61 protein-coding genes, 1 pseudogene and 1 riboswitch (1 of these 63 running past the window's edge) are annotated in these 57,671 nt (G+C 34.6%); of the genes and pseudogenes, 22 read left to right on the top strand and 40 right to left on the bottom strand.

The window, feature by feature from the left end:
- Positions 1-413 carry the 3' portion of a YktB family protein gene (locus tag B5P42_RS24795; protein ID WP_002014864.1) on the top strand. The gene continues 214 nt to the left of window position 1, outside the view, so only the last 413 of its 627 coding nucleotides appear in the window; the start codon falls outside the window, past its left edge; its stop codon occupies positions 411-413.
- Positions 414-493: 80 nt separating this feature from the next.
- On the opposite strand, the gene B5P42_RS24790 is transcribed toward B5P42_RS24795, so the two are convergent.
- The gene (locus B5P42_RS24790) at positions 494-763 is read right to left on the bottom strand and encodes a UPF0223 family protein (RefSeq protein ID WP_002014862.1); all 270 of its coding nucleotides are present in this window, start codon (positions 761-763) and stop codon (positions 494-496) included.
- A 383-nt stretch (positions 764-1,146) separates the two neighbouring features.
- Between B5P42_RS24790 and speA the strand changes: the two genes are divergently transcribed.
- Together speA and B5P42_RS24775 are read left to right on the top strand one after the other, a co-directional pair.
- Complete coding sequence (gene speA, locus B5P42_RS24785; RefSeq protein ID WP_002128878.1) at positions 1,147-2,619, top strand: arginine decarboxylase; 1,473 nt, start codon at positions 1,147-1,149, stop codon at positions 2,617-2,619.
- Positions 2,620-3,239: 620 nt separating this feature from the next.
- Positions 3,240-4,070, top strand: a complete 831-nt coding sequence (locus tag B5P42_RS24775; RefSeq protein WP_002066931.1) for a protein-glutamine gamma-glutamyltransferase — start codon at positions 3,240-3,242, stop codon at positions 4,068-4,070.
- A gap of 37 nt (positions 4,071-4,107) precedes the next feature.
- Here B5P42_RS24775 and B5P42_RS24770 read toward each other — a convergent pair whose 3' ends face one another.
- The 4 genes from B5P42_RS24770 to B5P42_RS24755 form a co-directional block, all read right to left on the bottom strand.
- On the bottom strand, positions 4,108-4,236 hold the full coding sequence (locus B5P42_RS24770) for a GapA-binding peptide SR1P (protein WP_002111497.1): 129 nt from the start codon (positions 4,234-4,236) through the stop codon (positions 4,108-4,110).
- A gap of 44 nt (positions 4,237-4,280) precedes the next feature.
- The gene (locus B5P42_RS24765) at positions 4,281-4,409 is read right to left on the bottom strand and encodes a GapA-binding peptide SR1P (RefSeq protein ID WP_002033839.1); all 129 of its coding nucleotides are present in this window, start codon (positions 4,407-4,409) and stop codon (positions 4,281-4,283) included.
- A gap of 59 nt (positions 4,410-4,468) precedes the next feature.
- Complete coding sequence (locus B5P42_RS24760) at positions 4,469-4,597, bottom strand: GapA-binding peptide SR1P (RefSeq protein ID WP_000536778.1); 129 nt, start codon at positions 4,595-4,597, stop codon at positions 4,469-4,471.
- 195 nt (positions 4,598-4,792) lie between these two features.
- On the bottom strand, positions 4,793-5,089 hold the full coding sequence (locus B5P42_RS24755) for a DUF3055 domain-containing protein (RefSeq protein ID WP_000462037.1): 297 nt from the start codon (positions 5,087-5,089) through the stop codon (positions 4,793-4,795).
- A gap of 134 nt (positions 5,090-5,223) precedes the next feature.
- Between B5P42_RS24755 and B5P42_RS24750 the strand changes: the two genes are divergently transcribed.
- Positions 5,224-5,616 carry a DUF1885 family protein gene (locus B5P42_RS24750; RefSeq protein WP_002014853.1) on the top strand — a complete coding sequence of 131 codons (393 nt, stop codon included), beginning with the start codon at positions 5,224-5,226 and terminating at the stop codon, positions 5,614-5,616.
- Between the two features lies 1 nt (position 5,617).
- Here B5P42_RS24750 and B5P42_RS24745 read toward each other — a convergent pair whose 3' ends face one another.
- The 5 genes from B5P42_RS24745 to pdhA all read right to left on the bottom strand — a co-directional run bounded on the left by B5P42_RS24745 (position 5,618) and on the right by pdhA (position 10,958).
- Positions 5,618-5,845, bottom strand: coding sequence for a hypothetical protein (locus B5P42_RS24745; RefSeq protein ID WP_002088334.1), 228 nt, complete (start codon positions 5,843-5,845; stop codon positions 5,618-5,620).
- 212 nt (positions 5,846-6,057) lie between these two features.
- Positions 6,058-7,470, bottom strand: coding sequence for a dihydrolipoyl dehydrogenase (gene lpdA / locus B5P42_RS24740; RefSeq protein ID WP_002014851.1), 1,413 nt, complete (start codon positions 7,468-7,470; stop codon positions 6,058-6,060).
- 5 nt (positions 7,471-7,475) lie between these two features.
- Positions 7,476-8,768, bottom strand: coding sequence for a pyruvate dehydrogenase complex dihydrolipoyllysine-residue acetyltransferase (pdhC, locus tag B5P42_RS24735; RefSeq protein ID WP_002033838.1), 1,293 nt, complete (start codon positions 8,766-8,768; stop codon positions 7,476-7,478).
- Between the two features lie 93 nt (positions 8,769-8,861).
- Positions 8,862-9,839, bottom strand: a complete 978-nt coding sequence (gene pdhB, locus B5P42_RS24730; RefSeq protein WP_113735483.1) for a pyruvate dehydrogenase complex E1 component subunit beta — start codon at positions 9,837-9,839, stop codon at positions 8,862-8,864.
- 3 nt (positions 9,840-9,842) lie between these two features.
- Positions 9,843-10,958: a pyruvate dehydrogenase E1 component subunit alpha gene (gene pdhA / locus B5P42_RS24725; RefSeq protein ID WP_000536893.1), complete on the bottom strand. Its 1,116-nt coding sequence runs from the start codon at positions 10,956-10,958 to the stop codon at positions 9,843-9,845.
- Positions 10,959-11,471: 513 nt separating this feature from the next.
- Here pdhA and B5P42_RS24720 point away from each other — a divergent pair.
- Positions 11,472-11,621, top strand: coding sequence for a YjcZ family sporulation protein (locus tag B5P42_RS24720; protein ID WP_002014847.1), 150 nt, complete (start codon positions 11,472-11,474; stop codon positions 11,619-11,621).
- Between the two features lie 167 nt (positions 11,622-11,788).
- Positions 11,789-12,343, top strand: a complete 555-nt coding sequence (gene def / locus B5P42_RS24715; RefSeq protein WP_002014846.1) for a peptide deformylase — start codon at positions 11,789-11,791, stop codon at positions 12,341-12,343.
- Positions 12,344-12,405: 62 nt separating this feature from the next.
- Here def and B5P42_RS24710 read toward each other — a convergent pair whose 3' ends face one another.
- Positions 12,406-13,179, bottom strand: a complete 774-nt coding sequence (locus B5P42_RS24710; protein WP_113735482.1) for a Cof-type HAD-IIB family hydrolase — start codon at positions 13,177-13,179, stop codon at positions 12,406-12,408.
- Positions 13,180-13,727: 548 nt separating this feature from the next.
- Here B5P42_RS24710 and B5P42_RS24700 point away from each other — a divergent pair.
- On the top strand, positions 13,728-13,940 hold the full coding sequence (locus B5P42_RS24700; RefSeq protein ID WP_000576436.1) for a DNA-dependent RNA polymerase subunit epsilon: 213 nt from the start codon (positions 13,728-13,730) through the stop codon (positions 13,938-13,940).
- A 4-nt stretch (positions 13,941-13,944) separates the two neighbouring features.
- Entirely contained in the window at positions 13,945-15,612 is a 1,668-nt protein-coding gene (gene rnjA, locus B5P42_RS24695; RefSeq protein ID WP_113735481.1) for a ribonuclease J1, read from the top strand.
- A gap of 38 nt (positions 15,613-15,650) precedes the next feature.
- On the opposite strand, the gene B5P42_RS24690 is transcribed toward rnjA, so the two are convergent.
- From B5P42_RS24690 to B5P42_RS24645, 10 genes are all read right to left on the bottom strand, one after another.
- Positions 15,651-16,316: a potassium channel family protein gene (locus B5P42_RS24690; protein ID WP_000504033.1), complete on the bottom strand. Its 666-nt coding sequence runs from the start codon at positions 16,314-16,316 to the stop codon at positions 15,651-15,653.
- Between the two features lie 83 nt (positions 16,317-16,399).
- Positions 16,400-17,266, bottom strand: a complete 867-nt coding sequence (locus B5P42_RS24685; RefSeq protein ID WP_002014843.1) for a hypothetical protein — start codon at positions 17,264-17,266, stop codon at positions 16,400-16,402.
- A gap of 272 nt (positions 17,267-17,538) precedes the next feature.
- Positions 17,539-18,669, bottom strand: coding sequence for an N-acetyldiaminopimelate deacetylase (locus B5P42_RS24680; protein WP_002033831.1), 1,131 nt, complete (start codon positions 18,667-18,669; stop codon positions 17,539-17,541).
- A gap of 61 nt (positions 18,670-18,730) precedes the next feature.
- A complete protein-coding gene (gene dapD / locus B5P42_RS24675; RefSeq protein WP_002014841.1) occupies positions 18,731-19,453 on the bottom strand; it encodes a 2,3,4,5-tetrahydropyridine-2,6-dicarboxylate N-acetyltransferase in 723 nt (240 codons plus the stop codon).
- Positions 19,454-19,524: 71 nt separating this feature from the next.
- On the bottom strand, positions 19,525-20,409 hold the full coding sequence (locus tag B5P42_RS24670) for a transcriptional regulator CcpC (protein ID WP_002014840.1): 885 nt from the start codon (positions 20,407-20,409) through the stop codon (positions 19,525-19,527).
- A 177-nt stretch (positions 20,410-20,586) separates the two neighbouring features.
- Positions 20,587-21,030, bottom strand: coding sequence for a cyclic-di-AMP-binding protein CbpB (gene cbpB / locus B5P42_RS24665; RefSeq protein ID WP_002066926.1), 444 nt, complete (start codon positions 21,028-21,030; stop codon positions 20,587-20,589).
- A gap of 169 nt (positions 21,031-21,199) precedes the next feature.
- Positions 21,200-21,391, bottom strand: coding sequence for an antirepressor AbbA (abbA, locus tag B5P42_RS24660; protein WP_002145987.1), 192 nt, complete (start codon positions 21,389-21,391; stop codon positions 21,200-21,202).
- A 127-nt stretch (positions 21,392-21,518) separates the two neighbouring features.
- Positions 21,519-22,037: a ribonuclease H-like YkuK family protein gene (locus B5P42_RS24655; RefSeq protein WP_002033829.1), complete on the bottom strand. Its 519-nt coding sequence runs from the start codon at positions 22,035-22,037 to the stop codon at positions 21,519-21,521.
- Between the two features lie 74 nt (positions 22,038-22,111).
- Complete coding sequence (locus B5P42_RS24650; RefSeq protein ID WP_002033828.1) at positions 22,112-22,261, bottom strand: hypothetical protein; 150 nt, start codon at positions 22,259-22,261, stop codon at positions 22,112-22,114.
- Between the two features lie 185 nt (positions 22,262-22,446).
- Positions 22,447-22,683, bottom strand: a complete 237-nt coding sequence (locus B5P42_RS24645) for a YkuJ family protein (RefSeq protein ID WP_000055151.1) — start codon at positions 22,681-22,683, stop codon at positions 22,447-22,449.
- Positions 22,684-22,915: 232 nt separating this feature from the next.
- Here B5P42_RS24645 and B5P42_RS24640 point away from each other — a divergent pair, with 232 nt between their 5' ends.
- Positions 22,916-23,152, top strand: coding sequence for a glutaredoxin domain-containing protein (locus B5P42_RS24640; RefSeq protein ID WP_002014835.1), 237 nt, complete (start codon positions 22,916-22,918; stop codon positions 23,150-23,152).
- A gap of 25 nt (positions 23,153-23,177) precedes the next feature.
- Here the strand turns inward: B5P42_RS24640 and B5P42_RS24635 are convergent, their stop codons facing one another.
- The 3 genes from B5P42_RS24635 to fadH all read right to left on the bottom strand — a co-directional run bounded on the left by B5P42_RS24635 (position 23,178) and on the right by fadH (position 26,055).
- The gene (locus B5P42_RS24635; RefSeq protein ID WP_002014834.1) at positions 23,178-23,666 is read right to left on the bottom strand and encodes a DUF3993 domain-containing protein; all 489 of its coding nucleotides are present in this window, start codon (positions 23,664-23,666) and stop codon (positions 23,178-23,180) included.
- A gap of 183 nt (positions 23,667-23,849) precedes the next feature.
- Complete coding sequence (locus tag B5P42_RS24630; protein ID WP_002128891.1) at positions 23,850-25,067, bottom strand: EAL domain-containing protein; 1,218 nt, start codon at positions 25,065-25,067, stop codon at positions 23,850-23,852.
- A 223-nt stretch (positions 25,068-25,290) separates the two neighbouring features.
- Positions 25,291-26,055, bottom strand: a complete 765-nt coding sequence (gene fadH, locus B5P42_RS24625) for a 2,4-dienoyl-CoA reductase (RefSeq protein WP_113735480.1) — start codon at positions 26,053-26,055, stop codon at positions 25,291-25,293.
- A gap of 195 nt (positions 26,056-26,250) precedes the next feature.
- Between fadH and B5P42_RS24620 the strand changes: the two genes are divergently transcribed.
- Positions 26,251-27,108: a metallophosphoesterase gene (locus tag B5P42_RS24620; RefSeq protein WP_002014831.1), complete on the top strand. Its 858-nt coding sequence runs from the start codon at positions 26,251-26,253 to the stop codon at positions 27,106-27,108.
- Between the two features lie 97 nt (positions 27,109-27,205).
- A complete protein-coding gene (locus B5P42_RS24615) occupies positions 27,206-27,442 on the top strand; it encodes a hypothetical protein (protein WP_002014830.1) in 237 nt (78 codons plus the stop codon).
- Between the two features lie 166 nt (positions 27,443-27,608).
- Here B5P42_RS24615 and B5P42_RS24610 read toward each other — a convergent pair whose 3' ends face one another.
- Positions 27,609-29,717: a polyphosphate kinase gene (locus tag B5P42_RS24610; protein ID WP_113735479.1), complete on the bottom strand. Its 2,109-nt coding sequence runs from the start codon at positions 29,715-29,717 to the stop codon at positions 27,609-27,611.
- A gap of 108 nt (positions 29,718-29,825) precedes the next feature.
- Positions 29,826-31,400, bottom strand: coding sequence for a Ppx/GppA family phosphatase (locus B5P42_RS24605; RefSeq protein WP_113735478.1), 1,575 nt, complete (start codon positions 31,398-31,400; stop codon positions 29,826-29,828).
- A gap of 141 nt (positions 31,401-31,541) precedes the next feature.
- Between B5P42_RS24605 and B5P42_RS24600 the strand changes: the two genes are divergently transcribed.
- Entirely contained in the window at positions 31,542-32,000 is a 459-nt protein-coding gene (locus tag B5P42_RS24600) for a YkyB family protein (protein ID WP_002014827.1), read from the top strand.
- A gap of 32 nt (positions 32,001-32,032) precedes the next feature.
- Here the strand turns inward: B5P42_RS24600 and B5P42_RS24595 are convergent, their stop codons facing one another.
- Positions 32,033-32,695 (bottom strand): YkyA family protein, encoded by a 663-nt coding sequence (locus tag B5P42_RS24595; protein ID WP_105590041.1) that lies wholly within the window; start codon positions 32,693-32,695, stop codon positions 32,033-32,035.
- Positions 32,696-33,336: 641 nt separating this feature from the next.
- Positions 33,337-33,977: pseudogene (locus B5P42_RS24590) on the bottom strand (diguanylate cyclase domain-containing protein).
- Between the two features lie 164 nt (positions 33,978-34,141).
- On the opposite strand from B5P42_RS24590, the gene B5P42_RS24585 reads away from it, so the two are divergent.
- Positions 34,142-34,375, top strand: coding sequence for an SPP1 phage holin family protein (locus tag B5P42_RS24585; protein WP_002192635.1), 234 nt, complete (start codon positions 34,142-34,144; stop codon positions 34,373-34,375).
- 31 nt (positions 34,376-34,406) lie between these two features.
- Here B5P42_RS24585 and B5P42_RS24580 read toward each other — a convergent pair whose 3' ends face one another.
- Complete coding sequence (locus B5P42_RS24580) at positions 34,407-34,907, bottom strand: hypothetical protein (RefSeq protein WP_002192634.1); 501 nt, start codon at positions 34,905-34,907, stop codon at positions 34,407-34,409.
- 425 nt (positions 34,908-35,332) lie between these two features.
- Here B5P42_RS24580 and B5P42_RS24575 point away from each other — a divergent pair, with 425 nt between their 5' ends.
- From B5P42_RS24575 to metE, 3 genes are all read left to right on the top strand, one after another.
- The gene (locus tag B5P42_RS24575) at positions 35,333-36,874 is read left to right on the top strand and encodes an MDR family MFS transporter (RefSeq protein ID WP_002192633.1); all 1,542 of its coding nucleotides are present in this window, start codon (positions 35,333-35,335) and stop codon (positions 36,872-36,874) included.
- A gap of 91 nt (positions 36,875-36,965) precedes the next feature.
- Positions 36,966-37,523, top strand: a complete 558-nt coding sequence (locus B5P42_RS24570; RefSeq protein ID WP_000062071.1) for a PadR family transcriptional regulator — start codon at positions 36,966-36,968, stop codon at positions 37,521-37,523.
- A gap of 353 nt (positions 37,524-37,876) precedes the next feature.
- Positions 37,877-38,064: riboswitch (cobalamin riboswitch) on the top strand.
- Positions 38,065-38,194: 130 nt separating this feature from the next.
- On the top strand, positions 38,195-40,483 hold the full coding sequence (gene metE, locus B5P42_RS24565; RefSeq protein ID WP_002014819.1) for a 5-methyltetrahydropteroyltriglutamate--homocysteine S-methyltransferase: 2,289 nt from the start codon (positions 38,195-38,197) through the stop codon (positions 40,481-40,483).
- A gap of 40 nt (positions 40,484-40,523) precedes the next feature.
- On the opposite strand, the gene comJ is transcribed toward metE, so the two are convergent.
- Together comJ and nucA are read right to left on the bottom strand one after the other, a co-directional pair.
- Positions 40,524-40,913 carry a competence protein ComJ gene (gene comJ / locus B5P42_RS24560; protein ID WP_002088359.1) on the bottom strand — a complete coding sequence of 130 codons (390 nt, stop codon included), beginning with the start codon at positions 40,911-40,913 and terminating at the stop codon, positions 40,524-40,526.
- A gap of 39 nt (positions 40,914-40,952) precedes the next feature.
- A complete protein-coding gene (gene nucA, locus B5P42_RS24555; RefSeq protein ID WP_002014817.1) occupies positions 40,953-41,387 on the bottom strand; it encodes a DNA-entry nuclease in 435 nt (144 codons plus the stop codon).
- Between the two features lie 236 nt (positions 41,388-41,623).
- On the opposite strand from nucA, the gene B5P42_RS24550 reads away from it, so the two are divergent.
- Positions 41,624-42,367, top strand: a complete 744-nt coding sequence (locus B5P42_RS24550) for a DUF3967 domain-containing protein (RefSeq protein ID WP_113735477.1) — start codon at positions 41,624-41,626, stop codon at positions 42,365-42,367.
- A 58-nt stretch (positions 42,368-42,425) separates the two neighbouring features.
- Here the strand turns inward: B5P42_RS24550 and B5P42_RS24545 are convergent, their stop codons facing one another.
- Positions 42,426-43,700, bottom strand: a complete 1,275-nt coding sequence (locus B5P42_RS24545; RefSeq protein WP_002014814.1) for a sensor histidine kinase — start codon at positions 43,698-43,700, stop codon at positions 42,426-42,428.
- 309 nt (positions 43,701-44,009) lie between these two features.
- Here B5P42_RS24545 and B5P42_RS24540 point away from each other — a divergent pair, with 309 nt between their 5' ends.
- Together B5P42_RS24540 and B5P42_RS24535 are read left to right on the top strand one after the other, a co-directional pair.
- Complete coding sequence (locus B5P42_RS24540; protein WP_000929276.1) at positions 44,010-44,210, top strand: hypothetical protein; 201 nt, start codon at positions 44,010-44,012, stop codon at positions 44,208-44,210.
- 234 nt (positions 44,211-44,444) lie between these two features.
- Positions 44,445-45,602, top strand: a complete 1,158-nt coding sequence (locus tag B5P42_RS24535; RefSeq protein ID WP_113735476.1) for an aminotransferase A — start codon at positions 44,445-44,447, stop codon at positions 45,600-45,602.
- 11 nt (positions 45,603-45,613) lie between these two features.
- Here the strand turns inward: B5P42_RS24535 and malR are convergent, their stop codons facing one another.
- The 4 genes from malR to B5P42_RS24515 all read right to left on the bottom strand — a co-directional run bounded on the left by malR (position 45,614) and on the right by B5P42_RS24515 (position 50,407).
- Positions 45,614-46,645, bottom strand: a complete 1,032-nt coding sequence (gene malR, locus B5P42_RS24530) for a maltose operon transcriptional repressor MalR (RefSeq protein ID WP_113735475.1) — start codon at positions 46,643-46,645, stop codon at positions 45,614-45,616.
- Positions 46,646-46,926: 281 nt separating this feature from the next.
- Complete coding sequence (malD, locus tag B5P42_RS24525; RefSeq protein ID WP_098220054.1) at positions 46,927-47,769, bottom strand: maltosaccharide ABC transporter permease MalD; 843 nt, start codon at positions 47,767-47,769, stop codon at positions 46,927-46,929.
- A complete protein-coding gene (malC, locus tag B5P42_RS24520; protein ID WP_107886400.1) occupies positions 47,770-49,071 on the bottom strand; it encodes a maltosaccharide ABC transporter permease MalC in 1,302 nt (433 codons plus the stop codon). It lies immediately after the preceding gene.
- 76 nt (positions 49,072-49,147) lie between these two features.
- Positions 49,148-50,407, bottom strand: a complete 1,260-nt coding sequence (locus tag B5P42_RS24515; RefSeq protein ID WP_107886399.1) for an extracellular solute-binding protein — start codon at positions 50,405-50,407, stop codon at positions 49,148-49,150.
- A 324-nt stretch (positions 50,408-50,731) separates the two neighbouring features.
- Between B5P42_RS24515 and B5P42_RS24510 the strand changes: the two genes are divergently transcribed.
- On the top strand, positions 50,732-52,492 hold the full coding sequence (locus B5P42_RS24510) for an alpha-glycosidase (RefSeq protein WP_113735474.1): 1,761 nt from the start codon (positions 50,732-50,734) through the stop codon (positions 52,490-52,492).
- A gap of 38 nt (positions 52,493-52,530) precedes the next feature.
- Here B5P42_RS24510 and malL read toward each other — a convergent pair whose 3' ends face one another.
- On the bottom strand, positions 52,531-54,207 hold the full coding sequence (malL, locus tag B5P42_RS24505; protein WP_142674061.1) for an oligo-1,6-glucosidase: 1,677 nt from the start codon (positions 54,205-54,207) through the stop codon (positions 52,531-52,533).
- 278 nt (positions 54,208-54,485) lie between these two features.
- On the opposite strand from malL, the gene B5P42_RS24500 reads away from it, so the two are divergent.
- Entirely contained in the window at positions 54,486-55,586 is a 1,101-nt protein-coding gene (locus B5P42_RS24500) for an ABC transporter ATP-binding protein (RefSeq protein WP_113735472.1), read from the top strand.
- Positions 55,587-55,655: 69 nt separating this feature from the next.
- Here the strand turns inward: B5P42_RS24500 and B5P42_RS24495 are convergent, their stop codons facing one another.
- The 3 genes from B5P42_RS24495 to B5P42_RS24485 all read right to left on the bottom strand — a co-directional run bounded on the left by B5P42_RS24495 (position 55,656) and on the right by B5P42_RS24485 (position 57,083).
- Complete coding sequence (locus B5P42_RS24495) at positions 55,656-56,165, bottom strand: SDR family NAD(P)-dependent oxidoreductase (protein ID WP_002066937.1); 510 nt, start codon at positions 56,163-56,165, stop codon at positions 55,656-55,658.
- Between the two features lie 65 nt (positions 56,166-56,230).
- A complete protein-coding gene (locus tag B5P42_RS24490; RefSeq protein ID WP_002128904.1) occupies positions 56,231-56,329 on the bottom strand; it encodes a hypothetical protein in 99 nt (32 codons plus the stop codon).
- Between the two features lie 298 nt (positions 56,330-56,627).
- Complete coding sequence (locus tag B5P42_RS24485) at positions 56,628-57,083, bottom strand: RDD family protein (RefSeq protein ID WP_002138152.1); 456 nt, start codon at positions 57,081-57,083, stop codon at positions 56,628-56,630.
- 131 nt (positions 57,084-57,214) lie between these two features.
- Here B5P42_RS24485 and B5P42_RS24480 point away from each other — a divergent pair, with 131 nt between their 5' ends.
- Positions 57,215-57,646, top strand: a complete 432-nt coding sequence (locus B5P42_RS24480; RefSeq protein ID WP_002033805.1) for a DUF3997 domain-containing protein — start codon at positions 57,215-57,217, stop codon at positions 57,644-57,646.
- Positions 57,647-57,671 lie beyond the last annotated feature (25 nt).

The following is a 57,671-nucleotide window of genomic DNA, read 5'->3' as shown; positions in this document are numbered from 1 at the left end:
GGGTTGCTTTTTCAACAAATAAACGTGGATATAAAATGTTACCACACTTTCAAATTGGTTTATGGGGTACTCACGCCTTCATATACTTTGGTTTAATCTATGAGTGTCCACAAAAAGTGGAGACGGCTCACGCCTTCTTAGAACATTTAAATGATTTAAAAACAAATATTCCAAATGACTTCGTTTGGTCCATTGACCATACTAAACCAGGTGTAAAACTACATAAAACGCTTGAAACGGAAGACTTACAAAAGATGATTGAACGTTTAGCTACTGTGAAAAAAGCAGAGTTATTAGTCGGTATTCATATATCACCAGAGGAGTTTTCAGCAATGACCAACGAACAATTCCTTGCTAAGATTGAATCTACGATGCAACCACTCCTTCCTTTATATGCACTTTGTAATCGATAGTAGAAAACGGACAATTTATATTGTCCGTTTTTAGTTGTTATCACATTATAGCACTTCGTATTTTAATTTTCAAAATATTTTTACATTTTTACAATCTTTTTTTCCGCTACTTCTTTTGCTCTTTGAATCGTACGATATATAGAATATCCACTTACTTCTTGAAATTCTTTATCAATTTTTTTCTCCGCTGCCTTCGATGGTACAATCTCTTTAAAACGACGATATAATTCCATCAAATCTTCTCTCAAAACTCCTTTTTCATATACCTTTTCAATCGCTTCATAAAACTTTACAACTGCTACCATTTCTTCATTTGACCAATTGTAATCAAGTGGATATTGATATTCCATTTTTGCACCTCATTCAGTATTCTTTCTTTTTCCATTATGCTACCTTTAAGACAACCTTTTATTCTTCACTATAGCCACTCTGCATTATACACCATTTATCCATTTCAATGGAATTGTCTTCCTCTTTGCAGTATTTAAAATATAACTATTAAACATACTCACCTTGAAAAGGCGATTTTTCTATACATCTATAATTATTGGTGATATAATGCTTTTGTTTTATAGAGAATAAAGTGAGACTACCATCCCCAAAAAGGCTTTTGCGAATGGCAGAAAAACAAGTCAAGTTCTAAAAGTTTGTCATCTTAATTTCCTTTTAGAATGAGATGAAATCATATAAAACAAACTCTAATAAATATTACGAAGAAGAAGGGGTGTATAGATTGTCCCAATACGAAACACCATTGTTTACCGCTTTAGTTGAGCACAGTAAGCGAAATCCAGTTCAATTCCATATTCCTGGTCATAAAAAAGGACAGGGCATGGATCCTACATTTCGCGAATTTATTGGGCATAATGCATTAGCAATTGATTTAATTAATATTGCGCCGCTCGATGATTTACATCATCCAAAAGGTATGATTAAAGAAGCACAGGATTTAGCAGCCGCTGCTTTCGGTGCAGATCATACGTTCTTTTCTATTCAAGGTACAAGTGGTGCAATTATGACAATGGTGATGAGCGTGTGCGGTCCTGGGGATAAAATCCTCGTGCCACGGAATGTGCATAAATCAGTAATGTCAGCTATTATTTTCTCAGGTGCAAAACCAATTTTCATGCATCCTGAGATTGATCCGAAGCTCGGTATTTCACATGGGATCACAATTCAATCTGTCAAAAAGGCTCTTGAAGAGCACTCAGATGCGAAAGGCTTACTTGTTATAAATCCAACATATTTTGGGTTTGCTGCAGATTTAGAGCAGATTGTAGAATTAGCTCATTCTTACGATATTCCTGTACTTGTTGATGAGGCTCACGGTGTTCATATCCATTTTCATGATGAACTACCAATATCAGCTATGCAAGCAGGTGCAGATATGGCAGCAACAAGTGTTCACAAATTAGGTGGGTCTTTAACCCAAAGCTCTATTCTTAATGTAAAAGAAGGTCTTGTGAACGTAAAGCATGTCCAATCCATTATTAGCATGCTTACGACTACATCAACTTCTTACATTTTGTTAGCATCCCTTGATGTTGCTAGAAAACGTCTTGCTACAGAAGGAACAGCTCTCATAGAACAAACAATACAATTAGCTGAGCATGTTCGTGATGCTATTAATGCTATTGAGCATCTTTATTGTCCCGGAAAAGAAATGCTAGGAACAGATGCTACTTTTAACTATGATCCTACAAAGATAATTGTATCTGTAAAAGATTTAGGTATTACAGGCCATCAGGCTGAAGTATGGCTTAGAGAACATTACAACATTGAAGTAGAACTTTCTGATTTATATAACATACTTTGTCTTATCACATTTGGAGATACAGAAAGTGAAACAGATACACTTATTACAGCATTACAAGATTTAGCAGCAACATATAGAAATAGAGCAGACAAAGGTGTTCAAGTACAAGTAGAAATACCAGAAATACCTGTGCTAGCACTTTCTCCTAGAGATGCTTTTTATTCAGAAACAGAAGTCATTCCATTTGAAAACGCAGCAGGTCGTATTATAGCTGATTTTGTTATGGTTTATCCGCCAGGGATTCCAATCTTTACTCCGGGGGAAATTATTACACAAGATAACTTAGAGTATATTCTTAAAAATTTAGAAGCTGGGTTACCTGTACAAGGTCCTGAAGATATGACATTACAAACATTACGTGTTATTAAAGAGTACAAGCCTATCAGTTGATAGGCTTTTCTTTCACCTTTTTTCTCTTTTTTTCATACGATACTAAAGAATTTGACATTCCCACCCTAATGGGGCAAGCTAACTAACCTCAGTGGGATTTTTGCTACCTAAGGCGAAGTCCATTTCTGGTATCGCTGACGTGCAAGATTGCGGTGTGCCATCACCACTCTCACAACAAATCGTATAGGTTCGTGAGCTACGGTACTATACCATACCGTACAGATTCGTGTTCAGGTGTTTTAGCGTCTTGTTCTTGACGACACATATCATTTTACCGATAGCTTGAATTCGGCTATCGAACTCCCTATGCTATCTTTTTTCAAAGAACACATTGGCGTTTTAAAGACTTGTACTTGTCTGTAGTTAAAGTCTACCAAAATATAAAGTGAAGGCTAATAATCAGTGGGGTTTTGTTCATCCCCACTGATTATTAGCCTTCACCAATCGGACGTTTACGGACAGCAGGGCTCCAGCCGAATTTTGAGGTGGAATTCTTACTGCCCGCAAATAGCGGGATAAATGTTTTTCTATGAAAAAGCGATACTTTCATCCTATGTCTAAAGTCCAATATAGGCTTTCCCGTATCGCGAAATCTGTAACGTATAGGTGGGGATACCATTATGATTGTGATAGGCCGTTCTATTGTACACCCTTATATCACAAATGAATATGAGCCATTTGCAGCTGAAAAACAACAGATTTTATCCATAATGGCGGGAAATCAAGAAGTTTATTCCTTCCGAACAGCCGATGAACTCAGCTTTGATCTTAATTTACGAGTTAATATTATTACTTCCGCGCTAGAACTTTTTCAAAGTGGATTTCAGTTTCGTACGTTTCAACAATCTTTTTGCAACCCTCAGTTTTGGGAAAGAACATCACTTGGCGGATTTCAACTACTCCCAAACATAGCCCCTTCCATTGCCATCCAAGATATTTTTAAAAACGGAAAACTATATGGAACTGAATGTGCCACCGCAATGATTATCATTTTTTACAAAGCATTACTATCATTATATGAGGAAAAAACTTTCAACCGTCTATTCGCAAACCTCTTACTTTATACATGGGACTACGATCGCGACTTAAAGCTCATAACAAAAACGAGTGGCGATATCGTTCCAGGTGACCTCGTTTACTTTAAAAATCCACAAGTTAATCCAGCTACGATTGAGTGGCAAGGAGAAAATACAATCTATCTAGGAAACTTCTTTTTTTACGGACATGGCGTAGGCGTAAAAACGAAAGAGGAAATTATTTATTCATTAAATGAACGAAGGATTCCTTATGCTTTTATTTCAGCTTATTTAACCGATTTTATTACTCGTATTGATAGCCGTATGATGAGTCAATATGCCCCTCCTAACACGCCACAAACATCAATAGGATTTATTCCTATTAGAGATGATGCAATTGTTGCAACAGTCGGGCATACAACTACAATCTATTAAAAAAACGCCTACATGTGTAGGCGTTTTTTCTTAATTATTAAGCTTTTGTATGTTCTGTATGGTCACATTCGCAATGAGATCCACATTTCCCATAAAGTACTGTTGATTTTTCATCTTCAAAATGTCCGATTGTTCCTTCACAAACTTGGCATACGATTGTTCCCATTTTCATTTCCCCCTGAGTTTAAAGAATAATCTACTTATATATGATTAAGCTTTCGCATTGTCTCTACTAGCACAGTCACAATTGGAACCACATTTCCCATAAAGTACTGTCGTTTTCTCATCTTCAAAATGTCCGATTGTTCCTTCACAAACTTGGCATACGATTGTTCCCATTTTTCATTTCCCCCTAAGTTTATGGTCCTAAAAACTTTTAGCTGTCAATTTCCTATCAATTATTGGGCTTTTGTATGTTCTGTGTGATCACATCCGCAAGATCCACATTTCCCGTAAAGTACCGTTACTTTCTCATCCTCGAAGTGTGCAATTGTACCTTCACAATCTTGACATACGATTGTTCCCATTTTTCATTTCCCCCTAAGTTTATAATCCCAAAAACTTTTGTAACCGCTTAACTTTCTGTCTTTATTTTAATATGTTATACTTTTTACGTCAATAGGTTTTTAGTATAACACATTAAATATTTTAAAATTAAATTAGTATGCGATATTAACACAAAAAAACAGCCATATCTCATACGTACGACTGTTTCTTGTTAATTATTCTTCATACTCCGCATGCAAAGAAGTAGACGGAACAAGAAATTTAAAAAACTGAGCTAACTCCTCCGCCTCCTCTTCCGATCCTAACTTAAAAGTTTCCTGTATATATGGAACATTTTCTACATCATCTCTCCCAAGCAAAGTAGATCTCCCTGTTTGCATACAAACAATAAGTGGCTTTCCAAAAAACATATTTGTATAAATAACTCCAAAATCATAACGTGTATCATGCGTCATAAATCCTAAAAATCGTACCTTCACACTTTCATGCTCATCATACAATTTTTCAAACATGAGTTTCCACCTTTCTAAATAACACTTCCTACTCATTAATATATTAAACAAAAAAAGTAATACTCCTTTTAATTGTCAAAAAATTCAGTAGGATGTAGAATGATATTATTCTACTAAGCTAAGGGGGAATTTGTATGCAACACGCCTTTATCACACTTGTACCTAAATCCAATCAACAATCTGTTTCAATAGAAGATGTTAAACACCTTTTTCATAACTATAAAACCGTTACTTCCAAGACTGGTGATCAAATTAATTATGCTTATACAAATACAGCTTTTCCTTATGAAATATTAGATACATCAGCAACAACATTAAAACTCCAATCGAGTCACGATCGATATGATTCTATTTATGTTGGGATTGGAATAGAAAAGGAACAATCTTTTATTCAGGTTTCTTTGCCTACTACAGCAACATTTGGTGATAAAGGAAAAGCAAATGAATTTAGCCGTTTTCTAGCGAAGAAATTAGAAGGAGAGTTACAACTATTTAATGGAAGAACAATGTATTTCTATAAACGTTAATTTAAAAAATAGAGAATATGATTAAAAAAAGTATGCAATTTGAACACGTAAGGAATAATGCCTGCTTTCTTACGTGTAATACAAAACATGCAATCACATATGCCAAATAAAGAAATACGAAAAAGAGAATTACTTTATAATGAAACTTATCACCATTCGATAATGTTAATACAATGGAAAAACCACTCCATAATAGAAAATGATAAAATATAACATGTAATATTCTCATGGAACCTTCTCCTTTGACATGCTCTATTTTATTAATATATGGGATTAAGTTTGAATCAATTACATATTATATAACGGCATATATGCTAACGGTTCATTTAAAGTATTATATATTCATTCGACAAGTACATATAAAGACCTTGCAAGTCATTTTATGAAAATAAAAATACCCCATCTCTTTAAATAAGAGATGGGGTATTTACATTACTTAAATTATTTTACAATGTGAATTGGCATTCCAAGAGCAACTTCAGCTGCTTCCATTGTGATTTCACCTAATGTTGGGTGAGCATGGATTGTTTGAGCGATATCTTCAGCTGTCATTCCAGCTTCGATAGCTAAACCAATCTCAGAGATAATATCAGAAGCACCTGCACCTGCAACTTGTGCACCTACAAGAAGACCATCTTCTTTACGCGTTACAAGTTGTAAGAAACCGTCAGTGCTGTTTAATGATAACGCACGACCGTTTGCAGCGAATGGGAACTTAGATACAGCTACTGTCATTCCTGCTTCTTCAGCTTGTTTCTTAGTGTAACCAACAGATGCTAATTCTGGATCAGTGAAGCATACTGCAGGAATTCCGATGTAATCGATTGCTGATGCATGGCCACTAATTACTTCAACAGCTACTTTACCTTCGTAAGAAGCTTTGTGAGCTAATGGTGGTCCAGGAACGATATCACCGATTGCATAGATGTTTGAAATATTTGTACGGCATTGCTCATCAATTTCGATAATGCCACGGTCAGTCATTTTAATTCCAACTTGCTCAAGACCGATTTCTTGAGTGTTTGGACGACGACCTACAGTTACTAATACGTAATCTGCTTCTACAGTTTGGATTTCACCGTTAACTTCAAAGCTAACTTTTACGCCAGTTTCTGTTTCTTCAACGCCTTTAGCCATAGCTTTTGTATGGATATTTACGTTACCTTTTTTCTGTAGAGCACGTTTAACAACAGAGCTCATAGCTTTTTCGAAACCAGCTAAGATTTCGTCGCCAGCTTCTACTACAGTAACTTCTGTACCGAAGTTAGCATATGCAGTACCTAATTCCATACCGATGTAACCGCCGCCGATTACAACAAGTTTTTTAGGAATTTCAGGTAAGCTTAAAGCGCCTGTAGAGTTGATAACACGTTTAGAGTATTTGAATCCTGGAATTTCGATTGGTGTAGAACCAGTTGCAAGAACAGCATTTTTAAACGTATAAGTTTGTGCTGCATCTTCAGTCATTACGCGTAATGTATTAGCATCTACGAAGTAAGCTTCACCGCGAATGATTTCAACTTTGTTACCTTTAAGAAGGCCTTCAACACCGCCAGTTAATTTCTTAACTACGCCGTTTTTCCATTCTTGAACTTTTGTAAAGTCAACTTTTACGTTCTCTGCAGTGATACCCATGTCATCAGAATGCATTGCATTCTCATAACGATGACCTGCATTGATTAACGCTTTTGAAGGAATACATCCAACGTTTAAGCATACGCCACCAAGGTTAGATTTTTCAATAATCGCTACCTTTTGACCTAATTGTGCTGCACGAATTGCCGCAACGTATCCACCAGGACCTGCACCAACAACGACTGTATCTAATTCAATTGGGAAATCTCCTACTACCATTGTTATTACGCCTCCATTACTAATAATTGTGGGTCATTCAATAGACGTTTAATTTGGTTTAATGCTTTTTGAGCAGTTGCGCCGTCAATTAAACGATGGTCAAAGCTTAGAGATAATGCTAATACTGGAGCTGCAACGATTTCACCGTTTTTCACAACTGGTTTCTCAGCGATACGGCCGATACCAAGGATTGCTACTTCTGGGTGATTGATAACTGGAGTGAACCATTGTCCACCTGCAGAACCAATGTTTGTAATTGTGCAAGAAGCACCTTTCATTTCAGTTGGAGCTAAACGACCATCACGTGCTTTACCAGCAAGTTCATTGATCTCGTTAGAAATAGTAAAGATAGATTTACGATCTGTATCTTTAACAACTGGTACTAATAGACCTTTGTCTGTATCAGCTGCGATACCGATGTTGAAGTAATGTTTATGAACGATTTCTTGAGAAGCATCGTCTAAAGCAGTATTCAACATTGGGAATTCACGTAATGCAGATGTTAAAGCTTTTACAACGTATGGAAGGTAAGTTAATTTAATACCTTTGTCAGCTGCAACAGCTTTGAACTTCTTACGGTGAGCAACAAGTTCTGTTACATCTACTTCATCCATTAATGTTACGTGAGGAGCTGTATGCTTAGAGTTAACCATTGCTTTCGCAATCGCTTTACGGATACCACTCATTTTCTCACGAGTTTCTGGATATTCACCAGCTGGGATTGGTTGTGCTTTTGGTGCTTCTTCTTTCGCTGCTGCTGCTGGAGTAGCTTCTACTGCTGCTGGAGCCTCAGTTGCTGCTACAGTTTGTCCACCATTTGCAAATGCATCGATGTCAGTTTTCACAACACGGCCGTTCTTACCAGAACCAGCTACTTTATGAATATCTACACCTTTTTCACGAGCATATTTACGAACAGATGGCATAGCGATTACTCGCTCATTTACTACTTCTGCAGTTGCTGCTGGAGTAGTTTCCGCTGCTGGAGCTTCTACTGCTGCTTCTTCAGCTTTTGGAGCTTCATCATGATCGTCACCTTTAAATTTAAGGTTTTCGTATCCAGGAGCATCAAATTTAATTAATGTATCTCCTACAATTGCAACTGTTCCTTCTTCTACAAGTACTTCAAGTACTTTACCTTTAACAGGAGAAGGGATTTCTACTACTGCTTTATCATTTTGTACTTCAAGAAGTACATCGTCTTCATTTACTTCATCGCCTGGTTTAATAAACCATTTTACGATTTCACCTTCGTGGATACCTTCACCGATATCTGGTAGTTTAAATTCAAATGCCACGGAATTCAGCCCCCTGATTCATTTCATTATTATGGAATATGTACAAAAGAAACCAGCATGTGCTGATTTCTTTTGCACATGAAAAACTAAAAATTAGAAGTTCATTACTTTGTTAACAGCTTCAACAATATCTTTATGGTTTGGTAACCATACGCTCTCAGCTTGAGAGAATGGGAATACTGTATCAGCAGCTGCAACACGTACAACTGGAGCTTCTAAGTTTAAGATTGCACGGTCGTTAATTTCCGCTACAACGTTAGCTGCAATACCAGCTTGTTTTTGAGCTTCTTGAACTACAACTACGCGGCTTGTTTTTTCAACAGAAGCGATGATTGTTTCGATATCTAATGGTTGAACTGTACGTAAGTCAACAACCTCTAAAGAGATACCTTCTTTTTCAAGTTCTTCAGCAGCTTTTAATGCAGCATGAACCATAGCACCATAAGCGATAACAGATACATCTGTACCTTCACGTTTGATGTCAGCTTTGCCTAAATCAATTGTGTAATCACCTTCTGGTACATCTTGACGGAATGAACGGTACAATTTCATATGCTCTAAGTAGATAACTGGATCGTTGTCACGAATCGCAGAGATTAAAAGACCTTTTGCATCGTATGGAGTAGATGGAATAACAACTTTTAGACCAGGTTGTTGTGCCACTAATCCTTCTAAGCTATCTGCATGTAGTTCAGGAGTATGAACACCACCACCGAATGGAGAACGAATTGTTACTGGAGCAGTCCAACGTCCACCAGAACGGTAACGCATACGAGCTAATTGACCAGAAACTGAATCCATTACTTCATAAATGAAACCGAAGAATTGGATTTCTGGAACTGGACGGAAGCCTTCAAGTGCAAGTCCAACTGCAAGTCCACCAATACCAGACTCTGCAAGTGGAGTATCCATTACACGATCTTCACCGAATTCAGCTTGTAAACCTTCAGTAGCACGGAATACTCCGCCGTTTACACCAACGTCTTCACCAAACACAAGTACGTTAGGATCATTTTTCATTTCAACGCGTAAAGCATCAGTGATTGCTTGAATCATTGTCATTTGAGCCATGGCTTACTTCGACTCCTTTTCTTTGTAAATTTCATATTGTTCAGCTAAGTTGTAAGGCATTTTTTCGTACATGATTTCCATTAAATCAGTAACTTTTTGTTTTGGAGCTTGGTCAGCCTTAGCAATTGCTTGTTTGATATCTTCTTTTGCTTCTTCGATAACTTTCTCTTCAACTTCTTGAGACCATAGGCCTTTGTTTTCTAAGAATGCACGGAAGCGTACGATTGGATCTTTTTGTTCCCATTCGTTTTCGATATCTTTTGTACGGTAACGAGTTGGGTCATCACCAGCCATTGTATGTGGACCATAACGGAATGTTAAAGTCTCGATTAAAGTAGGACCTTCGCCATTTACTGCGCGCTCACGAGCGAAAGCAGTTGCTGCGTATACAGCTAATGGATCCATACCGTCTACTTGAATTCCGTAAATACCTGCTGCTACTGCTTTTTGTGCTACAGTTTTAGCTGCAGATTGCTTTTCTACTGGAGTAGAGATTGCATAACGGTTGTTTTGTACAACGAAGATTGCTGGAGCTTTGAATGCACCCGCAAAGTTCATACCTTCGTAGAAGTCACCTTGTGAAGCACCACCGTCACCAGTGTAAGTAATTGCAACAGATTTTTTACCACGTAATTTCATACCTAACGCAACACCAGCAGTTTGGATGATTTGCGCACCGATAATGATTTGTGGAGCAAGTGCATTTACATTCTCAGGCATTTGGTTACCCATGAAATGTCCACGAGAGAATAAGAATGCTTGGTATAATGGTAGACCGTGCCACACTAATTGTGGAACGTCACGATATCCTGGTAAGATGAAATCTTCTGCTTCAAGTGCGAAATGACTTGCTAATTGAGAAGCCTCTTGTCCAGCAGTTGGTGCGTAGAAACCTAAACGTCCTTGACGGTTTAAAGAAATAGAACGTTGATCTAGTACGCGAGTATACACCATACGGCGCATTAATTCTTTTAATTGATCATCAGATAATTCAGGCATAGCTGCTTCATTCACAACTTCGCCTTTTTCATTTAAAATTTGTAATGTTTCAAATTGAGCTGCGATAGCTTTCATTTGCTCATCAACATTAAATAGGGTCTTTTTTGTTTTAGTACCCATTCCGTTCACCTCTTCCTCTCTTGAACCATATTCTGAAACGCTTTCACTATCTATTAGCTAGACTGAAAGCGCAACAATGTAAACCAACAAATTTGTTTGTCGGTTGAGAATAATTTTGTGTACCTAACAATCTGTACTAATGTTTTTTCAAAAACATATTAATACAATCTTGATCACGTTTTTTAGTTTACAACTATTCTAATTACGATGTCAATTACTTTGAATACGTTTTTTTATAAATAATATGCCGGTTTCCTCTACACAAACGTGTTTTTATTTTTCACATCTGTATTAGTAAGCAATAACCTGCTGTTATATTATTCCCTTTTTAACTTATTTTTTCTCTTAGAATAATATGTAAACGATTTAATTCTCCTTAGTTTTTCTCTCTTCTCAAGAAAATTATACAAACACTTCTTCCTTTTATAGGTAAATACCTATACATTTCTGATCATTCCTCCATACATTATAGTAACCGCAGTATTAGCGGGAAATGATAAAGGAGGTCATCTCATGTACGGATACTCATATTGCTATCCAACAACTTGTTCATATCCTTCCTACGGTTATGGCGGTTCTTGTGGCGGATCTGGAAGCGGCTTCGCCTTAATCGTTGTGTTGTTTATCCTTTTAATTATCGTTGGTGCTGCTTGCATTCGCTAATTAATGTAAAATGAAACAACTATGGAAAGAAACAGACGGCTTTGCCGTCTTTTCTTTTTATTGCATAACTTATCTGTAGAAGATTTGTTTCCAAGTAGCTCTTCCTTACTTGCCGATGACTTTTTTTATCTCCTTTGGTAGACTAAAGGAGAAAGGAGAGATTACATATGCTTACAATGAATGAGGTAATTCGTGAAGGAAATCCTATTTTGCGCGACGTCGCAGAAGAGGTCTCCTTACCTGCTAGCGAGGAAGATACAAATACTCTTAAAGAAATGATTGAATTTGTAATAAATAGCCAGGACCCTGAAATGGCTGAAAAATATAATTTACGCCCCGGAATCGGATTAGCAGCTCCGCAAATCGGTATTTCAAAGAAAATGATTGCGGTTCATGTAACTGATACGAACGATACGTTATATAGCTACGCATTATTTAACCCAAAAATCATTAGTCATTCTGTTGAACGTACATATTTACAAAATGGTGAAGGCTGTCTATCTGTAGACCGTGAAGTACCTGGTTATGTCCCTCGTTACACGAGAATTACAGTAAAGGCAACAACGATTAACGGTGAAGACGTAAAACTGCGATTAAAAGGTTTACCAGCAATTGTATTCCAACATGAAATCGACCATTTAAACGGTGTTATGTTCTATGACCATATTAATAAAGACAATCCATTTGTGGCTCCCGATGATTCAAAACCTCTCGAGCGATAATAGTAAAAAGGCGGAAGTTAATCTTCCGCCTTTTTATTATATGAAATGGGTTCCACACTTATTTATAACAAGCCAGCCCACTTTAATCCGTGATAAATACCGTCTTCATTAACATCTTTTGTCACATAATTAGCAAGTTTTTTCAAATCCTCATGACCATTCCCCATCACAATGCCAGTTCCTACTGCTTCAATCATTTCTAAATCATTTAATCCGTCCCCAAATGCATATACTTGTTCACGATTAAATCCTATCTTCTCAATAAACTTCTCAATCCCTTTTGCCTTAGAACCACCATTAGGGATAATATCCATTGAGTATGCATGCCAGCGTATAAAATGAAAATCTGGATAATGATGAATAAACTTTTCTTCTTCGTTTACTTCACAAAAAAGAAGCGTTTGATAAATATCGCGTTTCTCATAAAAATCAGGTTCATATGCCGGATGCTCGAATTGCAAGCTTCCAAAACCTTCTTTTACATAATCATGATATTCCACTGACGCTCTCATTTCTTGATGGTCAAGATATACAAGTGGATATCCTTCTTGTTTTGCAAACTGAGTAAACTTATGTAGAGCATCAGGATGTAATGGATTATTAAATAATACCTCATCCTCAAATACAACATACTGCCCGTTAAAACTAACATAATTATGTATATTGAGTTCCTCACGAATATCTTCAAACATAAATGGCGCACGCCCTGTCGCAATCGCCACATGCACACTTTTTTCTTGTAAATCTCTTACTGCATCTCTTGTAGATTGCGGAATTTTCTTATCATGATCTAATAATGTTCCATCAATATCAAAAAAGACAATTTTATCATTCATTTGTCAAAATCCTTTCTGGCACTCTATATTCCTATTTTGATTATCACTTTTCAAATTTCAAAAAAAAGTATAACATATTAAACATCTGTGAAGAAAGCGTTCACTTTCTGACCTTATTTATGAAATGTGCATATACTATTAGTGAAAAAATGTGGATACTTGTTCGGATGAATTTTCTTTTCTATTCTTCCTCATACTATATCTATAACTAACGGCTACTAATCGTTACTACAAGATAACTTACACTATACTAAAAAGAACAAGATTCACTATTCACTTCTAATCTTCTTTCTTGTATGGGAGACAGAGTTATCATTAGTAATATGCATGTTTTAAATAAGGAAAGGAAGGAGTAATCATGCTGAAGAAGCTGAAGAAAAAGCTCAAGCGTTATTTAAACGATTTAGTCCGTAAGAAGACAATCGCTTAAATTGTGCCCATTTCGGGCTTTTTCTTCATTCTCATTCGAAAAAACATGAAAATCGTGACTGTTTGCTTTATAATAAGTAACAGATAATGCAAAACATAGACAAGGAGAGGTTTTCCCAATGATTTTTAAAGTATTTTATCAAGAAAAATTAACTGAGGTCCCAGTACGTGAAAATACAAAAGTTTTATATTTAGAGGCTACGTCTCAAAAGGATGTTCGTAAAAAATTAAATAAGTTCGCATATAATATCGAGTTCGTTCAGTCTGTTACTGGTGCTCATCTTGAATATGAAAAACAAAACGCTGATTTAATATTAGCGGAGATCGTATAGTCATATGAAATTCCTAAAAAATGATCAAGCTGCCGTTTTTGCCCTCGGTGGTCTTGGTGAAATCGGTAAAAATACATATGCTGTTCAATTTCAAGATGAAATTATTATAATTGATGCTGGAATTAAATTTCCAGAAGACGAACTCCTCGGGATCGATTATGTAATACCAGATTACACTTATTTTGTGCGAAACGAAGATAAAATTAAAGGGTTATTCATTACACATGGTCACGAAGATCATATCGGTGGAATTCCTTATCTATTACGTCAAGTAAACATTCCAATTTACGGCGGAAAATTAGCAATTGCCCTAATAAAAAACAAATTAGAAGAGCACGGATTACTTCGTAAAGCAAAACTTTATGAAATTCAAGAAGATGATGTTATTAAATTTAAAAAGACATCTGTTTCCTTCTTCCGTACAACTCACAGTATTCCGGATTCATACGGAGTTGTTGTGAAAACACCTCAAGGACAAGTCGTTCATACAGGTGATTTCAAATTTGATTTCACACCAGTAGGTGAGCCAGCAGATTTAACAAAAATGGCCGAAATCGGAAAAGACGGTGTACTTTGTCTCTTATCTGATAGTACAAACAGTGAAGTGCCAAACTTTACGATGTCTGAGCGCCGCGTTGGTGATAGTATTCAAGATATATTCCGCAAAGTAGACGGTCGTATTATATTCGCAACCTTTGCATCGAATATCCATCGCTTACAACAAGTTGTTGAGGCTGCTGTTGAAAACAATCGTAAAGTAGCTATATTCGGTCGAAGTATGGAAGCGGCTATTGAAATCGGACAAAACCTTGGTTATATCCGGTGTCCAAAGGATACATTCATAGACACATCTCAACTAAACCGCCTACCAGCTAATAAAGTTGTTATGTTATGTACAGGTAGTCAAGGGGAACCGATGGCAGCACTTTCACGTATTGCCAATGGTACACATCGTCAAATTCAAATTATCCCTGGCGATACAGTTGTTTTCTCTTCTTCACCAATCCCAGGCAATACAATTAGTGTAAGTCGTACAATTAACATGTTGTACCGCGCTGGTGCTGATGTAATCCATGGTAAACTCTCAAATATTCATACGAGTGGACACGGTGGACAAGAAGAACAAAAGTTAATGCTACGTCTTATTAAGCCGAAATATTTCATGCCAATTCATGGTGAATATCGTATGCAACGTATGCATATGAAATTAGCGAATGATTGTGGTATTCCAGAAGAAAATTGTTTCATTATGGATAATGGAGATGTTCTTGCTTTACGTTCTGATGAAGCAAGCGTAGCTGGGAAAATCCCATCTGGCTCTGTCTATATCGATGGAAATGGTATTGGAGATATCGGTAATATCGTATTACGTGATCGTCGCATTCTTTCTGAAGAAGGACTTGTTATTGTAGTTGTAAGCATTGATATGAAAGAATTTAAAGTTGCAGCAGGACCTGATATCATCTCGCGTGGTTTCGTTTATATGCGTGAAAGCAGCGATTTAATCAACGATGCTCAAACATTAATTACAACACATTTAGAAAAAGTAATGGAGCGAAAAACAACACAATGGTCTGAAATTAAAAATGAGATTACAGACACATTAGCACCATTCCTATACGAAAAAACGAAACGTCGTCCAATGATTTTACCAATCATTATGGAAATATAAGAAAAAGGACAATGCCTCCTCGGCATTGTCCTTTTCTCTTATCTTAAAAAATGCTTAAAACGATCTACTTCATCGTCATGACCAATTACAATTAATATATCTCCCGCCTGAACGTTTTCTGTAGCTCGAGGAGATACGATAACTTCTTTTCCACGTTTAATTGCTACAATGTTCAAACCAAACTTCGCACGAATATCTAATTCAATTAAAGAGTGCCCATCAATTTTTTTATTTGCGATAATCTCTACAATACTATGCTCATCTGAAAGCTCTAGGTAATCTAACACATTACTTGATGCGATATTATTAGCAATCCTTTTTCCCATATCTCGTTCTGGATGCACAATATGATCTGCCCCTATTTTACTTAACACTTTTTCATGATAGTCATTTTGAGCTTTTACAGTAATATTTTTCACACCTAATTCTTTCAAAATTAACGTTGTTAAAATACTTGAATTCAAATTATCTCCAATAGCAACGACTACATGATCAAAATTACGAATACCAAGACTTTTTAATACCATCTCATCTGTTGAATCTGCAATTACAGCATGCGAAGCTATATTTGCAAACTCATTAATTTTATCCTCATCTGAGTCAATTGCCATTACTTCCATACCTAATTGAGCTAATTCACGGCAAATACTTCCACCAAAACGGCCAAGCCCAATAACAGCAAATTCTTTCTCTTTTTCGCCCACAGGAATTCCTCCAATAACATCAAATACTATGTACTTTTATTGTAACATACTTTAAATTCGCTACAAAAACCTGTATATACTTCTTATTTTTGTTTTTGCATATAAAAATACTGTTGTAAATAAAACGCGATACCGAAAATTAACATACCAAATACAAATATATTTCCAAATGAACTAAATGTTTCAAAAACGAACAATAGCGTTTCTTGTCCGAAAAAAGCAAATAAAAGTTGTGTAAATGCGAATAACAGTGCCAATATGTAATGATGTTGATGGAATAAATAATGTGTTGCGCCTAAAAAAGCTACAAGCGAAACAATGAAGATCCACCAAGTTTCTAAAAACAATTGCCAATTAGTAAATTGATATCCATTTACTAATATCGCAATAATTCCTATAACTGCCATCGTCGGCACACTCCATAATAATGCACGCCCTCTAAAGAAGTGCGCACCTTTTGCATCTCCTTTTTCATTTGCGATGTATGTTAGCACGACAGTACTTATATACAAAACAGAGAGGATTGTTAAAACAATGATAAGCCAAAAATGTAATTGATAATATTCATGTTCTATATTCGTCACAATTGCAGCTAACATACATGGAATAAACATCCCTGTCCAACCATCTATTTTTCTTTCGTTCCAAAACACCGTATTACCAATCCGAATTCCTAATAGCATAAAAATAATGATACCTAGTACAAATAACGTAGTCTTATTCCCTACTAAACTCGTCGAGAAAGCAATTAATCCAATAAATAAAAAAAGAACAAATCCATTCATAATTTCTAGTACAGGTGACAAATATCTTTTCACCCATTTGTATGTTTCTTCATATTCACTATTATTTGCTAAACGATAGGCGTAAAAACTTATCCCAAAATAAACCGCCGCAATAATAACATATGCATATAAGACGAAACATAAAATCGCACTGCTAATTTGCACGTAATTCCCCACCCTTTTTCTATGTATCACATTGATTTTACACACTTTTCATACTAAAAGTAAACATATATAGGGTAGTTAAATAATTATCTTCCCTATTAGCAATAATTAATAATGAGCAGTGGCTAAAAACCCCCTGCTCATTATTAAGACGTCAAATTTAACTTTACTCATTTGTATGAAGATGTCTAACACTAACGAATACGAAAGATGTTTTCGTCTCTGAACTAAGAAGTCCCCACTCTAAACTATTGCACAATTAGCGAGTAAGTTCACTTTCTATTTCCCTTCCACTTCACATATTGATTTAAAAATACAATTGCTTTCTCAATAACCTCTTCGTCTGGTTTTAATTTCGCATGATGTAAACCATATTCTGAATTTACTCCAAGCCAAAACATAAATCCAGGTATCTCTCGAAGCATATAACCAAAGTCTTCACCTGTCATTGCCTCCGTACACGTAATTACGTCCATAGTCGTTTGTTCACGTGTAAATTGCATAAACTCTCTCGTTAGCTCCTCATGGTTATACACTTGATGATACATCGCTCCGTAGTCAATAACAGCTTCACATTGAAAAGAAGCTTCTATTCCCGCAACAATTGCCTCAATTCGGCTTTTAACACGTTTCATTGATTCCACTGATAGCGTTCGAATTGTTCCTTCTAAACGAGACTTTTCTGCGATAATGTTTTGAACTGTACCACCTGTAATTTTCCCAATTGTAATTACCGCACTGTCAAGAGGGTTCACATTACGACTAATAACTGATTGAAGTTGTGTAACGAGATGACTCGCTGCAACAATCATATCATTTGCTGTATGCGGATATGCAGCATGTCCACCTTTTCCTTTTAAATCAACGTATAGCTCTGATGTATTCGCAAATAATAAACCTTCTTTTGTCGCAATTGTTCCCACAGAGTATTCAGGCGCAATATGAAGTCCAAGAATCATATTAGGCTTCCATTCTTTTAACTCATCGCTTTCTAACATAGGAAGTGCACCACCTGGACCTTCTTCAGCCGGTTGGAATATAAACACAAGATCATCATCTATTCTTTCGCTTACAGCCGCTGTTAGAAGTCCTAAACCGATTGTTGCATGCAAATCATGTCCACATGCATGCATCATTCCTTCATGGACAGAAGAGAATTCATATCCAGTTTCCTCTGTAATTGGTAGACCGTCTATATCTGCACGATAACCTATTATTTTTTCTGGATTTTTTCCATTTACTTTAACAATTACACCTGTTTTCCATGTTTTCACTTCCAAATATTCATTAGGAAGCGTTCCTATATAATCTAAAATATACTGTTGTGTTTTCCACTCTTTAAATCCGATCTCCGGAATTTTATGTAAATCTCTACGAACTTGGACAAATTTGCTTACTGTCATTTTTGCACCTCTATCTATAAAAAGCGTAAGAGCACATTCATGCTCTTACGCTTTTTATTTTTTATTTCTCTGGGTTTAATTGACGAAGCTCTTGTTTAATTTCAGTTTTTGCTTTTGTCTTCTCATCAATTTCTTTAATTACACGTGCCGGAGTTCCCGCAACAACTGTATATGGAGGCACATCTTCTGTTACAACAGCTCCTGCTGCTACAACTGCACCTTTACCTACTGTAACGCCTTCTAGAACAACTACATTTGCACCAATTACAACATCATCTTCAACGATAACTGGTTTTGCAGAAGGTGGCTCAATAACACCAGCAAGTACAGCACCTGCACCTACGTGACAGTTCTTACCAACTGTTGCACGTCCACCAAGCACTGCATTCATGTCGATCATAGTACCTTCACCAATTACAGCACCGATGTTAATTGTTGCATTCATCATGATAACAGCGTTGTCACCAATTTCTACATGGTCACGAATAATCGCGCCTGGCTCAATACGAGCTTTAATACCTTTTAAATCAAGCATTGGAATTGCAGAATTACGACGGTCATTCTCAACTACATAGTCAACAATGTGCTTGTTATTTTCATCAAGAATTGTCTTAATTTCAGACCATTCTCCGAATAATACACCAGATTTTTTATTTACAAATGCTTGTACTGTTTCAGGGAATGTTACCTCTTTTAAATCCCCTTTTATGTATACCTTTACAGGAGTTTTCTTTTCACTGTTTTGAATAAACGAAATAATTTCGTTAGCGTCCATCATTTTCATTCTTGTTGCCTCCTAAATCCATTTATAATGTTACTCTACCAAACGATAGAGCGAGTAGCAAGACAATAATCTTATTTTTCCATTTGAATTTCTTCTATAATTTCTAAAAATGCTTGTACTTGCTTCAACTGCCTTGCCGAGTCACTCGTCAATAACCATGTTTCTCTCGTTAATTGAACAGGTGTTTTATACATATTTTCCTGCACTTCTTTTAAAACAGTCGAAGGTAAAAGAGCATAACCTATTCCATTTAAAACAAGCTGTTTGCACGTTTCAATTTGGTCAACTACAATCGTTCGCTTAGGTGGATTTGAAAATAATCCATACCACCAATTTTGTATTTGTCCATAGTAGGTCGAATCACTTTTAAATTGAATAAATGGTCTATTTGTCTCTTTTAACATCGAAATATCTTTTATTTCTTTATCAACTAAATATAATTCATCTTCAAATAATTGTTGTTTCTGCCCTTTGTATTCTTGTGATCCTCTCAGTATAGCAACATGAACGTCTCCTTCATAAAATTGCTTTTGCACTTCACTACTCCAGCCAGTAAACAGAGATATCTTCACAGAAGGATACTTATGCACAAATTTTTTCAAAACAGGTGGAAGCCAATATTGCCCAATGACTGATGCAACAGCTATTTTTAACGTACCGTATGTTTCGGTTCTAAAAAGAGCCAGTTCACTTTTAATACCCTCTTCCCGTTGTAACATTTCTTTTGCATAATTTGCAACTTTTTCCCCTTCAGGTGTAATTGTTAATCCTTTTTGTGAACGAATAAAAAATTTCATTCCCCATTGTTTCTCCATAGATTGTAATCGTTGACTAAGCGCAGGTTGGGAAACAAATAAACGTTCCGCCGCTTTTCTCATATTTGATTCCTGAGCTAACACAACCATCATTTGAAAATCATCAATTTGCAACTTTCTCCCTCTTTCCTTAGCTTCCATACACCTAATTTTAATAAGTATTTCATCCTTAATTTAATTGCATACTTTTATACATTAGAACGGTTTGTTAGTTCAAACTTTTCTTATGCTTTATGTCTTTTTAAATATAATACATACACAACTGATATGCACGAAAAAAAGTGACTTCGCCTTTTCTGTGAAGTCACTTTCCCTACGTTATCGATTATGCTGTCTCACTTTTTTATTCAACAATTTTAAAATAGCCCGCCGTGTTAAAATACCCTCGAAGTAACCTTCTTCATTGACAGCGCAAATAAAAGGATGATCAATTGTCATTTCTAAAGCTTTTGCAAAAGAATCTTCTAACATAAGAACTGGAATCTCTTCCTTCATCACTTGTTCCACTTTCATATTCTCAAGTCTTTCAAACTCAATGCGCTCTAATCCTAAAATACCATCTAAAATCATAGCAGTACTAATTAACCCATGTAATTTATACATAGGGTCTAAAACAGGAATCGCCGAATATCCAGATTTCACAAGAACGAGTAAAGCATGTTCTAGACCATTCCCTATTTGTACATGTGCTACTTTATCTGATGAAATCATTAAATCCTTCACAAGAATTTGTTGAAACTCGTCTTTCGGAATACTAATCATGTTACATCCCCCATTTCCCCTTTTTCCTGCTAATATTCTCCGATCCTATTCACATTTTATGATAGCGTTTTCATATTATTATTTTGTCCTGACATTCTTCTAATAAAAATAAAAATACATAACTATTTTAGCATATAACATAAAAAAAAGACTACCATTCCGGTAGTGCTTAATATCCTTTATTTTTTAATCGGTAAAACAATCTTGTGATTTTTTTATATTGCGTCACATCTGTCTGTTTTAAACCATTCTCAATGTCTGTAAGCTCCACCGCTAAAATTTCGCTCGCGTAATTTTGCTGAAACAGAATATCCAACAATAAATTTTCTTCTTCTCTTGTTAAAACAAATTCCTTTTCCATATGCTCCTCTCCTTGCACTCGCATCATCACTCTCATTATATAAATTTTTCAGTCTATTTAACAGATGTAATATTCAGTTTTTGTTAGAAACACTTAACGACTGCGAATATATAGACATCATTTCACATTATTTTGTATATCTGTTTGCGTAACTAAATGCCGCATAAGCATCTGGTTTAATTTTTGCTGTTAATCCCATTGCTTGAATTTTCATCGTCATATCTAAAATAAATTCTTTTGTTAAACCATCATTCCCGATATCTAAATGAATTTCCATTATGAATCCTGCTCCATCTTGAGCGTATGGGTGCAATAAATCCCATATCGCTTGTATATGATTGGGAGTAAATAGATAGGCGATTTCTTGACTAAACTGTGTTTCTAAATATATTTTCTCTCGCAACGTTGCTGGCTTATTTTTCACTGATTTATGATGCAAACATCCCCATGCTCCTTTTCCAACACGATGAATATGTATCGCTGTAATAAACCTCGTATCCTTTTGATGCGCTTGTGAGTCTGTCCCAATAGATAATCGATATAAATTTCGCGGATCCTTTTCAATGAAACTACAAATACGGTTAAATACCATATCAAAATTCAAATGTCTCTCTGAAACATTATAAAATGTATGCTCACCGTCCACATAGTCACGTCCTTTCAATTAGACAGACTTTTCGTATTCTCATTGTATGGGACAAAAACAAAAATTATAACTTACTACCCTTTATTCGTTTCAATATTTCGAATTACATAATTACAAAACCTACATGTATATATTACATTTTGATTAGACTGGGCGGTTAATACGTGATTAATTTCAGCATGACTGTGACAATTAGGACAAATAACAATCGGTAAGCGTTCCATCCTTTGCACCTCCTATTAATATTTACTATCATTGTAGGAAAAATAAAAAATTCCTATACATATACATTTGTAAAAACTCTTTTATTTAATCGCGACTTAAATTTCAACTTCTACTACCTATATAGCCCATTAATTAATATAACTAAAAAAGGTACCGCCATTTGGCAGTACCTTTTTTATATGTATCAAGAAATGATATCGTAAATCTCAATTGCAACCATATCGATGTTATCGAATTGATACACTTGAGGTTTTTCACCTTGTTGATACACTTCTAACTCATACATTTCACTTTTATCGAAAAATTTCACGCTACATTTGCGCTCACCGTTCACTTCAAAATAGCGTTGTGCTACTTCACCGCTTTCAGCTTGCTCTTGTAGACTAACAAGTCGAGTTAAAATTCCTTGGAGTAGAGACATGAAATCTCTCCTTTCTCTGATCTTCCTACCAATAGGTTTTACAGCTATACTCATTCTATCCGTCATAACAGAAAAAACGTTCCACAATCTAGGATAAAGGTTCTTGGCAAGAAACTCAACTAAAATTTGTCGAAATAAGAAGTAAAAAGATGAAAGATCATCTTTTTACTTCTTTATTGCGCTTTTTATACTGGCAGAATATAATAAACAACAGAAAAAGGGAGGAATTACAATGAAAAAAATTGAGGTTTATACACAACCTGATTGTCCGCCTTGTACCATTGTAAAAGAATTTTTAAAACATAATAACGTTGTATATGAAGAATTTGACATAAAAAAAGACGCTGCTGCACGCAATCGTCTTTTATATGACTATGAATCCTATTCAACTCCAACAGTTGTAATTGACGAAGAAGTTGTGGCAGGTTTTCAAATTGAAAAATTACAACAGCTACTCGGTATAGAATAGGAATAGGCGACACCTATTCCTATTCTCATAATTGTTGTAACCTTTTTATTTCAGTCAACAGTTCCTGACTTTCATGATACCCTGCTAATTTCCATTTTCCATTATCCTTTTGCAATGTCACAATTTGATATTGTCCACTCTTTGTCCGCTCATAGACATATAAATTTTTATGTTCTTCATCATAAGACATTTTTGTTTCTGAATTAAAAGAAAATGGAGCTTCTTTTGCTGGAAGTAAATATTCACCACTTTGTTTTTCATTTCTACTGTTTTCATCTGTAAAAACTTGAAGGAAATTATTTGTAAAATATGGTGATAACGTCTCTATCATCTTATTCATAGGTATTTGCTTCCCGCGGATTGAAAATTGCGTCTCATAACCTTTTTGTATCGTTGTAAACACTTCTTTCCGATCCACTTTCACTTCTTCTTTTCCTAAAACAGTTGTGACACTATAGCCAACTAGAAAGGCAACACATATAAATAGAACAAACCATATTCCATATTTCTTCATTTTTTCACCTTCCTTTTAAAAGAGCTCGTCTTTGTAGTATTCATTGTAACAATGATTATGCAAAGAAAGGGATGATTTCGTTCGTAAAATCTTTACAACGATAGACAGCATTTTCATCATCATGTTCACTATTACCAATTTATGATAAAAACAAACAAAAAAATACACGAATCTCTTCGTGCATTAAAATAAAACATCTTCTTCATATAAATATTCGTACGATAAATCTATAAATAAAAAGTTTTCATCATCAATCGGGAATGAAAATGTTCGTACCATTTCACCAGTTTCGATATCAGCATATAAATCTGAAAGTCTTGCCTTATTCTCAAAACGCATTTTCATTATATTTTCTAGAAAATACGGGCGCCAGCTCCAGTTCTTCATATAATACTCTGGCATAATGATCCATCCACCATCTTTTTTCATAATATTACCCGATTGTTGAAAACCATCTTCATTACAAATAAATATCCGAAAACTATATTGTGATATGCTTTGGCTAAATTGTAATAACCAATCATTTATATCTTCATTCTTTTTTTGTTTTGACAGAACATCACCAATTCGATCACGTAACATCTCTGTTAAATTATAAATTTTTTGCAACTTCTTCTTCTCATGCAGAATAAATTGATGACATTCATTACCAAGTCGCTCTTTTAAAACATTCGTTTCAATAAAATCAGGTAAACATTCTTTCAAATAATTACCTTGATAATATCTACCACCGTTTTTCCAAGCATATTGTAGTTGATAAAAAGCATCAATTTCTTCATATAACAATGTCGCACCAATTCTTCTAGCAAGTAAAGATAAGGAATATAAAATATCTTGATAAGATTGTAAAAGTGCAGTTTGCCTTAAATTTGTTAAATCTACTTTTAAAATATCCGGTGCTAACACGCTAATACGCTCTAAATTACTTGTACCCGTTCCGACTTTATTAATCGAAATTTGAATACCATATGTACGATAATACATGAGTAAATGATTAAATTGTTCTATATCTTCTTTACATTCATGTTCTGTTATTTCCAGAACAATGCGTTGTAAGTTCAAACCTTGTTCTTCATACATCAGCAAAAGTTGAAGTAAACTTTCATCTTCATCATTCATTAATACATTAGCATTCCGATGTATAAATAATAATAATTTTTGATCCGTTTCTAAATACCTATTTAACGCTTTTTCTACGATGATGTTATCCGCTTCAAGTTGGAACTCACTCGGAATAGAATCATCATGGAAGAAAGATGCTAAACTTTGTATGCCCTCTTCTGTTTGAATACGTCCTACAACTTCATATCCAATTACTGTATGCTCATCAGCACTAAAAATAGCTTGATAATAAGGAAGGACTTTATCCAAGTTACTCATTACATCTAATGCATCTATCAACGTGCTTCCCTCCCTTTACTTTTCAAAAATTATAACACGATATTTACGGAAAAATAATAAAAAATCCCTTCAGTTTTCCTGAAGGGATTAGAGGGGTAAAATGCTAAGGGGAATTAGCAATTCTACTATGAAGAAAAAAGAGGTCTTAAATATAACCTATATATCCCCCTTTGTAAACACATTTCTCTCACGTGTCACAACTTCGTCACATTTTTCTTTCCTTTTAAAATGGATATTGGTGCAAATGCTGGCCACCATCCATTGTCATACAAGTTCCATTTATGTATGCAGCTTCATCTGAACATAAATAATAAGCTAGACCCGCAATTTCTTCTGGTGTCCCCAGCCTACCAAGTGGGACACTTTGCAATGTACGCTTAGCCATTTCTTCTGAAATCCATAATTTATCGGCACCACCTGTACGTTCAATTGGTCCTGGTGCGATAGCGTTAACTCGTATTCCATATTTACGTCCCCACTCAACAGCAAGAGTTTTTGTCATCGCTAATACACCAGCTTTAGCTGCTGCCGAATGGATAACCCCTGGGCCTGCATCCCATGCATATGTTGCCACCATGTTAATAATATTTCCTTTTATACCTTTTTCAATCCAATATTTACCAATAGCCTGACTACAATAAAATGTACCATTTAATACAATATTAATTACCGAATTCCAGCCATTCACAGATAAGTCCTCTGCTGGACAAATAAAGTTTCCAGCTGCATTATTTATTAAAATATCAATTCGTCCAAACTTCTCATCAATATGTTCAATCATTTTTTGAATATCATCAGTATTTCGTACATCCATTTGTACAGATAATACTTGCCCTGGAAACTGTTCAATTTCTAACTTTGCTTCTTCTAGCTTTTCTTTTGTACGCCCTGTAATAACAACACGTGCCCCTTCTTTCGCAAAACGAATCGCCATCCCTTTTCCCATTCCACTTGATCCACCTGTTATAATAACTACCTTCTCTTTCACATACATCCCCTCCAAAAAATGAATACACATTCATTTTATCACTTTATTTGATAGAAATCTTTATATTTTTCAATTTTTCTGATATTTTAACGTAAAGAGGTTTCTTTTCGTTCATTTTTTTCGTAATCTATACTACTTCTTTAGTATTTAAAATATATTTTAAAAAAACTGAAGGGAGGTTCGAGTAAACTGTATATGAAGAAAATTACAAGAAGAAATTTTTTAAAATCTGGAATACGCACTTGTCTATATTCATTTATAACCGCAAGTATCGGCTATTATTATGCTAAATATATAGAGCCCTATTTGCTTTCTTTTACGCAACACACACTTAAATCACCGCTCATACCAAAAGGTTTTCATGGTATGAAGATCCTTCAATTTAGCGATTTACATCTAGGATACTATTTCTCTCTCCAACATTTATCTCAAATCGTTTCCAAGATTAATGCTGAAAAGCCAGATATTGTCCTTTTTACTGGTGATCTCATTGATGATTACCAAACATATACCGAGGCTTCTTTTGTTGCATCCATTTTAAAGAATATACAGGCACCCTTCGGTAAATTTTCCATTTATGGTAACCACGACCATGGTGGATATGGAACTGAATACTATGATCACATCATGCGCGAATCTGGATTTGAACTTTTGCAAAATAGCGAAAAGCGAATTCGTTTACTGGATAATAGTGAAATTTCTATTTTCGGACTCGATGATATGCTACTGGGTAAACCAAAAATAGCGGAAACTTTACAACATGCAAAACAAAATATTTATACAATTGTTCTCGTTCACGAACCAGATATCGCGCCACAAATCGCTACATATCCAATCAATCTTCAACTTTCTGGTCATAGCCATGGCGGACAAGTACAAATTCCTTTTTTAGGTGCTATTATTACCCCGTCGCTTGCAAAAGAATATATTGAAGGTTTCTATAACATTCAAGGTTTGACTCTCTATGTCAATCGAGGTATTGGAAGAACACGTGTCCCATTCCGCTTTATGTCAAAACCTGAAATTACACTCTTCATCCTACAACATTCGTAACAATTCGCCTATTTCCTTACATATCCTTCCTTGTACGCGCTCATCCACGCTTGGTCCACCATATGATAAAAATGAGTCCAGTAAAGGAGGTTTGTTCATGTATCCATATTATCAACCGATCCCAGTTCGTTCAGCACCTTTTGGTCCAGCAGGCGACTCACGCTTCTTTCCATTTTTCGGTGTTCCATTTCTAGCTGGAATTGCTGGCGGACTGCTAGGCGGAGCATTAGCTTTCGGGCCTAGACCGTTTTATCCGCCTTATCCACCGCCTTTCCCACCACCAGCACCTTTTCCTTGTTACGGAGGGCCTTGTCAACAACCATACTATTATTAATTTAAACCAACCATTCTTCTAATGTTTTTCTCTCAACGAACCGACTCATCACACGCCTATAATAAAAACTATTCTCTCTACTCATCCTTCCATTTTGAGAATATATGAGTAGAGAAAAAAAGTAAAAACCTCTTAAATTCAATAAGAGGTTTTTACTTTTTTCACACTATTCAGCGTCTGTATTTTGATACGCCATCTTAAATAAATTCACTTGGCTATCAATTTCTTCTATACTACTATTAATTATATAATAATAGTCACCATCTTTATTTTGTTCACGTGTTTTCACATTATCAGCTAAAACCAGCTGTAAAATTGCCTTTATTCTCGCTTTCATTTCAATATCTAAAATTGAGAAGGATATTTCTACTCGTTTTTCCATATTTCGCGTCATCAAATCAGCTGAAGATAAATATATTTTTTCATCTCCATTATGATGGAAATAATAAATACGACTATGTTCTAAATATCTTCCAACAACACTAACTACACGAATATTTTCACTTACATTCGGAATCCCTGGTCTTAAACAACATGTCCCTCTAACGATGAGCTCTACCCTTACCCCAGCTTGTGATGCTTCATACATTTTTTTTATTAACGGTTTATCTGTTAACGAATTCATTTTAGCGATAATATATCCATTTCCATATTGTCTATGATAACGGATTTCCTCATCTATTAACTCCATAAACTGCTCTCTTATATCAAACGGGGCAACAGATAAATGATGAAAATGCGGTTTTTTTGTATAACCACTCAAATAATTAAAGAAATTTGTTGCATCTACACCAAAGTCTTTTCGCGATGTAATATATCCAAAATCGGTATACAACTTCGCTGTTGCATCATTATAATTTCCGGTTCCAAGATGTACAAACCTTTCAATTTTTCCGTTTCTTCTTCTTACAACTAACGTAATTTTACTATGCGTTTTCAAGTGACTTACTCCGTAAATAACGTGACATCCGGCCTGTTCCAATTCTTTAGCCCAATGAACATTATTCTCTTCATCAAACCTTGCCTTTAACTCAACCAATACCGTCACTTGTTTTCCTTTTTCAGCTGCTACCTTCAGCGCCTGAATTATTGGAGAATCTCCACTTACACGATATAATGTTTGTTTGATCGCAAGTACATTCGAGTCATCTGCCGCATCACGGACAAAATCAACGACTGGCTGAAACGACTCAAAGGGATGGTGTAATAAAATATCATGTTCTATCGCTTTTTCAAATACATCTTCCTCATCACCTAAATCTTGAGGAGGTTGAGGAATAAGAGCCGGATATACTAGATGTTCATATAAAGGCGCTAATTTTTTATATAAGGAGAATAAACATGTTAAATCTAACGGTCCATCCATCATGTACACATCTTCATCTTTTACTTCTAACACATCATACAATAACGCTAACACCCTTTCATCAATGTGTTCTTTACCAACTTCTAAACGAACGGCAGCTCCCCACTTACGCTTTTTCAATTCTTTTTCAATTACTTTTAATAAATCGCGTGCACCTTCTTCATGGATCGTTAAATCCGCATTACGTGTAATACGGAAACGAGTAACAGGTGATACGTTATATCCTGTGAATAGTTTATGAGTAAAACCACTAATTACATCTTCTAATAAAATAAATTTATGTTTTTGCCCTTCACTCGGTAAAAATATGAAACGCTCCAGTAATGAAGGCACTTGTACAATTCCTAACTTCGTACGATTTTCTTCCTCAGCCTGTTGCTCATCATATAAAATAGTAGCTAAATTCAAACTTTTATTTAATAACATTGGAAATGGACGATACGCATCAATAGATACAGGGGTTAAAACCGGAAATATTTGTTCATCAAAATACTCCTCGATAAATTCCCTTTGCTCTTTCGTCAAATCATGGAATGTTAAACGCTCAATCCCCTCTAGTTCAAGCGCTGGCAATACATAATTTTTAAACGTTTCATACTGCACAGTCATTAACTCATGCGATTTTATCGCAATCTTATTTAACTGTTTCTTTGGTGTTAAACCTGCTTTATTTTCTGGCTGATTAAATCCCGCACTTACTTGATCTTTCAAACCTGCTACGCGCACCATAAAAAATTCATCTAAATTCGAACTAAAAATACTAATAAACTTTAGTCTTTCTAATAGTGGATTATTTTCATCTTGCGCTTCTTGTAGTACACGTTCATTAAATGCTAGCCAGCTTAATTCACGATTATTATAATACGCTGTATCATTTAAATTTACTAAATTCCCCTTTAGCAATTCCATTCTCTTCACACTTCCCTTTGAAACTTTTTCACTATAATTTAGTTACTTTCATTTTATCAAATTACAATATTCCAAAGTGTTAATTTTCTGTAAAGACATCCGTACAACTTAACGTTTTGATTCGAATGATAAGTGAATATTTGTTTTCAATACTCTTTCTAGCTGCTTTTTTTGTTTTTCAGCTTGTACTTTTTCTGCTAATGCCGATTGCTCACATAAAATTCTAAACGTTAATCCTTCTTTATTTTCTGTTATGGATATCGTATCAACAAGCGATCTTTGTCTTACATTTAAAGCAGCTGAAAATTGTAAAACAGCGCCTAATAGGCGGATTTTTTTTTGTTCACTTTTATCAAACCAACCTTCAAATGGAGATAAATGTTGTTTAAATAGCATTTTTGATTTATAAGATGCAATAAGCGCTAACCTCACTCGATCTTTATGCATCATGCCGTCAATTGTTTTATTTGCCAATAAATAAAACGTGTGTAAACGACTCTCTTCTTCGTCTATATATTTTCCAATATTAAATACTTTCGCTGCTTGATGGAATGCTTCCCAGTCTTTTATTGAAACAGAAATCAGTCCCATTTCTTCGAGTTGTTTACAAATCAATCTTCCATGTTTAATAAGTTGAATGACAAATTCCATATCCATTTCATATTCGTGTGATAACAAATGTAAGCTTTCTTCAACTACATTCGGATAATATGAAATCCCTAAATCTTTCGTCAACTCTTCATAGAAAACACCTTCTCTTAATCCTTTTTTGCTTAATACAAATGCCGTTGCTTCTGTAATATTTACAAGTTTATGAAATACTTCAACCGCTGGAATAATTGTATCAGCTCGATCTTTTGCCAATCCTTCCATTTTCTGAAGTTCGATAAACGATTGTTTTTCCAATGCACCTTTTACATTTTCAATATCTTCTTCTTTCATTTTGTATAAATGTACTCCCGCTATAGGATAGTTTGTTAAATTTTGGTTGATTTTCGCTAAGTTTCTCGCACTACCACCAATTGCAATAAGAGGCAATTTCTTATCAATTAACCATGGTAACGTTCGAAATTGACACTCTAAATACTCTCGAATTTCCTCTAATTCATCTTTAGTAGGAATATCACCTTTAATAAATAGATGTTTTAAAGAAAGCGCACCAAAAGGAAAACTATGGTACTCTAAAATCTCTCTATTTTTAATATATGTAACTTCCGTACTTCCGCCACCAATATCTACTGTTATTCCTTCCGAAAACGAAGTAGAATTCATAACTGCTAAATAGCCGTAACGTGCTTCCTCATATTCTGATAATACTCTAAGAGTAAAGTCTGTTTGTCCTTCAACAAGTTTTTTAATCTCCTCTTGATTCTCAGCCTGTCTAATTGTTGCCGTTGCAACACAAAGTACATGATGCAACTGATGGAATTTTGTACTTTCTTGAAATTGAAATAATGTTTGTAACAATACTTCTTTACCTTCTTCATTCAAAACACCATCGATTAAATAATTTCTTAACCGAGCAACCACTTTCGTATTTTCAATTTCTTTATAAAAACCTCCATTTTGCTTTTCATAAATAACTAAACGCATTGTATTAGATCCAATATCTATAATGGCATATTGTAATTTTAATATTTCTTTCAAACTTCTCACTCTTTCATTATCAAATTTCTGAAACATATTCTATCACTATTATACAAAATAGTTGTTTTTTGTAACAATATTGCTTTAATATTGAAAATATATACAATTACTTTTTGCATATAATAAAAACCCATTTTATTTATGCTATAATAAGGAAAAATTGAAAGGAGAGTCAATATGAAACCTTCACAACCACAATCTCCATTGCATAATCAACATTCTATTAATAGACTAGCTCAATCTATTTTCGTTGTGAATCGTCATGCTAAAGCTGCAACTAACCCTAAGTACTTATATTGGTTAAAAAAGACTGCTTTAGAACGCTTAATTACTGAAAAAAAGGCTATCAAAGAAGGATTACATTTTTCTAGAAATCCACGTTTTAGTCAACAACAATCCGATGTTCTTATACGTTTAGGTGATTATTTTTTCCATATCCCTCCTACGAAAGATGATTTTCGCACCCTACCGCATCTTGGTCACCTTGAATCCTCCTATCGAAATCCGAAAACAACCTTATCTTTAACAATAGCAAAAAAAACACTTCAAGATTATATTGGTCCTGAAGCATTAAAACAGGAAAAAAAATTAAGCGAACCAGTTCCATGGTATAGCCGTACCTATACAAAAAAATAAAACAGTTTGGCCTAATATTAGGCCAAACTGTTTTATTTTTTCTCTTCTTTAATTTTAATATTTGCTTGTTTATAAAAAGCTATTTTTTCTGTATTATAAGTTTTTGTAAATTCATTAAACTTGTCTTTTTCTGATTCAATATCTTTATAAGACTGATTTACCACTTTTACTTTTTCACTAATATCTTTTAATTTTGTACCTTTATCTTGTAACATTGTATATAATTCTTTTTCTTGTTTTAACGATTTATTATAGCTATCATACATTTTGTTAAATGAATCGTGTCGTTTCTCATATGTGCTTTTCACTTTATCCGCTTGATCTTTCAATTTCTTATCTTCAATTTTCTTCACATATTTATCTGCTGACTTCACTTCTTCTTGTGCCTTATTTAAAGATTCTTTTTCTTTTTTAAGCACTTTTTCTCGTTCATCTGTATTTTTCACTGCTTGGTTCAGTTTTTCCTTAACAGTTTGATTATTATCTTTTCCTTCTTGAACAATCTGATTATATAATTCTTGTCCCTCTTTTTCTAAAGTTTCAAGTTTCTTCGCATCTTCAAACATTGTTTTTTCTTGTTTTGCAGCATTTTCAAATGCAACATATAATTCCTCTTCTGGTTTCGGCCCGAAACAACCCGCTAGTAAAGTCATTGATAATGCAGTTACAATTGCTAATTTACTATACTTCAACATCTTTTTCCTCCTACTTATATACGATAATCGTGTAAAAAGCTATGAAATTATTTATCCTTTTATTAACTCCACACTCGCACCTTTTTTACGAAAATCATTCATATTGTTTATAATGCTTGTACAAATTGTATTACTCAAAATTACATTTTTGAACTAAATAGCAGTTTCATATCTACCTTTTACTTGGCACTTTTTAAAACCTGTTTATACTATGTATTACATAAAAGTACAACGGAATTCATCACAGCCATAATAATTTGGAGAACAACAGTAATAATTCACCTGATAAAAGATGGTCGTTGTTCTGTCACGTCTATCATTCTATCATTTCCTTTCCGCTTTCTATCAAATAATTTCTTTGTTCATTTTACACAGTGTAAATGTCATCTTGCAACAACTTACAATTATTCTTGTCATTCCCTAAAAAGGAAAAGTGTAGAGCATGCTTTCCTCTACACTTTAAAAATGAAACACATTGTGCAAAATGCATTGACACATCCAACATAATTATATGCTTATTCCATATATTTTTAAAGACTTTTATTACAATAAAAGTTCTTTTTGTAATAAAAGTCAAAAAAATGTTACATTCAAAACTTCTTCATATCATATTTCTTCAAATCGAAGTTTCACTCATTTTCTTACAAATCCCTATGCTGGTACAATTGATTTTGTGCCTTTCTTAACAATTCTTCAAAGGTTTTTCCTTCTATTGGATAACTAGCAGCTCCAAATAATAGCGTCATACTTAACAAACCATTTTCTATTTCATTTTCAATATTTTTCATTAATCGGTTTGTTATTGTCGACTTTTCATGTCCGTTATCAATCGCCACAATAACATACTTATTTTCATCCCACCTAGTAACGACATCCCCTTTACGAATTGTCTTTACAATCGTACTCTCCAATTTTTGTACTAACACCTCAAATTTTTTTCTTGTACTGTTTCTTTTAGTTCTTTCCATTCTTTCACTGAAAGAATGTACACTGTAATATTATGAGAATCCCGTTCCGATAAAGCAGCTACTTTCTCAAAGAAATCAACTACAAAATCATTACTTGCCATTCCCCCTACTTCCGTATCCATACGCCCACTCGCTCTTTTATCATACCAATGTCCAAAATAATAGCTGAGTATCATTTGCAATATATAAATAATAAAGACGGTATAAAATGATCGCGAATCCAGTTTTGTAATTACATCCTGAAGCGCAATCCATTCTGTAACTGCCACTGTATTCCCAAGTAATAACCCACTAATTTTACCTTTATGTTTCATATTTCTCCTCCTTTCTATACCAATATATGTTTCTATAACAATTATGTTTTTCTACAAAATAAAAAATGTACACATTGAGTGTACATTTCCGCTTAAGCTTGTATACCATTTCTATTCTATTTCATATATATACTATATATCGTTTTTAGGAAGAGGTGACTTATATGCTACAAAAAGAAAATCTATCAGATATTATACGTTTACTAGCAGGGTTTCTGCTATCATTAAAATTATTATGTAATTCTTTCGGAGTGAACTTTATTACAAACGATCAAATTGACGCTATTGTAAATGTCGTTTCCTTTCTGTTCATTTTATATTTTGGTTATAAAAATAATTATGTAGGAAAAAAAGGAATCGAGCAAAAAAAAGTACTCAAAAAACACAACCTTCATTAAAAAAGGAACCTTTCTTACAGGTTCCTTTTTATCATTGCCGCACAACAACTTCATTTGTTTGCAGCGGACCATATGATACTTCTTTATATTGAAATGTATATGTAGCCTGAAATAATGCGTTTTTGATTGCTTTATCTTTATTTGCTTTTATTTTACAAATTAGTTCTACTTTCTCATTCGGTAATAAATTATTGATTCGCCACCTTACAAGCTGGAACAAAAACTCGCTCATCCCCTTATCAGCCTTTAATGAATTTGGGATATATGCAAAATAATCTCGAATCATATGACTTACTACAACTCGTGAAATCATTTCCATTCCTTTATTTTCTACTTCAATTCGAATAATAAGTATGTCATTTACATCATAGGTCAGTTCATATGAAAATTTTTCTTTATACATACTACGGATTTGCAATGTAACTGCTACATTAGGACATTCGTTTTCCTTTTTTGAGCCATCAATCCATAACACCGGTTGTAACGGTATTGAACGCCTTCCTTGATCCGAAATCCGTTTCCATATTTTCATAATAATATTCACCCCATTTCAGATGCATCATATCCATACGACCTTATTCTGCCTCTCCACACAATATTAATAAAGCTTGTTACAAACGATATATAGTTATTACTCTTCCTTTTATCCTATTCGACAATATAAAGAAAAAACCATTTTTCCTCTGTTAACAGAAGGTATTCTTACTGAAATATTTTTTTACAATTTCCTTCATTGACTTTACACCACTACTAAGTATCGCTCACTCTTTCTCTGTCCATACAACAGAATATTTTGACGGAAGAAAAAGTTTGCCTTTTAGTCAAATTTGACTATAATATTCTTTATGGCTTTGTCAGTGCACTTGTGTAAATTGATTTAAAAAACTATATTTCAAATTTTTATGCGCTGCACTCAAAACTTCATATAGTTTACTTATTATTAAAGGAGGGTTATATTTGGAATCTCAATTATCAAAAAAAGACTCCAACAATACAAAATTTGTTGTTGCAGGTTTATTACTTGGTATTTTAATGGCGGCAATGGATAATACAATCGTTGCAACAGCAATGGCTACGATTGTTGGAGACCTAGGAGGATTTGACAAGTTCGTTTGGGTCACGTCTGCATATATGGTAGCAACAATGGCTGGGATGCCTATCTTCGGAAAACTTTCTGATATGTACGGACGGAAACGCTTTTATATTGGTGGCCTCATTCTTTTCTTATTCGGTTCTGCACTTTGCGGGACAGCATCTAGTATTGAGCAACTAAGTATTTATAGAGCAATTCAAGGGATTGGTGGCGGCGCTCTTATGCCTATCGCCTTCACGATTATGTACGATATATTCCCACCAGAAAAGCGCGGAAAAATGACAGGGCTATTCGGTGCGGTTTTCGGGACATCTAGTGTATTTGGCCCTTTATTAGGTGCTTATATTACAGACTATATAAGTTGGCATTGGGTCTTCTATATTAATATTCCATTAGGAATTATCTCCTTCTTCTTCATTACTAAATACTACAGTGAATCTCTAGAATTTAGAAAACAAAAAATTGATTGGGCTGGCGCTATTACACTTGTTATTAGTATCGTTTGCTTAATGTTCGCCTTAGAACTTGGTGGTAAAGAATACGCATGGAATTCCACTGTAATTATCGGTTTATTTACAACAGTTGTTATTATGCTTATTATTTTCTTCTTCGTAGAACGAAAAGCAACTGAGCCTATCATTTCTTTCCATCTATTTAAAAAACCTTTATTCGCAGCTAGCCAAGGCGTTGCCTTTTTCTATGGTGCCGCTTTTATTATCTGTACAGTTTATATCCCAATCTTCGTTCAAGGTGTTCTCGGCGGTTCAGCCTCAAATGCTGGATTAATTTTAACACCTATGATGGTTGGCTCTGTAATTGGAAGTCAAACAGGTGGACAGTTAGCTTCTCGAACAAGTTATCGTAACATCATGATGGTATCTGGTGTTTTCTTCGTAATTGGTATTTATTTACTAAGCACTTTAACAATGGATACACCTCGTCTACTTGTAACGCTATTTATGGTTCTCACTGGACTTGGAGTTGGTTTCTCGTTCTCAGTTTTAAGTATGTCTTCTATCCACAAGTTAGAAATGCGAGACCGTGGTTCTGCTACATCAACAAACTCATTCTTCCGTTCACTCGGTATGACTCTTGGTGTAACGATTTTCGGTACAATTCAAAACCATATTTTTACTACTAAATTAAACACTGTGTTCCCTCCTGAACTAGCTAAATTAGCTCCAAAAGGCGGAGACACAAGTTTCTTATTATCACAAGGTGCTACCGATAAGATTCCAGCTGAAATATTAACTGGTATTAAAGATGCTCTCGCTACCTCTATTGCCAGTACATTCTTCTGGGCACTGATCCCGGCTGTACTAAGTATTATTTGTATTTTACTTATGGGAAATGAACGCCTCTTTACAGGTCCAAAAACGAAACAAAAACAAAAGCAAGTAAGTTAATATAGAGAAAAGAAACGGCATATCCCTTTATGAAAACGGATATGCCGTTTATAATATGTATAAAGTTTTTATTTATAGGAGTTGAGACAGCATGAGCATGAAATTAGTCATTCTCGGCTTGCTACTTGAAGGAGATAAACATCCATATGAAGTGCAGCACATCATGAAAGAACGACAAATGGATTGTTATATTAAATATGCAAAAGGATCACTTTACTACGCCTTCGAACAATTAGAAAAGCAGGGTGCAATTCGTATTACCACGATTGTTCGAGATACGAATAGACCCGATAAAACAATCTTTCATATAACAGAAGAAGGTAAACGGTTATTTCACACGTTACTATTAAAACAATTTGAGGCAAAAAATCAAATATATAAACCAATTTATTCGGCACTCTCTTTCGCTCATTTTGGTGATGATCAAGAGTTAATTCCTATTTTAGAAAAAAAGAAAAATGATACCGTTCAATATTTACATAAAATGCAAACTATTTATGATTGTAGCAAAGGACACATTCCTCGTGCACAACTATATATTTTACAAAGCGTTATTGAACATATTACAGTTGAATTGCAATGGTTAAACACCCTCCTTACAGATGCAGTTGCAGGACGACTTTCAGAAATTGATATAGATGAAGGTTGAACTTATAAAGAAGAAACTGTAAAAAGACAATAAAGTTATTTCATTGTAAAACCTAAAACAAGTATACCCCCGTTCTAATTTAGGAAGGGGGTATGCTTGTTTTAGGTTCGACATAAGATGAGCCAATTGTTGAATAACATAAATGGCATCTTATCTCTGTACAGATATCCACTTCTTTACAAGTTTAATCGCACTTCATTTCAATTTCCCCAACCTCTCTTCCCTCTTAAAAAAATCAGAATAATCCGAATGATAAGAATAAAAAACTTTAGAATTTTCTTATTTTAAAACAGTGGACAAAATTCCGAAAATTGTGTTAGAATTTGTTTCAATATCATATCGCTTGTTAAATTCCTTTCAAAAGGAAAATAGGTACACGAATATTTCACTTCGTGTTTAAAGGGGAAGTTTGGTGAAACTCCAACACGGTCCCGCCACTGTAAATGCTGAGATTTCTTTTTTGTGCCACTGTGAAAACGGGAAGGTGAAAGAAATTATATGAAGCATAAGTCAGGATACCTGCCTATTTTAACAACACTGATAGACTCACGGATGATGATGAGGTGTTAAGAACAAAAAGGAAGGCTTATTTTTCTATGCCTTTATGCTTTTTGTTATAGGTATTTCCGAGTAAACGGAAATGCTTACTTTCAATTAGGGAGGAATTTAAAATGGCAATTCAAACAAGTAACTTAGGTTATCCACGTATCGGACTACAACGAGAGTGGAAAAAAACATTGGAAGCTTTTTGGTCCAATAAAATTGATGAAGAACAATTTTTAACGACAATGAAAGAAATTCGCCTTCAACACGTCAAAGTACAGCAAGAAAAGGGAATTGAATTAATTCCAGTTGGCGATTTTACATATTATGACCACGTTCTGGATACGGCCTACATGTTAGGATTCATCCCGTCACGTTTTTCAGAGTTTACCTCTTACCTTGATGTATATTTTGCAATGGCACGCGGCTCTAAAGATCACGTTGCTTCTGAAATGACAAAATGGTTTAACACAAACTATCATTACATTGTTCCTGAATATGAAGAAGGATTACAAATCTCTTTAAAAGACAATCGTCCTCTTCGTTTATATGAAGAAGCGAAAAAAGAGTTAGGTGTTGATGGAAAACCAGTTATTTTAGGCCCTTATACATTCCTAAAACTAGCAAAAGGTTATAACGAAGAGCAATTTGCCACTATTTTAAAAGAGCTAGTTGCACCTTATGTACAATTATTCTCTGAATTACACGCAGCTGGAGCACAAATTATTCAAGTTGACGAACCAATCTTCGCATCTTTAACAAAAGATGAAATTAATCAAGCGAAAGAACTTTACGAAGCTATTCATAAAGAGGTTCCAAATGCTAATCTTCTTCTACAAACATATTTTGATAGTGTAGAAGAGAACTATGAAGAAATTATTGCATTCCCTGTTTCTGGTATTGGATTAGACTTTGTTCATGGCAAAGAAGGTAATGTAAATGCTATTTCAAAATACGGATTCCCAGCTGATAAAATTTTAGCTATCGGTTGTATAGATGGCCGTAACATTTGGAGAGCTGATCTTGATGATGTACTTTCTTTATTTACAACATTACAAAATCAAATCACAGCAAAAGGTTTAATTGTTCAACCTTCTTGTAGCTTATTGCATACTCCAATTGATAAAACGGAAGAAACGCACTTAACAAGTGAATTATTTGATGCACTTGCATTTGCTAATCAAAAATTAGAAGAACTAGTCCTTATCCATTCTGCTCTTACTAAAGGTGTAGAAAGCATCAGTAGCGATTTAACAACATATCGTAATGCACATCATGCAATCCGCTCATCAGCTGCACGTAATCGTGAAGATGTAAAAGTGGCACGTACATCACTTAAAGAAGATGATTTCTCACGTCCTCTTCCATTTGAAAAACGATATGAACTACAACAAGTAGCTTTACAATTACCGTTGTTACCAACAACAACTATTGGTAGCTTCCCGCAAACATCTGAAGTTCGTCAAACACGTAAACAGTGGCGTAACGGCGATATTACAAATGAACAATATAATCAATTCATTGAAAAAGAAACTGCAAAGTGGATTCGTTACCAAGAAGATATTGGTCTTGATGTACTAGTACATGGTGAATTCGAAAGAACTGACATGGTGGAATATTTTGGAGAAAGACTTGCTGGTTTCTCCTTTACTAAAAACGGATGGGTACAATCATACGGTTCTCGTTGCGTAAAACCACCTGTTATTTATGGTGATGTTGCCTTTATAAGTGGAATGACTATTAAAGAAACTGTATATGCACAAAGCTTAACAGAGAAAGTAGTAAAAGGTATGCTAACTGGACCTGTCACTATTTTAAATTGGTCATTCGTTCGAAATGATATTTCAAGAAAAGAAGTTTCATATCAAATTGCATTAGCACTTCGTCATGAAATTGAATTACTTGAATCTTCCGGAATTAGAGTAATCCAAGTCGATGAACCTGCACTTCGTGAAGGTATGCCGTTAAAAGAAAAAGATTGGGATGCATACATTACATGGGCAGTTCAATCATTCCTTTTAGCAACATCTTCTGTAGAAAATGAAACACAAATTCATACTCATATGTGTTATAGTAACTTCGAAGATATTGTAGATGCAATTCGAGCGTTAGACGCAGATGTTATTTCTATCGAAACATCAAGAAGTCATGGAGAATTTATTAATACATTAAAGCATACAACATATGAAAAAGGAATTGGTCTAGGGGTATATGATATTCATAGCCCACGTGTCCCAAGTAAAGATGAAATGTTCACAATCGTAGAACAATCTTTACAAGTATGTGACCCTAAATATTTCTGGATTAATCCAGACTGTGGTTTAAAAACACGAAGAACTGAGGAAGTTATACCTGCTTTAGAGCACATGGTTCAGGCAGCAAAAGACGCTCGTTCTCTCCTAAAAACAAACGCATAATAAAAAACGTGTTATCCTTCAAAAAGGATAACACGTTTTTTTATTCTACACTCTCAAAATAGAAGTCGTATTGTACTTTATACAATTCATCGTCTGATGGCTCTTCAAGAGGAGTTGCCTGCAAGACTATCATATATTCCCCGTTCGGAATAGGAATATGATATTTATTAGAAAGAATACTTGTTATATATACTTCTTCATTCTTCACTGTGAAAGGAACTGATATCGTTCTAACCACTTCTTCTTTCTCAATATGATTTCCACAAGTAACTTCCACTTCACAAGTATAGTCAGAGATTGCTTCAAAAATAATAGCTCCATCCACCTCAGCATAGCCTCTTTCAAAATCTTCAGGAGTCCAATCTACATAAGGCTGCTGACCATCATAGTTCATTATCATTAATTGCGAATATGAAATTGTTAATTCCATAACTATCCCTCTCCTCCACTATGAAATGTATGCCAATTACTATTTCACTTCAAATTTCACACGCGTACCATCTGGATATTTGTCTAGCTTATTCCCTACCCAAGAACCTGCACCGCGGTTATCTGCTGGACTTATATATTCAATATGAGCTCCTTTTCCGCCTTCCTTACACATCGCCATCGGCCATTCATCACGATCATAACCTTTCTTCGTCGGATATGGCGCTAACGATAATTTCCTTCTATCCGCTGCACCATTACGATCAATTGTGCACATTTCCGAATGTCCTTCTTTTATAGCATCCGTTATATGTTTCCCGGTCTCTGGATATCGTTCTTTCGGGAACTCTAGAATTTGATCATACGTAGTTGTTTTTTTAGTACTTGTCTCCTCTGGCACAAGTACTTCATATACCGCTACCAAAAGAGAAAGAATTGCAATAATTGAAATGATAATACCTTTAAATTGCTTCATGTGTACCTCCGTGTTCCTACCAATTTCTTTTCCTCAGTTATTATAACAAACTTCTTCTATGTATGTTTTCAGACATTATTTTAGCTCTTCCTCTCCATTCCGCCAAAAACATTCATTTTTCTTCATCTTTTCACTAATGCTGTAGAAAACTAATAACCTTCCGACATTCTTTTTCAAAGGAAGTCCACATAAAAGGTTGAAATGATATATACGATACTTTTTGGGGAGGAACTATCATGGAAGCTATTTATAAAACGAAAGATGTTACAAATAAAACAGGTATCCCAAAACATATAGTCCGAAAATATAGCCAACTCTTAGAGGAACACGGTTATATCATTTCAAAAACAGCTGATGCTCGTATTTATAAATTGGATGATTTAAAACTATTGAAATCTATACATGAAAGAGCTGCTACATTACAAGAGGACATTTCAGAAACAATACCTATTATTTTAAAAGAAAAAGAAGCCCCACCTGTACCTGTTATTCAAGATAAACAAGAAGTGCAACCAAAAGAAGATGGGCGTAACTTTGAGGAGTTCATGCTAAAACTTGAAATGCTTGCTCAATTGAATGAAGCAATTATTCATCAAAACTCTACTCTCATTACACAAAATCGTTTAAAAGACGAGAAATTAGATGAACTAATGCAAAAAGTTTATGTAAAAGAAGGCTCACAAGAAAAAATGTTACAAGATCTAGTTGTTCACGCCGCTCAAACAGATGCACTCCAAAAAGAAAAGATGGACTTATTAATGAATCATATGTATAAGCGAGAATCCAAACAAGAAGAAAAAATGAATAAACTTGTCAATCAAATTTACAATAAAGACAGCAACCGTGATACACAACTTATGCAAGTTATTCGTGAAATTCAAGAAACAAAAAGATTAGTCGCCGCCTCAAAAGAGCAAAGCTTCTTTCAATCATTTAAAAGTTTATTCGTTCGAACAAAACAAGAAAAAATAAATGAATGAAATTTTGTAACTTTTTCTAATGCACGAAAAATAAAAAGTTACCTTCTATCGGTAACTTTTATTCCTTATATCGTACAGCTGGCAATATAATAATAGCTTCAGTTCCTTTTCCGCTTTCACTTTTATATTCCAATGTGCCATTATGCGCTTGTAAAATACTAAATGTTACCATAAGGCCTAATCCTGTTCCTTTTTCTTTTAAAGAATAATACGGTTGTCCAAGCCTTACTAACTGTTCTTTTGTCATTCCAACACCACTATCTTTAACTCTTATTATTATCAATTCATCTTTTTGAATAGCTGTTACTTTTAAATACCCTTTGTTTCCTTGAATTGCTTCAATACCGTTTTTAACAACATTCATAATAGCTTGCTTCAATTTCGTCTTATCGCCGATAGTATAAAGGCTCTCAGAAATCTCAACTTGCAAATAAACGCCCTGCATCGCTGCAAATGATGACATAAGAGTTGTCATTTCAATTAATTGTGCTGATAAACAAATATGTTCTTTTTTTTCAATTTGAGGCCTTGCTAAATTTAAATAATCTGAAATAATTTGTTCAGCACGATCCAGTTCAGCTAATACGAGACGCATATAATCTTTGTTTTTTACGTCTTCCGTACTCTCTAGCAATTGAATAAACCCTCGTACAACAGTGAGAGGGTTTCGAACTTCATGTGCAACACTTGCAGCTAACTCACTTACAATATTAAGTTTTTCTGATTTTTGCATTTCTGTACGCAATAATGCATTTTCGTTTAAATACTCAGTCAAATACACTTGAAATACCATTGTCATAACCATAATAAGTGATGCAAATATATACCCACTATATAGATTAGATATGTACGGTGTAAAACCTGTTTCTAAAAGGACATTCAACATCCCGACTACTAATGAAACAAGAACATAAAATGATGCAATCATAAAAGCTAATATTAGCTTCTTATCTCTTGAAAAAAGAGACCATTTCTTTGACAAAAATAATGGAATTATCGAAAGAAATATAACTTCTACCATAGGCAACCAACTAAGCCCCTTAAAAATCCATTCATAGGCAACATAAATAATGGCAGGGATGAGCCCAACAATCCCACCATATAAAAAACCACTAACAATTGGGACTGGATGAAAATTGTATCCGCAAACGGTACCAAAACAAATAGAGTATGTCATGGAGAGAACGAGTGTAACGCTAGATAAAAACATAATAAAGTAGCGATTAGGCTTCGGAAGCATTCCTTGATAACGATTTAAACGAATCGCTTCATATAAAAATAGTGGTAAAATAATGATGGCAATTTGGATCATTAAATCACGAATCAGCTCCATAGCCTCTCATCCCCAATATGTATTTTGATATGATTATATCATTTTATAAGTCTATTTGTTTTAAAATTTTGATTTTTCTTAACATCTTTGTTAATTATTTGTTAACAACTAATAATAAATGTTACAAATTTCCGAAATGATTGTAAACCCTGTACCAAATTTCCTTCGTGCAGTATACAATGAATACGGATTACAAAGAAAATAAAAAACACTTCACTAAACGGACAACTATCGCAAAATACAGCATATAATCCATACTATCTATGTTTACAAATAAGTGATCATTACTTTAGTAGGAGGAAGATAAATATGGCGGGTACTACGCTTGTTTTAAAAGAAGAAAATTTGGTTGTGCTAGAAAACGTTGAAAAATCAGTATACGAAGAATTGCAACATAAAGCAGGGGACGAAGACTGTACATGTGCTGTAAATGAATCCGTTGTCCATCTTGGCAAAGTATCTTCCGTACTTTGGAACGAAGATGAAATAGATTGGGAATACGGTTATTAAAAAGTCGCTTGCAGCGGCTTTTTTTGTGTTTATGCTTAAGTGAAACTTTAATTAACTCACACAGCTTATACTCTTATAGACATTTGAATCCTCACATAATTTCTTATTTCCACTGAATTTTAAGATACGATTCTTATCTTTCACAAATAGCGGGGGAAATTTTATAAACAAAGCGTAATAGTTGAAAATATGATAAAATGAACTTAATTTTCAAACGGAAGAAAGGGAGATACAATGGAACAATTCATTAATCCTAGAGTGAAGGACATCCAAATTTCTGGAATCCGTCAGTTCTCTAATATGATTCAAGACTATGATAATCTTATCTCTTTAACAATTGGGCAACCCGATTTCCCTACACCTTCTCTAGTAAAAGAAGCAGCTAAACGGGCCATTACAGAAAATTATACAAGCTATACACATAACGCTGGTTTACTAGAATTACGCAAGGCAGCTTGTAACTTTGTAAAGGACAACTACAATTTACATTATTCACCTGAAAACGAAACCATTGTTACAATCGGTGCTAGTGAAGCGATCGATGTTGCATTCCGAACTATTTTAGAACCAGGAACGGAAGTAATTTTGCCTGCTCCTATTTACCCTGGTTACGAGCCGATTATTCGACTATGTGGTGCAACTCCTATTTTTATAGATGTTCGCGAAACTGAATTTCGTTTAACAGCTGAAGCATTGCAACATGCAATTACAGAACGAACAAGATGCGTCGTTTTACCGTATCCTTCTAATCCAACTGGTGTTACCTTATCAAAAGAAGAATTAGAAGATATTGTATCTATCTTAAAAGATAAAAATATTTTCGTTCTTTCTGATGAAATTTATAGTGAACTTGTATATGAAGAAAAACACACATCTATCGCTCATTTCCCAGAAATGCGTGATAAGACGATTGTCATTAACGGCTTATCAAAATCACATTCTATGACCGGCTGGCGTATCGGACTTTTATTTGCTCCAGAATATTTAGCAAAACACATATTAAAAGTTCATCAATACAATGTTACATGTGCTACTTCAATCGCTCAGTATGCTGCAATCGAAGCTTTAACAGCTGCTAAAGATGCCCCGAAGATGATGCGCTATCAATACAAAAAACGCCGTGATTACGTATATAATAGACTCATTCAAATGGGTTTAACGGTTGAGAAGCCAACAGGTGCATTTTATTTATTCCCATATGTTGGACATTTAACATCTTCATCATTTGATTTTGCACTTGATCTTGTAAAAGAAGCTGGGCTAGCCGTTGTTCCTGGAACCGCATTTTCCGAATACGGTGAAGGCTACCTTCGCCTTTCTTATGCTTACAGTATCGAAACTTTAAAAGAAGGCTGTGACCGTTTAGAAGCCTTTCTAAAGAAAAAAAGCTAAGAGTTAAACTCTTAGCTTTTTGTTGCATAATGATAACAAGTTTGACGCTTCAATAATTTATGAGGAATAATAATGCATTTTGAAGTAGATTCAGAATGCTCCACCTTATCAACTAAAGCTTTTGCCGCTTCATACCCTAATTGATAAATATTCACATCAACTGTCGAAAGTGGTGGACTAGCAATTTCTGATAATAAAGCATTGTTAAAGCTTACAATCGAAACATCTTTCGGTACAACAAATCCTTTTTTAGAAAGCGCACTTAACACGCCAAGTCCAATTAAATCATCCGTTGCCATAATTGCCGTCGGTGGTTGCTTTAGTCCCATTAATTCCTCAACAGCCTGTTGACCACTCTCTCTTGAAAAATCAAAGTGTAAAATATACTCTTTCGGCAATAGAATATCTGCTAGTTTCAAAGCATCACTCATCCCCGCCAAACGATCTCTCGTTACAAGTAAATCTGATCCACCGCCGATGAATGCGATTTGTTTATGGCCTAATGAAATCAAATATTCCGCTACTTCTCTTGCAGCTGTATAATTGTCATTATCTACATATGTAATTTCATCTTTTCGATCATATGGTTTTCCAATTAAAACAAACGGGAAGTTTTGGTCATGCAAGTATTGAATAATCCGATCGTTCTCTCTTGAATATAAAAGAATAATACCACCGATTTGACGCCCTTGTACCATTTTTACAACACCATTAAAAATTTCATCTTCCGTTTCACCAGTCGACATATAAAGCGCATACCCTTCCACATGTGCAAATGAACTAATTCCTCTTATAACTTCTGGGAAAAATGGATTTTGAAAAGCTTTACTTGCAGAACTCGGCATAACAAGACCAAGTGTCTTCGTCGTTTGGTTCGCAAGGTTTCTTGCATTTAAATTTGGATGATATCCTAATTCACTCATTACTTTTCGAACACGGCGCTTTGTCTTTTCACTTATACTTGGATTATCAGCAATTACACGAGAAACAGTTGATGGTGCTACGTTCGCCTTCTTCGCCACATCTTTAATTGTAACTGTCATAAAAATCCCCTCCTTTCACTTCTCTGCCATTTTCATATATTTTATCTTGCACCCGTTGCAAGTCATAGGAGAAGTCATAAACTGTCATTTATTTATTCTATCTTGCAAAACTAATCCTATTCTCCCTCTTCATGTATTGTAAGGGATATAGCTATTTTTTCCTATACTATAATATACTATTTATTTCACTTCTTTTCACATATGATGTCAAATCTCTTTTCATCTCCCTACAAATTTTTTATAGGGAGATGAAAAGAGAAATGGGACGTAATGTCCCATTTTTATCCTTTCGTACCTCCAGCTGTTAAACCGGAAACAAAATATTTTTGCAGCGATAAGAATAAAATAGAAATCGGAATTGCAATTAATACTGAACCAGCTGCAAATGTCGTAAATTCATTACCAAATTTTTTCGCTACCATTTCATATAGTCCAACTGCTAAAGTATAATTTTCCGGTGTGCGCAAAATAATACTCGCTAAAATGAAATCTGTAAATGGACCGATGAAAGTGAATAGCGCTACAACCGCTACGATTGGTTTTGCAAGCGGCATAATGATTTGCCAGAAGATACGGAAATGTCCTGCTCCATCCATCCGAGCTGATTCATCCAGTTCTTTTGGAATCGTATCAAAATACCCTTTCATTAGCCATGTATTCATCGGAATTGCCCCGCCCACATAAATTAAAATTAATGCAAGATGTGTATCAAGTAATCCTGTTAACTGAGCTAATATATATAGTGCGATTAACGCTGCAAAATTCGGGATCATTTGCAGAATTAAAAATGTTAATAAACCATTCTTTCTTCCAACAAAACGATATCTCGAAAATGCATAGGCAGTAAAACTAATGGCTAGTACAGAGAAAATCATCGTCATTACGCTAACTTTCAAAGTATTTTTATACCAAAGTAAGTAATTACTTGAATCGAGATCAAGCAGCTTGCGATAATGATCTAACGTGGCATTTTCCGGAATAATACTTGACCCAGATAAACTATCCCCTGGATTAAACGATGAGCCAATAATCCATAATAACGGATAGAAAATGATGGCACACATTACGAAAATAACTAAATAACTTAATGAGAGACGTAACATCTTCTGTCTTTTAATATTCATTTACATCATATCCTCTTCTTGGAATGATTTTGTTCTCTTAAATTGCCATAACGCAACTGTAATAACAATTAACGATAAAATCATTGTAAGAGCTGCTGCTTTGCCGTACTGAGCCGAAGTCATCGTTAACTTATAAATCCATGAAATTAAAATATCCGTTCCACCTGCATTTTGTCCAGACACAGCAGGTCCCCCGTTATTAAATAGATAAATAATACTAAAGTTATTAAAGTTAAACGTATATTGTGTAATTAATATTGGCGCTGTTGCATATAACACAAGTGGTAATGTAATTTTGCGGAACTGTTGCCAAGCTGTCGCTCCATCTACTGTAGCCGCTTCATATAATTCTCCTGGAATCGATTGCAATATACCTGTTGTCATCGCAAAGACGAACGGGAAACCAAGCCACGTTTGAATCATAATTAAAGCAATCTTTGCCCAAAACGGGTCTGTCATCCAAGCAATCTTTTCAATCCCGAATAAAGCTAATACTTGGTTATTAATTGCTCCAAATGTTTCATTAAACATACCAGCAAATACAAGAATAGATACGAATGCTGGAACAGCCCACGGTAAAATGAAGATTGTTCGAATAATCGCTTTTCCTTTAATACCAGGCTGATTTACGATAATCGCTAAAAAAATACCAAGTGCAACTTGTAATGTTGTTGCAATGAATGTCCAAATGACAGTCCAAGAAAATACACTTAAAAATGTATCTCTCCACATTGGTAATGTAAAAATATCAATAAAGTTTTTAAAGCCCACCCAATCTACTAATTTAGCTGGAGGGGAGTGATATAAATCATAATTCGTAAATCCAATTAAGATAACAAAAATGATTGGAAATACAACAACAAATATAAGCAATAAGAATCCTGGTGAAACCATTAAATAAGGAAAACCTTGATCTAACAAATTACGGTATTGCTCTTTTACAGAATTTAACGGTATTCCTATATCACGTTTCTTTCCATTTTGATATGCATCATATAAGTTAAATGCATATATGCCGAGCCCAAACGCGATAACGATAAGTGCCAAGATTCCTTCTACTAATAGAAAGACAGAATGGTCACGTGGAACTTCTGTACCGAGCGTTACAATACCCCATAATCCCATATTTAATAAATCAGCAAAGGCTACAATAAATGAACCTGTTAATACTAGAAAAATAAGACCTTTTACAAATTGTTTATTATACATTTGGCCCACGCCTGGAATGATTGATAACATGGTTGCCATTTTCCTATGCTTTGAATGGTTTAACCCATTTGCTGGTTCCATAGATGTTTGCATGTTCCTTCCCCCTTTTTTCTTCCTACATGGAAGGGAGAGAATTCGTGCCCCTCATATTAGAGACACGAATTTCACCTTATTTTTTCTTACTATGATTTGCCTCAATATTACCTTTAATTTGTTTCACTGCACTATCAAGTGCGGATTTTGGTGCTTCTTTATCTGATACAACTAATTGAAGCGCATCCCCAGCTGGTTTCCAAACTTCCTGCATTTCTGGAATATTCGGCATTGGAATTCCATTTTCCGATTGCGTGGCAACCGCTTTTGCAGCTTCGTTATCTTTAATAATTGGATCTTCCATTACTGATTTTACTGGAGGAATTTCTTTCGTTTTCTCAAATCGAATTTTCGCATTTTCTTCATTTGTAACCCACTCAGTAAATTTTGTAGCTAAATCATTTTGTTTAGAGAAGCTTGTTACATGCCATCCTTTTACGCCAACAAATGTTTTCATCGGTTGACCATTTTGTAATTTTGGCATTGGAGCAACACCATAATCTATTCCAGCCTTTTCCATCGCTTGAAATGCCCATGGACCATTCATAATAGATGCTGCTTTTCCTTCATTAAATAATCCATCTGCAGCTGAACCACCAGATTCACCGATAATACCTTTCGGGAATAACTTTTCTTTGTACCATTTTTGAATATATTCAGCACCTTGTACTGCACCGCTATTATTTAATCCAATATCATTTGCATTTGGCTTTCCATCTTTTTCACCAAATACATAACCACCCATACCTGCCATAAATGCATTAGCGAAGTAGAAGTTATCTCCTAGTGCTAAAAATCCGTATTTTCCATCCTTCGTAAAGTCTTTTGAGAAGTTAAACAGTTCATCCATCGTTTCAGGTGCTTTTTGCATCAATTTTTTATTATAAATAAAGATTGGTGTTTCAATCGCTTTTGGCAAACCGTATAATTTTCCGTTATATGTTTGTGCTTCTATTGATAAATCTGTAAATTTACTTTTTACTGTATCATCTACTTTCACTTCTGAAAGTAGCCCTTCTGTTACCGCATTACCAATATGATCATGTGGCAATGTTACAACATCTGGCCCTGTGCCAGCTGGACCGTCAAGACGAAGTTTTTCTATTTGTTTCGTCATCTGAACCTCTTCAACTTTTACTTTCACATTATATTTCTTTTCAAAACTTTTCACCGCTGGCTCTAGACCCACACCTTTTTTCTCATCTTCCCAAACGAGAAGATCATAATCTTTCTTTTCTTTACTTACTTCCTTTTTCCCTGAATCTTTCGGTCCACATGCAGATAACATACCAATTGATAATGCTGAAACCGTTAATAATGATAATGCTTTCTTCACCCCAAAAACCTCCCTAAATTGTCTATGTACCTTAGCCACTGAAAACGTTTGCATTTAATAGTTTAATTGAAGCGCAAACAATATATCAATCTATGAAAACGTTTGCGCTATTTGTCTATCATTATACATTCTTTTATTCATTTTGCAAATATTAATTTTCAAAATAATCTCCTCATACTCTTTATTCATTGACTTTACATAAAATGAATACTACTCTTATAAGCAATATTAAAGTTATGTTAAAGGAAATCGTTTGCAACATAATCTTTATTATTTCGTTTTAGGTAACAATATGTATAGAGGTATTAAAGGGGGATTTTCTATATGCTTAAAGAAGCGATCTATCATAGGCCAAAAGATAATCATGCATACGCTTACAACGAAAAAACAATTCACATCCGAATACACACAAAAAGAGATGATGTTCACAGCGCTGCCCTCATCTACGGTGATCCGTATGAATGGCAAGATGGGAAATGGATTACTGCGAATACACCTATGAAAAAAACCGGATCTACTGAGTTATTTGATTATTGGTCGGTTTCAATCGAACCGAAATTTAAACGCTTACGATATGGATTCGAATTAAAAAACGACGTAGACACTCTTATTTATACAGAAAGAGGATTTTTTTCTAACATTCCAAATGACGATGTCGGTAACTTTTTCTGTTTTCCATTTATTCATGCAGATGATGTATTCAAAGCACCATCCTGGATTAAAGACACCATTTGGTATCAGATTTTCCCTGAACGATTCGCTAATGGCGATAGTACACTGAATCCAGAAAACACCCTTCCTTGGGGAAGTACGGATCCAACTCCAACTAATTTTTTCGGTGGAGATTTTGCTGGTGTTATTCAAAACCTTGATTACCTTGTTAAGCTTGGCATTTCCGGAATATATTTCACACCTATTTTCAAAGCTCATTCAAACCATAAATATGACACAATTGACTATATGGAAATTGATCCACAATTTGGTACGAAAGAAACTTTTAAAGAACTCATTGAAGCGTGTCATAAACGTGGTATAAAAGTAATGCTCGACGCTGTTTTTAATCATAGCGGGTACTTCTTTGATAAATTTCAAGACGTGCTGGAACAAGGTGAAAATTCCGCCTATAAAGATTGGTTCCATATTCATGAATTTCCAATTATAACCGAGCCACTTCCTAACTATGATACTTTCGCATTTACACCATATATGCCTAAATTAAATACGGCACATCCAGATGTAAAAGAATATTTACTTGAAGTAGGTCGTTATTGGGTAAGGGAATTCCATATAGATGGTTGGCGCCTTGATGTAGCAAATGAAGTCGATCACAGTTTTTGGAGAGAATTCCGAACTGAAATAAAGACATTAAATCCTGAAGTATATATTTTGGGAGAAATTTGGCACGATGCCCTCCCGTGGCTACAAGGCGATCAATTTGATGCTGTCATGAGCTATCCTGTTACAAACGCTCTACTTTCTTACTTTGCTAACGATTCCATTAAAGCAAGTGAATTCATGAAGCAAATTACGGAATCTCTACATTCCTACTCTATGAATGTAAATGAAGCAGCATTTCATTTATTAGACAGCCATGATACTCCAAGAATTTTAACAACATGCAACGGAGATAAAAATAAGTTGAAATTGCTCTATGTATTCCATCTTTCTTTCATCGGCTCTCCTTGTATTTATTACGGAGATGAAATTGGTATGGATGGTGGCATGGACCCCGATTGCCGTAAATGTATGATTTGGGATACTAAAGAACAAGATCATGCATTATTTACACATATACAAACATTAATTTCATTACGGAAACAACATAAAGCATTTGGAGGACATGGTACTTTTCAATTTATCGAAGCAAATGATGAACATAATTATATTTCTTATACGAAAACATATGAGGATGAAACTATCTTTTTCGTTTTAAACCCTACTAATAGTGAAGTTACAGTGTCACTCCCTCTTCATGTTACTGGTAAGAAAATAATTAACATTTATACAAACGAAGAATTTTCAGCGGAAGCAAGTGTATTACAAGTTACACTTCCACCGTATGGATTCTCTATTTTAAAATGGTAATAGTAAAAGCCTTATGCCAGGGTGGCATAAGGCTTTTCTTATTTCAATTTAAATACCATTGCTTCATATGGTCGTAATGTAATGTTTTCTATTAATACATTTTCTACATCATAATTGTGTATTAATAACTCTGCTTCACTATAAACAATATCCTCTGGCAATTCAAATACACATTCATCCGCAGTGAAGTTTGCAATCACCAGCAGCTTTTCTTCTCCATATGTTCTTACATAAGCAAAAATAGAAGGGTTATTTTCTAATATTAAATCATATGTTCCATACACAACTATTTCATTGTTTTTACGTAATTCAATCAATTTTTTATAGTAATAAAAAATTGATTCTTCATCTTGAATCGCTTGTTTCACGTTAATCTCTTTGTAGTTAGGATTTACCGCGATCCAAGGCTCACCCGTTGTGAATCCAGCATGTTCTCTATCATCCCACTGCATCGGAGTTCTAGCATTATCTCGGCCCTTTATATATATAGACTGCATCACTTTATCTATATCTTCGCCGCGCTCTATAACTTTTTCTTTATACATATTTAGTGTTTCAATATCTCGGTATTCATCAATTGATTCAAATCGAACATTGGTCATTCCGATTTCTTCTCCTTGATAAATATATGGTGTCCCTTTCATCATATGAAGTACTGTCGCTAACATTTTTGCTGATTCAGTATGATAAGCTCCATCATTACCAAAACGAGATACAACGCGAGGCTGGTCATGGTTATTCCAATAAAGGCTATTCCATCCTGTTTGTTCTAATGCTTTTTGCCACTTTGTTAAATTTTGTTTCAAAGTAAGAAGTGAGCATGGTTTTACATCCCATTTCCCACCTTCTCCGGAATCTAAATCCATATGTTCAAATTGGAATACCATTTGTAGTTCTTTTCTAGCTTCCCCTGTATACAATTTAGCCTCTTCTGTCGTTACACCAGGCATTTCCCCAACCGTCATAATGTCATACTGAGACAATACGTCTTCATTCATTTCATGCAAATACTTATGAATGTTCGGACCGTTCATAAAATGTTTATGCCCTGAAACATATCCTTCTTCATCCGTTTCAACAGCTGGTAAGCCATCTTCTTTAGAAATAAAATTAATAACATCCATACGGAACCCATCAATTCCTTTTTCTAACCAAAACTTCATCATGTCATAAACATCTTGTCTTACCTTTTCATTATCCCAGTTTAAATCTGGCTGTTTTTTAGAAAACAGATGTAAATAATATTCATCTGTCATCTCATCATATTGCCATGCAGATCCACTAAATGCTGCTCCCCAGTTATTCGGCTCTTTCCCTTCTTTTCCAGGGCGCCATATATAATAGTCTCTATATTTATTATCTTTCGATTTACATGATTCAATAAACCAATTATGTTCATCTGAAGTATGATTAACAACTAAGTCCATCATAAGTTTCATATTACGTTTATGCATTTCATGTAATAGTTCATCCCAATCTTCCATTGTTCCGAACTCGTTCATAATTTTACAATAATCACTTATATCGTAACCATTATCATCGTTTGGAGATTCATAGACTGGTGATAACCAAATTACATCAATACCTAATTCTTTTAAGTAGTCTAGCTTCGCAAGAATACCACGAAGATCACCTATACCATCACCATTACTATCCATAAAACTACGAGGATAAATTTGATATACTACACTTTCTTTCCACCATTGTTTTCCCATTATGCTACCCCATTTCATCTATACTATTGATTCTTTTTTCTTTTTTTTAAGGCGCAAACGTTTTCATTACTGAATGATAACAGATTCTATCCAAATTTAAAATAGCGCTTACAATATTTATTTTCTTTTTCTAATAAAACATGTGAAACTTATTATATATTCATAGGAATAATGAAAACGTTTTATTTTTTTATAGTGTTTTTATTTCTTTTTTGAATCTATTCGTTTATAATAAATTCAAAGAAAACGTTTGCATAAACTTTCTAGGGGGAAATATCATGGCAGAGCTTAAATTAGAAAATATTTATAAAATATATGATAATAACGTAACAGCCGTAACAGATTTTAACTTACACATTCAAGATAAAGAATTTATCGTATTCGTTGGTCCTTCTGGCTGTGGAAAATCTACAACACTACGAATGGTAGCTGGACTTGAAGATATTTCAAAAGGAGAATTTTCAATTGATGGTAAGCTAATGAACGATGTTCCTCCAAAAGATCGAGATATCGCAATGGTCTTCCAAAACTACGCTCTTTATCCACATATGAGTGTGTATGATAATATGGCATTTGGATTAAAACTTCGAAAAATACCGAAAGATGAAATCGACCGTCGAGTGAAACATGCAGCTCAAATTTTAGGGCTTGAACAATATTTAGATAGAAAACCGAAAGCTTTATCAGGTGGACAACGTCAACGTGTTGCATTAGGTAGAGCAATCGTTCGAGACGCAAAAGTTTTCTTAATGGATGAACCCTTATCAAACTTAGACGCTAAACTACGTGTTGCAATGCGATCAGAAATTTCTAAATTACACCACCGCCTTGGCACAACGACAATTTATGTAACACATGATCAAACTGAGGCAATGACAATGGCTTCACGCCTTGTTGTTATGAAAGACGGCAAAATCCAACAAATTGGAACTCCAAAAGAAGTATATGAAACACCTGAAAATATTTTCGTTGGTGGTTTTATCGGTTCACCCGCAATGAATTTCTTCCGTGGAAAATTAACTGAAACCGATTTCGTTATAGACAGTTCAATAAAGTTTAAAGTATCTGAAGGAAAAATGAAGTTATTACGCGAACAAGGCTATGTAAATAAAGAAATTGTTTTAGGTATTCGTCCAGAAGATATTCATGATGAACTATTATTTTTAGAAGCTTCACAATCTACTACTTTCACAACAAAAATTGAAGTTGCAGAGTTGTTAGGGGCTGAATCCATTTTATATATGAAACTTGGAAATCAAGATTTTGCAGCACGTGTTGATGCAAGACATACTTTTTCACCTGGTGACCAAATTAAACTTGCTTTTGATATGAATAAAGCACATTTCTTTGATAGCCAAACCGAACAACGTATTCGTTAAAAAATAAAGTTCTATAATAGAACATACAAAAAAACCGTCCACATATATACTGGGGGCGGTTTTCCATTATTATACTAGGGCTTCTATTGTATGAAATGATTGTCCTCTCGTGCTAATAATACCAAAAACAGGTAAATCACTAAGCACCACTTCTTCTTGCTGTTTCATAAAAGATGACGTTAATTGTTTTATCTCTATCCAAACGTCATTAATACAAAGTACATTGGAATCGTTCTCTTGTTGGCGAGAAAAAATAGAATCTATTTTATATAGACCAGCATTTTGAAAAAGCATATCAATACGACTATATGCCTCCATAGCAAAACTAATAACACGTTGCCAATCTCCTTGTTTCCCCATATCGTAGGATACAAAAAGTGCTTCTCCGCCTAAATCCGTAATTTCCTCAGCTGTTGCTTGTCCACTTTCTTGATCAATGTCCGTCACAATTACTTTTGCGCCTTGCTTAGCCAACAAAAGAGCTGTACTACGTCCAATACCGATGCCACCACCAGTTACAATGGCAACCTTTCCTGCAAGCTTCATTTTCATTACCCCTTCTATAAGTCTTACCGTCATTCAGTATACTCCTTTATTAGATTAGTCTGCAAGCTGGAAAAGTTCACTCTACAGCTTGTAAGCGATTACTTTTTTGTTTCTTTTTTTTTCTTACTATTATATTGATCGAAGGTTAAACCAATAAAAATAAGAATTCCCCAAAATATTAAGCTACCTCCAGTCATTCCAAATCCCCCTTTGTTATATAACGATATTATTTATACCCATTATAACATTCTCTTAATTTTCAATCTATTTAAAACGAAAATAGGATGTTTGAATTAGCTACAGCTTCTTTAAACATCCATCAATAATATGGAGGGTATTATATAGGAAATATCCGCCCTATATCAATTCCATTTATCTAATTTTCCAAAAAATAAGATAATGATGGAATTTTTCATGAAATTAAAAATAAGACTTTTTATATACAAACAATAAAAAGTCTTATTTCATTAGTAGCACGTATACTCTAAATATTAATTATACAAGACTCATCACTTTTGTCTTTGCAATTAAATCATGGAAGCCACAATTATCTTTGCGGAATAACATCATATATACATTGCATATTAATGGAACTCCAAGTAATAATATGCTTGGTAATAATAATACCAAAAATCGTATTATTAATGTTTGTAACGTTAGTTTTTCACTTGTTAACGAGATTATTTTTGTTCTTGTTACCTTTTTACCAAGTGTAGAACCGTTCCAAAGAAAAGGTAACAGAATAAAATTTATAGCCATTAATACGAAAACAAGTGTAAGGTCATATCTATAGTCACCTAAACTTATATTAAAACGATTAAAAATAGCACTATAGTTTCCTGTAATAATAGCTACTACTGCACCGTACGTAACCGAGATTAAAAACATGTCAATAAGGGAAGCACCTATGCGATTCATTACAAGCGCTGGACGATGCATCTTTAACTTCATTTTGTGTCGACTCCTTCATATCCTTCTTTACCCGTTTCATCGTACCACTTCTAAAAAACATTGTAAACTGGCGTTTCGCTTACTTTTCTTGTACAATGTGTTACAACAGCATTATAAAGGAGGTTCCCATATTGAAAAGATGGATAATCCTATTTGCCGCACTCTTATTAACAGGTTGCACAGGCAATACAAACCATTTAACCTATACAATTAACGATGAATATGAACTCATACATACTTCTGGAGATGCATTTGAACTTTTCCCATCGCAGGATGCTGTATATGCTACACAATACATCCCTGCAAAAATTACAGAAATTGCTTGGGACGATAAATACATTATCACAAAGCAAATTGAGGAAAAATCAGATCCAAATAATCCTGACGCAGCAATTACAAATAAAAAAAGTGAACATTATTGGATTATCGATGTAAAGCATAATAAACGATTTGGTCCTTATAATGAAAAACAATTTAACGAGCAAAAAGATGCTTTTAAAATTACAGTGCCTTTTCAAAGTGTAGATTCATATGTGAAAGAGCTAAAAAAACAGTCAGCATAACTTTTGAAGTGACCCCCGAAAGTTA

Source organism: Bacillus sp. SRB_331, assembly GCF_003264175.1.
In the GTDB taxonomy this organism is placed as follows: Bacteria; Bacillota; Bacilli; order Bacillales; family Bacillaceae_G; genus Bacillus_A; species Bacillus_A mycoides.
This window is presented reverse-complemented; position numbering and strand designations above follow the sequence as displayed.

Excerpts from the sequence above, each read along its gene's own strand:
- B5P42_RS24790 (WP_002014862.1), bottom strand. The coding sequence starts at position 763 with ATGGAATATCAATATCCACTTGATTACAATTGGTCAAATGAAGAAATG.
- B5P42_RS24775 (WP_002066931.1), top strand. The coding sequence starts at position 3,240 with ATGATTGTGATAGGCCGTTCTATTGTACACCCTTATATCACAAATGAA.
- B5P42_RS24770 (WP_002111497.1), bottom strand. The coding sequence starts at position 4,236 with ATGGGAACAATCGTATGCCAAGTTTGTGAAGGAACAATCGGACATTTT.
- B5P42_RS24765 (WP_002033839.1), bottom strand. The coding sequence starts at position 4,409 with ATGGGAACAATCGTATGCCAAGTTTGTGAAGGAACAATCGGACATTTT.
- B5P42_RS24760 (WP_000536778.1), bottom strand. The coding sequence starts at position 4,597 with ATGGGAACAATCGTATGTCAAGATTGTGAAGGTACAATTGCACACTTC.
- B5P42_RS24755 (WP_000462037.1), bottom strand. The coding sequence starts at position 5,089 with ATGTTTGAAAAATTGTATGATGAGCATGAAAGTGTGAAGGTACGATTT.
- B5P42_RS24750 (WP_002014853.1), top strand. The coding sequence starts at position 5,224 with ATGCAACACGCCTTTATCACACTTGTACCTAAATCCAATCAACAATCT.
- B5P42_RS24745 (WP_002088334.1), bottom strand. The coding sequence starts at position 5,845 with ATGAGAATATTACATGTTATATTTTATCATTTTCTATTATGGAGTGGT.
- lpdA (WP_002014851.1), bottom strand. The coding sequence starts at position 7,470 with ATGGTAGTAGGAGATTTCCCAATTGAATTAGATACAGTCGTTGTTGGT.
- pdhB (WP_113735483.1), bottom strand. The coding sequence starts at position 9,839 with ATGGCTCAAATGACAATGATTCAAGCAATCACTGATGCTTTACGCGTT.
- pdhA (WP_000536893.1), bottom strand. The coding sequence starts at position 10,958 with ATGGGTACTAAAACAAAAAAGACCCTATTTAATGTTGATGAGCAAATG.
- B5P42_RS24720 (WP_002014847.1), top strand. The coding sequence starts at position 11,472 with ATGTACGGATACTCATATTGCTATCCAACAACTTGTTCATATCCTTCC.
- def (WP_002014846.1), top strand. The coding sequence starts at position 11,789 with ATGCTTACAATGAATGAGGTAATTCGTGAAGGAAATCCTATTTTGCGC.
- B5P42_RS24710 (WP_113735482.1), bottom strand. The coding sequence starts at position 13,179 with ATGAATGATAAAATTGTCTTTTTTGATATTGATGGAACATTATTAGAT.
- B5P42_RS24700 (WP_000576436.1), top strand. The coding sequence starts at position 13,728 with ATGATTTTTAAAGTATTTTATCAAGAAAAATTAACTGAGGTCCCAGTA.
- rnjA (WP_113735481.1), top strand. The coding sequence starts at position 13,945 with ATGAAATTCCTAAAAAATGATCAAGCTGCCGTTTTTGCCCTCGGTGGT.
- B5P42_RS24680 (WP_002033831.1), bottom strand. The coding sequence starts at position 18,669 with ATGACAGTAAGCAAATTTGTCCAAGTTCGTAGAGATTTACATAAAATT.
- dapD (WP_002014841.1), bottom strand. The coding sequence starts at position 19,453 with ATGAAAATGATGGACGCTAACGAAATTATTTCGTTTATTCAAAACAGT.
- B5P42_RS24670 (WP_002014840.1), bottom strand. The coding sequence starts at position 20,409 with ATGGAAGCTAAGGAAAGAGGGAGAAAGTTGCAAATTGATGATTTTCAA.
- cbpB (WP_002066926.1), bottom strand. The coding sequence starts at position 21,030 with ATGATTAGTATTCCGAAAGACGAGTTTCAACAAATTCTTGTGAAGGAT.
- abbA (WP_002145987.1), bottom strand. The coding sequence starts at position 21,391 with ATGGAAAAGGAATTTGTTTTAACAAGAGAAGAAGAAAATTTATTGTTG.
- B5P42_RS24650 (WP_002033828.1), bottom strand. The coding sequence starts at position 22,261 with ATGGAACGCTTACCGATTGTTATTTGTCCTAATTGTCACAGTCATGCT.
- B5P42_RS24645 (WP_000055151.1), bottom strand. The coding sequence starts at position 22,683 with ATGTCTCTACTCCAAGGAATTTTAACTCGACTTGTTAGTCTACAAGAG.
- B5P42_RS24640 (WP_002014835.1), top strand. The coding sequence starts at position 22,916 with ATGAAAAAAATTGAGGTTTATACACAACCTGATTGTCCGCCTTGTACC.
- B5P42_RS24635 (WP_002014834.1), bottom strand. The coding sequence starts at position 23,666 with ATGAAGAAATATGGAATATGGTTTGTTCTATTTATATGTGTTGCCTTT.
- B5P42_RS24620 (WP_002014831.1), top strand. The coding sequence starts at position 26,251 with ATGAAGAAAATTACAAGAAGAAATTTTTTAAAATCTGGAATACGCACT.
- B5P42_RS24615 (WP_002014830.1), top strand. The coding sequence starts at position 27,206 with ATGTATCCATATTATCAACCGATCCCAGTTCGTTCAGCACCTTTTGGT.
- B5P42_RS24610 (WP_113735479.1), bottom strand. The coding sequence starts at position 29,717 with ATGGAATTGCTAAAGGGGAATTTAGTAAATTTAAATGATACAGCGTAT.
- B5P42_RS24605 (WP_113735478.1), bottom strand. The coding sequence starts at position 31,400 with ATGTTTCAGAAATTTGATAATGAAAGAGTGAGAAGTTTGAAAGAAATA.
- B5P42_RS24600 (WP_002014827.1), top strand. The coding sequence starts at position 31,542 with ATGAAACCTTCACAACCACAATCTCCATTGCATAATCAACATTCTATT.
- B5P42_RS24595 (WP_105590041.1), bottom strand. The coding sequence starts at position 32,695 with ATGTTGAAGTATAGTAAATTAGCAATTGTAACTGCATTATCAATGACT.
- B5P42_RS24585 (WP_002192635.1), top strand. The coding sequence starts at position 34,142 with ATGCTACAAAAAGAAAATCTATCAGATATTATACGTTTACTAGCAGGG.
- B5P42_RS24580 (WP_002192634.1), bottom strand. The coding sequence starts at position 34,907 with ATGAAAATATGGAAACGGATTTCGGATCAAGGAAGGCGTTCAATACCG.
- B5P42_RS24570 (WP_000062071.1), top strand. The coding sequence starts at position 36,966 with ATGAGCATGAAATTAGTCATTCTCGGCTTGCTACTTGAAGGAGATAAA.
- metE (WP_002014819.1), top strand. The coding sequence starts at position 38,195 with ATGGCAATTCAAACAAGTAACTTAGGTTATCCACGTATCGGACTACAA.
- comJ (WP_002088359.1), bottom strand. The coding sequence starts at position 40,913 with ATGGAATTAACAATTTCATATTCGCAATTAATGATAATGAACTATGAT.
- nucA (WP_002014817.1), bottom strand. The coding sequence starts at position 41,387 with ATGAAGCAATTTAAAGGTATTATCATTTCAATTATTGCAATTCTTTCT.
- B5P42_RS24550 (WP_113735477.1), top strand. The coding sequence starts at position 41,624 with ATGGAAGCTATTTATAAAACGAAAGATGTTACAAATAAAACAGGTATC.
- B5P42_RS24545 (WP_002014814.1), bottom strand. The coding sequence starts at position 43,700 with ATGGAGCTGATTCGTGATTTAATGATCCAAATTGCCATCATTATTTTA.
- B5P42_RS24540 (WP_000929276.1), top strand. The coding sequence starts at position 44,010 with ATGGCGGGTACTACGCTTGTTTTAAAAGAAGAAAATTTGGTTGTGCTA.
- B5P42_RS24535 (WP_113735476.1), top strand. The coding sequence starts at position 44,445 with ATGGAACAATTCATTAATCCTAGAGTGAAGGACATCCAAATTTCTGGA.
- malR (WP_113735475.1), bottom strand. The coding sequence starts at position 46,645 with ATGACAGTTACAATTAAAGATGTGGCGAAGAAGGCGAACGTAGCACCA.
- malD (WP_098220054.1), bottom strand. The coding sequence starts at position 47,769 with ATGAATATTAAAAGACAGAAGATGTTACGTCTCTCATTAAGTTATTTA.
- malC (WP_107886400.1), bottom strand. The coding sequence starts at position 49,071 with ATGCAAACATCTATGGAACCAGCAAATGGGTTAAACCATTCAAAGCAT.
- B5P42_RS24510 (WP_113735474.1), top strand. The coding sequence starts at position 50,732 with ATGCTTAAAGAAGCGATCTATCATAGGCCAAAAGATAATCATGCATAC.
- malL (WP_142674061.1), bottom strand. The coding sequence starts at position 54,207 with ATGGGAAAACAATGGTGGAAAGAAAGTGTAGTATATCAAATTTATCCT.
- B5P42_RS24500 (WP_113735472.1), top strand. The coding sequence starts at position 54,486 with ATGGCAGAGCTTAAATTAGAAAATATTTATAAAATATATGATAATAAC.
- B5P42_RS24495 (WP_002066937.1), bottom strand. The coding sequence starts at position 56,165 with ATGACGGTAAGACTTATAGAAGGGGTAATGAAAATGAAGCTTGCAGGA.
- B5P42_RS24490 (WP_002128904.1), bottom strand. The coding sequence starts at position 56,329 with ATGACTGGAGGTAGCTTAATATTTTGGGGAATTCTTATTTTTATTGGT.
- B5P42_RS24485 (WP_002138152.1), bottom strand. The coding sequence starts at position 57,083 with ATGAAGTTAAAGATGCATCGTCCAGCGCTTGTAATGAATCGCATAGGT.